At 73.0% G+C, this 57,204-nt stretch carries 50 protein-coding genes (1 of these 50 running past the window's edge); 37 read left to right on the forward strand and 13 right to left on the reverse strand.

Translation table 11 applies throughout. The features are described from left to right. The first annotated feature begins 385 nt into the window (after window positions 1–385). Window positions 386–1,165, forward strand: coding sequence for a tetratricopeptide repeat protein (locus tag ACZ6B1_RS20135; RefSeq protein WP_468780871.1), 780 nt, complete (start codon window positions 386–388; stop codon window positions 1,163–1,165). 63 nt (window positions 1,166–1,228) lie between these two features. Here ACZ6B1_RS20135 and ACZ6B1_RS20140 read toward each other — a convergent pair whose 3' ends face one another. After that, entirely contained in the window at window positions 1,229–2,512 is a 1,284-nt protein-coding gene (locus ACZ6B1_RS20140; RefSeq protein ID WP_468780156.1) for a DUF1015 domain-containing protein, read from the reverse strand. A gap of 72 nt (window positions 2,513–2,584) precedes the next feature. On the opposite strand from ACZ6B1_RS20140, the gene ACZ6B1_RS20145 reads away from it, so the two are divergent. The 4 genes from ACZ6B1_RS20145 to ACZ6B1_RS20160 all read left to right on the forward strand — a co-directional run bounded on the left by ACZ6B1_RS20145 (window position 2,585) and on the right by ACZ6B1_RS20160 (window position 6,716). Next, window positions 2,585–3,610 (forward strand): HAD-IIA family hydrolase, encoded by a 1,026-nt coding sequence (locus ACZ6B1_RS20145; protein WP_468780158.1) that lies wholly within the window; start codon window positions 2,585–2,587, stop codon window positions 3,608–3,610. 156 nt (window positions 3,611–3,766) lie between these two features. Further along, entirely contained in the window at window positions 3,767–4,810 is a 1,044-nt protein-coding gene (locus tag ACZ6B1_RS20150) for a FecCD family ABC transporter permease (RefSeq protein WP_468780160.1), read from the forward strand. Window positions 4,811–4,821: 11 nt separating this feature from the next. Next, entirely contained in the window at window positions 4,822–5,853 is a 1,032-nt protein-coding gene (locus ACZ6B1_RS20155) for a FecCD family ABC transporter permease (protein ID WP_468780162.1), read from the forward strand. Further along, window positions 5,850–6,716 carry an ABC transporter ATP-binding protein gene (locus ACZ6B1_RS20160; protein WP_468780164.1) on the forward strand — a complete coding sequence of 289 codons (867 nt, stop codon included), beginning with the start codon at window positions 5,850–5,852 and terminating at the stop codon, window positions 6,714–6,716. Before ACZ6B1_RS20155 ends, ACZ6B1_RS20160 begins: the two co-directional genes overlap by 4 nt. Here the strand turns inward: ACZ6B1_RS20160 and ACZ6B1_RS20165 are convergent. Then, a complete protein-coding gene (locus tag ACZ6B1_RS20165) occupies window positions 6,700–7,047 on the reverse strand; it encodes a sterol-binding protein (RefSeq protein WP_468780166.1) in 348 nt (115 codons plus the stop codon). The two genes, ACZ6B1_RS20160 and ACZ6B1_RS20165, sit on opposite strands and share 17 nt — an antisense overlap. A gap of 147 nt (window positions 7,048–7,194) precedes the next feature. Between ACZ6B1_RS20165 and ACZ6B1_RS20170 the strand changes: the two genes are divergently transcribed. The 5 genes from ACZ6B1_RS20170 to ACZ6B1_RS20190 all read left to right on the forward strand — a co-directional run bounded on the left by ACZ6B1_RS20170 (window position 7,195) and on the right by ACZ6B1_RS20190 (window position 12,493). Continuing rightward, window positions 7,195–7,533 carry a hypothetical protein gene (locus tag ACZ6B1_RS20170; RefSeq protein ID WP_468780872.1) on the forward strand — a complete coding sequence of 113 codons (339 nt, stop codon included), beginning with the start codon at window positions 7,195–7,197 and terminating at the stop codon, window positions 7,531–7,533. A 7-nt stretch (window positions 7,534–7,540) separates the two neighbouring features. Then, the gene (locus tag ACZ6B1_RS20175; RefSeq protein ID WP_468780168.1) at window positions 7,541–8,356 is read left to right on the forward strand and encodes a TlyA family RNA methyltransferase; all 816 of its coding nucleotides are present in this window, start codon (window positions 7,541–7,543) and stop codon (window positions 8,354–8,356) included. Continuing rightward, a complete protein-coding gene (locus ACZ6B1_RS20180; protein ID WP_468780170.1) occupies window positions 8,353–9,261 on the forward strand; it encodes an NAD kinase in 909 nt (302 codons plus the stop codon). Before ACZ6B1_RS20175 ends, ACZ6B1_RS20180 begins: the two co-directional genes overlap by 4 nt. Window positions 9,262–9,359: 98 nt before the next feature. Further along, window positions 9,360–11,102: a DNA repair protein RecN gene (gene recN, locus ACZ6B1_RS20185; protein ID WP_468780172.1), complete on the forward strand. Its 1,743-nt coding sequence runs from the start codon at window positions 9,360–9,362 to the stop codon at window positions 11,100–11,102. A 254-nt stretch (window positions 11,103–11,356) separates the two neighbouring features. Then, window positions 11,357–12,493: a glycosyltransferase family 4 protein gene (locus tag ACZ6B1_RS20190; RefSeq protein ID WP_468780174.1), complete on the forward strand. Its 1,137-nt coding sequence runs from the start codon at window positions 11,357–11,359 to the stop codon at window positions 12,491–12,493. Here the strand turns inward: ACZ6B1_RS20190 and ACZ6B1_RS20195 are convergent. From ACZ6B1_RS20195 to ACZ6B1_RS20205, 3 genes are all read right to left on the reverse strand, one after another. Continuing rightward, window positions 12,490–14,139: a PucR family transcriptional regulator gene (locus ACZ6B1_RS20195; RefSeq protein WP_468780176.1), complete on the reverse strand. Its 1,650-nt coding sequence runs from the start codon at window positions 14,137–14,139 to the stop codon at window positions 12,490–12,492. The two genes, ACZ6B1_RS20190 and ACZ6B1_RS20195, sit on opposite strands and share 4 nt — an antisense overlap. A 49-nt stretch (window positions 14,140–14,188) precedes the next feature. Then, window positions 14,189–15,571 (reverse strand): FAD-binding oxidoreductase, encoded by a 1,383-nt coding sequence (locus ACZ6B1_RS20200; RefSeq protein ID WP_468780178.1) that lies wholly within the window; start codon window positions 15,569–15,571, stop codon window positions 14,189–14,191. 70 nt (window positions 15,572–15,641) lie between these two features. Next, window positions 15,642–17,444, reverse strand: a complete 1,803-nt coding sequence (locus ACZ6B1_RS20205) for a glycoside hydrolase family 15 protein (protein ID WP_468780874.1) — start codon at window positions 17,442–17,444, stop codon at window positions 15,642–15,644. Between the two features lie 553 nt (window positions 17,445–17,997). On the opposite strand from ACZ6B1_RS20205, the gene ACZ6B1_RS20210 reads away from it, so the two are divergent. The 12 genes from ACZ6B1_RS20210 to ACZ6B1_RS20265 all read left to right on the forward strand — a co-directional run bounded on the left by ACZ6B1_RS20210 (window position 17,998) and on the right by ACZ6B1_RS20265 (window position 31,642). Continuing rightward, window positions 17,998–19,647 (forward strand): CTP synthase, encoded by a 1,650-nt coding sequence (locus tag ACZ6B1_RS20210; RefSeq protein WP_468780180.1) that lies wholly within the window; start codon window positions 17,998–18,000, stop codon window positions 19,645–19,647. A gap of 83 nt (window positions 19,648–19,730) precedes the next feature. Further along, window positions 19,731–20,357, forward strand: coding sequence for an NUDIX domain-containing protein (locus ACZ6B1_RS20215; RefSeq protein ID WP_468780182.1), 627 nt, complete (start codon window positions 19,731–19,733; stop codon window positions 20,355–20,357). 244 nt (window positions 20,358–20,601) lie between these two features. Continuing rightward, window positions 20,602–22,668, forward strand: coding sequence for a tetratricopeptide repeat protein (locus ACZ6B1_RS20220; RefSeq protein WP_468780183.1), 2,067 nt, complete (start codon window positions 20,602–20,604; stop codon window positions 22,666–22,668). A gap of 138 nt (window positions 22,669–22,806) precedes the next feature. Beyond that, a complete protein-coding gene (gene ald / locus ACZ6B1_RS20225; protein WP_468780185.1) occupies window positions 22,807–23,931 on the forward strand; it encodes an alanine dehydrogenase in 1,125 nt (374 codons plus the stop codon). 414 nt (window positions 23,932–24,345) lie between these two features. Next, window positions 24,346–25,482: a ParA family protein gene (locus tag ACZ6B1_RS20230; RefSeq protein ID WP_365122410.1), complete on the forward strand. Its 1,137-nt coding sequence runs from the start codon at window positions 24,346–24,348 to the stop codon at window positions 25,480–25,482. After that, on the forward strand, window positions 25,467–26,030 hold the full coding sequence (locus tag ACZ6B1_RS20235) for a hypothetical protein (RefSeq protein ID WP_468780188.1): 564 nt from the start codon (window positions 25,467–25,469) through the stop codon (window positions 26,028–26,030). The genes ACZ6B1_RS20230 and ACZ6B1_RS20235 overlap by 16 nt, the downstream gene beginning before the upstream one ends. 38 nt (window positions 26,031–26,068) lie before the next feature. Further along, window positions 26,069–27,310, forward strand: coding sequence for a segregation and condensation protein A (locus ACZ6B1_RS20240; RefSeq protein ID WP_468780189.1), 1,242 nt, complete (start codon window positions 26,069–26,071; stop codon window positions 27,308–27,310). Window positions 27,311–27,366: 56 nt separating this feature from the next. Then, on the forward strand, window positions 27,367–28,008 hold the full coding sequence (gene scpB, locus ACZ6B1_RS20245; protein ID WP_468780876.1) for an SMC-Scp complex subunit ScpB: 642 nt from the start codon (window positions 27,367–27,369) through the stop codon (window positions 28,006–28,008). A gap of 13 nt (window positions 28,009–28,021) precedes the next feature. After that, on the forward strand, window positions 28,022–29,086 hold the full coding sequence (locus ACZ6B1_RS20250) for a pseudouridine synthase (RefSeq protein WP_468780191.1): 1,065 nt from the start codon (window positions 28,022–28,024) through the stop codon (window positions 29,084–29,086). A 54-nt stretch (window positions 29,087–29,140) separates the two neighbouring features. Beyond that, window positions 29,141–29,869 (forward strand): NUDIX hydrolase, encoded by a 729-nt coding sequence (locus ACZ6B1_RS20255; RefSeq protein WP_468780193.1) that lies wholly within the window; start codon window positions 29,141–29,143, stop codon window positions 29,867–29,869. Then, window positions 29,866–30,888, forward strand: coding sequence for an ADP-ribosylglycohydrolase family protein (locus ACZ6B1_RS20260; RefSeq protein WP_468780195.1), 1,023 nt, complete (start codon window positions 29,866–29,868; stop codon window positions 30,886–30,888). Before ACZ6B1_RS20255 ends, ACZ6B1_RS20260 begins: the two co-directional genes overlap by 4 nt. Before the next feature lie 4 nt (window positions 30,889–30,892). Then, the gene (locus ACZ6B1_RS20265; RefSeq protein ID WP_468780197.1) at window positions 30,893–31,642 is read left to right on the forward strand and encodes a nucleotidyltransferase domain-containing protein; all 750 of its coding nucleotides are present in this window, start codon (window positions 30,893–30,895) and stop codon (window positions 31,640–31,642) included. On the opposite strand, the gene ACZ6B1_RS20270 is transcribed toward ACZ6B1_RS20265, so the two are convergent. Together ACZ6B1_RS20270 and ACZ6B1_RS20275 are read right to left on the reverse strand one after the other, a co-directional pair. Beyond that, complete coding sequence (locus ACZ6B1_RS20270) at window positions 31,568–32,311, reverse strand: nucleotidyltransferase domain-containing protein (protein ID WP_468780199.1); 744 nt, start codon at window positions 32,309–32,311, stop codon at window positions 31,568–31,570. The two genes, ACZ6B1_RS20265 and ACZ6B1_RS20270, sit on opposite strands and share 75 nt — an antisense overlap. A gap of 22 nt (window positions 32,312–32,333) precedes the next feature. Continuing rightward, window positions 32,334–32,729, reverse strand: a complete 396-nt coding sequence (locus ACZ6B1_RS20275) for a Rieske (2Fe-2S) protein (protein ID WP_468780201.1) — start codon at window positions 32,727–32,729, stop codon at window positions 32,334–32,336. Window positions 32,730–32,942: 213 nt separating this feature from the next. Here ACZ6B1_RS20275 and aroH point away from each other — a divergent pair, with 213 nt between their 5' ends. The 5 genes from aroH to der all read left to right on the forward strand — a co-directional run bounded on the left by aroH (window position 32,943) and on the right by der (window position 37,570). Continuing rightward, window positions 32,943–33,305 (forward strand): chorismate mutase, encoded by a 363-nt coding sequence (gene aroH, locus ACZ6B1_RS20280; protein WP_468780203.1) that lies wholly within the window; start codon window positions 32,943–32,945, stop codon window positions 33,303–33,305. Continuing rightward, a complete protein-coding gene (locus ACZ6B1_RS20285; protein ID WP_468780205.1) occupies window positions 33,302–34,387 on the forward strand; it encodes a prephenate dehydrogenase in 1,086 nt (361 codons plus the stop codon). The genes aroH and ACZ6B1_RS20285 overlap by 4 nt, the downstream gene beginning before the upstream one ends. Window positions 34,388–34,496: 109 nt before the next feature. Next, window positions 34,497–35,189, forward strand: coding sequence for a (d)CMP kinase (gene cmk, locus ACZ6B1_RS20290; protein ID WP_468780207.1), 693 nt, complete (start codon window positions 34,497–34,499; stop codon window positions 35,187–35,189). 53 nt (window positions 35,190–35,242) lie between these two features. Further along, window positions 35,243–35,830 carry a lysophospholipid acyltransferase family protein gene (locus ACZ6B1_RS20295; protein WP_468780878.1) on the forward strand — a complete coding sequence of 196 codons (588 nt, stop codon included), beginning with the start codon at window positions 35,243–35,245 and terminating at the stop codon, window positions 35,828–35,830. Window positions 35,831–36,091: 261 nt separating this feature from the next. Continuing rightward, window positions 36,092–37,570 carry a ribosome biogenesis GTPase Der gene (gene der, locus ACZ6B1_RS20300; RefSeq protein ID WP_468780209.1) on the forward strand — a complete coding sequence of 493 codons (1,479 nt, stop codon included), beginning with the start codon at window positions 36,092–36,094 and terminating at the stop codon, window positions 37,568–37,570. A gap of 63 nt (window positions 37,571–37,633) precedes the next feature. Here the strand turns inward: der and ACZ6B1_RS20305 are convergent, their stop codons facing one another. Together ACZ6B1_RS20305 and ACZ6B1_RS20310 are read right to left on the reverse strand one after the other, a co-directional pair. Further along, a complete protein-coding gene (locus ACZ6B1_RS20305; protein ID WP_468780211.1) occupies window positions 37,634–38,023 on the reverse strand; it encodes a hypothetical protein in 390 nt (129 codons plus the stop codon). Between the two features lie 80 nt (window positions 38,024–38,103). After that, entirely contained in the window at window positions 38,104–38,889 is a 786-nt protein-coding gene (locus tag ACZ6B1_RS20310; protein ID WP_468780213.1) for a hypothetical protein, read from the reverse strand. 539 nt (window positions 38,890–39,428) lie between these two features. Between ACZ6B1_RS20310 and ACZ6B1_RS20315 the strand changes: the two genes are divergently transcribed. The 3 genes from ACZ6B1_RS20315 (at window position 39,429) to ACZ6B1_RS20325 (ending at window position 41,668) form a co-directional block, all read left to right on the forward strand. Continuing rightward, the gene (locus tag ACZ6B1_RS20315; RefSeq protein ID WP_468780215.1) at window positions 39,429–40,082 is read left to right on the forward strand and encodes a transglycosylase family protein; all 654 of its coding nucleotides are present in this window, start codon (window positions 39,429–39,431) and stop codon (window positions 40,080–40,082) included. 72 nt (window positions 40,083–40,154) lie between these two features. Then, window positions 40,155–41,156 (forward strand): helix-turn-helix transcriptional regulator, encoded by a 1,002-nt coding sequence (locus ACZ6B1_RS20320; RefSeq protein WP_468780216.1) that lies wholly within the window; start codon window positions 40,155–40,157, stop codon window positions 41,154–41,156. Between the two features lie 296 nt (window positions 41,157–41,452). Next, window positions 41,453–41,668: an I78 family peptidase inhibitor gene (locus tag ACZ6B1_RS20325; RefSeq protein ID WP_468780218.1), complete on the forward strand. Its 216-nt coding sequence runs from the start codon at window positions 41,453–41,455 to the stop codon at window positions 41,666–41,668. Between the two features lie 106 nt (window positions 41,669–41,774). On the opposite strand, the gene ACZ6B1_RS20330 is transcribed toward ACZ6B1_RS20325, so the two are convergent. Then, window positions 41,775–42,797 carry a phosphatase PAP2 family protein gene (locus ACZ6B1_RS20330; RefSeq protein WP_468780220.1) on the reverse strand — a complete coding sequence of 341 codons (1,023 nt, stop codon included), beginning with the start codon at window positions 42,795–42,797 and terminating at the stop codon, window positions 41,775–41,777. 236 nt (window positions 42,798–43,033) lie between these two features. Beyond that, entirely contained in the window at window positions 43,034–44,350 is a 1,317-nt protein-coding gene (locus ACZ6B1_RS20335) for a hypothetical protein (protein WP_468780222.1), read from the reverse strand. Between the two features lie 259 nt (window positions 44,351–44,609). On the opposite strand from ACZ6B1_RS20335, the gene ACZ6B1_RS20340 reads away from it, so the two are divergent. Further along, window positions 44,610–46,232, forward strand: a complete 1,623-nt coding sequence (locus ACZ6B1_RS20340) for an MFS transporter (RefSeq protein ID WP_468780224.1) — start codon at window positions 44,610–44,612, stop codon at window positions 46,230–46,232. A gap of 103 nt (window positions 46,233–46,335) precedes the next feature. Beyond that, entirely contained in the window at window positions 46,336–47,526 is a 1,191-nt protein-coding gene (locus tag ACZ6B1_RS20345) for an acyl-CoA dehydrogenase family protein (RefSeq protein WP_468780226.1), read from the forward strand. 37 nt (window positions 47,527–47,563) lie between these two features. Here the strand turns inward: ACZ6B1_RS20345 and ACZ6B1_RS20350 are convergent, their stop codons facing one another. Continuing rightward, window positions 47,564–48,001, reverse strand: a complete 438-nt coding sequence (locus tag ACZ6B1_RS20350) for a cell division protein SepF (protein WP_199209989.1) — start codon at window positions 47,999–48,001, stop codon at window positions 47,564–47,566. 311 nt (window positions 48,002–48,312) lie between these two features. Here ACZ6B1_RS20350 and ACZ6B1_RS20355 point away from each other — a divergent pair, with 311 nt between their 5' ends. The 5 genes from ACZ6B1_RS20355 (at window position 48,313) to ACZ6B1_RS20375 (ending at window position 56,980) form a co-directional block, all read left to right on the forward strand. Then, window positions 48,313–49,476, forward strand: coding sequence for a DUF5685 family protein (locus tag ACZ6B1_RS20355; RefSeq protein WP_468780228.1), 1,164 nt, complete (start codon window positions 48,313–48,315; stop codon window positions 49,474–49,476). Window positions 49,477–49,920: 444 nt separating this feature from the next. Then, window positions 49,921–50,823: a S1 family peptidase gene (locus ACZ6B1_RS20360; RefSeq protein WP_468780230.1), complete on the forward strand. Its 903-nt coding sequence runs from the start codon at window positions 49,921–49,923 to the stop codon at window positions 50,821–50,823. Between the two features lie 383 nt (window positions 50,824–51,206). After that, a complete protein-coding gene (locus ACZ6B1_RS20365) occupies window positions 51,207–52,289 on the forward strand; it encodes a S1 family peptidase (protein ID WP_468780232.1) in 1,083 nt (360 codons plus the stop codon). 219 nt (window positions 52,290–52,508) lie between these two features. Beyond that, window positions 52,509–56,009 (forward strand): DNA polymerase III subunit alpha, encoded by a 3,501-nt coding sequence (locus ACZ6B1_RS20370; protein WP_468780234.1) that lies wholly within the window; start codon window positions 52,509–52,511, stop codon window positions 56,007–56,009. Continuing rightward, window positions 56,006–56,980, forward strand: coding sequence for a DNA polymerase Y family protein (locus tag ACZ6B1_RS20375; RefSeq protein ID WP_468780236.1), 975 nt, complete (start codon window positions 56,006–56,008; stop codon window positions 56,978–56,980). Before ACZ6B1_RS20370 ends, ACZ6B1_RS20375 begins: the two co-directional genes overlap by 4 nt. 19 nt (window positions 56,981–56,999) lie before the next feature. Here the strand turns inward: ACZ6B1_RS20375 and ACZ6B1_RS20380 are convergent, their stop codons facing one another. After that, a protein-coding gene (locus ACZ6B1_RS20380; RefSeq protein WP_468780880.1) for a cupin domain-containing protein crosses the window boundary here: on the reverse strand, window positions 57,000–57,204 show its 3' portion. Its footprint extends 170 nt past the window's final position; 205 of the gene's 375 nt are visible here — the last part of the coding sequence; its start codon lies beyond the right edge, outside the window — the gene reads right to left on this strand; it ends in the stop codon at window positions 57,000–57,002.

The following is a 57,204-nucleotide window of genomic DNA, read 5'->3' on the forward strand; positions in this document are numbered from 1 at the left end:
GCGCGACGACCGCGACCGCGGGCCGCGCAGGGACGACCGCGGTGACCGCGGCTTCCGCCGTGACGACCGCGGTGGCTTCCGTCGTGACGACGACCGGCGTGACGACCGGCGGGACGACCGCGGTGGCTTCCGTCGTGACGACGACCGGCGTGACGACCGCCGCAGCGACGACCGGGGCGGCTTCCGCCGGGACGACAACCGGGGCGATCGGGGCGGCTTCCGTGGCCGGGACGACCGGGGCGCCCGTGGGCCGCGCCGGGACGACCGGGGCGGCCGGCCCGGCGGCTTCCGGGGACGTGACGGGCGCGACGACCGCCGGGACGACCGGCGTGGTGGCGGCCGTTTCCGGGACGAGCGCGACCGGGACCGCGAGCCGATCAAGCGGCTGCCTATCCCGGAGGACGTCACCGGTGACGAGATCGACAAGGACGTCCGGCAGGAGCTGCAGAGCCTGCCCAAGACGCTCGCGGAGGACGTCGCCAAGAACCTGGTGATGGTCGCGCGGCTCATCGACGAGGACCCCGAGGGTGCCTACGGCTACTCCCGGGTGGCCCTGCGGCTGGCCTCCCGGGTCGCCGCCGTGCGTGAGGCCGCCGGCTTCGCCGCGTACGCCAACCAGAAGTACAGCGAGGCTCTCGGCGAGTTCCGGGCCGCGCGGCGGATGACCGGCACCGTGGAGCTGTGGCCCGTCATGGCCGACTGCGAGCGCGGCCTCGGCCGCCCGGAGAAGGCCCTCGACATGGCCGGCGCCCCCGAGGTGCACAAGCTGGACAAGGCCGGTCAGGTCGAGATGCGGCTCGTGGCGGCCGGCGCCCGGCGCGACATGGGCCAATTGGACGCGGCCATCGTGACCCTGCAGAGCCCCGAGCTGGCCTCCAACTCGGTCCAGGCCTGGACCGCGCGCCTGCGCTACGCCTACGCCGACGCGCTGCTGGCGGCCGGCCGGGAGAGCGAGGCGCGGGAGTGGTTCGCGAAGGCCGTGGAAGCCGACCGAGACGGCAGCACGGACGCCTCCGACCGGCTCGCCGAGCTGGACGGCGTCGAGTTCGTCGACGCGCTCGACGAGAGCGACGGTGCCGCCGACCAGGCCGACCAGGCCGACCAGGCCGACGACGAGGGCCGTGACGAGCAGTCGGACGAGGAGTCGGACGAGGACAAGGACTGACGTCCGAAGAAGGTGAAAGGGCGGGACCCCGGGGTCCCGCCCTTTCGCATGTCCGGGGCCGGGTCAGAGCTCCAGCGCGCGCAGCACCAGTCCCGACGCCGGCTTCGGGCCGAAGGACGTGGACTTGCGGGGCATCTTCACGCCCTGCCGGGCCAGTTCGCGTACGACCTCCTCGCGAACCGGGTGCAGCAGGACGGCCGTGCTGCCGTCCTGCTCGGCCTTCGCGACGGTGGCCGCCGTGTCATGGATGTAGGCGATGTGGGCGGGGGAGTCCTCGGGGACGTGCCAGACGTGCTCGAGGAGCGTGGCGTGCAGGACGGTGGCGTCCAGGGATCGCCAGGCGGCCGGGCGGTCGGCGGGGATCGTCCGGTCCAGGAGGCCTGCGTCCGGGCGGTCGAGCAGGTGGAAGGCGCCGTCACCGGCCAGCAGGAAGGCGTTGCCCGCGCAGGCCGCGTCCGCCAGCACCTCCTGCGCCTTGGCCAGCGGCACGTCGAGGCGCCGTACCCGGAACAGCCCGTCCAGGGCCGCCAGCGCGTCCCTGACGGGCAGTCCGTGCAGCAGGCGGTGGATGGCGCGGACGCGGAGCGGGTAGCGGGCGGTGTCGACCAGCAGGACCAGACCGTGGTCCCAGGGGCTGGGCGAGGGGTGTTCCGCGCGCAGCCGCAGGTAGGTGGCCCAGCGATGGTGGCCGTCGGCGATGAGGGCCTGGTGCTGCGCCAGGTCGGACTGGATGCCGGCCAGGTCGGCGGGGGCGGTGACCGACCACAGGCGGTGGTGGAAACCGTCCTCGGTGGTCGTCGCCAGCAGCGGAGGGCCGGTCACCGTGCGCTCGACGACCTCGGCCGCCGTGCCGTTGCCGTGGTAGGTCAGCAGCAGCGGCTCGAGGTTGGCGCGGGTGGCGCGCATCAGGGCGGCGCGGTCCGCGACGACCGGGGGCATGACGTCCTCGTGCGGCAGCACCACGCCCTCGGCAGGGGCGGAGACGCGCAGGGCGCCGATGACACCGCGCTGGAGCATGCCGTCGCCGTCCCGCTGCTCGTACACGTACAGAGCGGGATCCGGATCGGGGGCCAGCACGCCTTCGGCGAGCCAGCGGCGCAGGGTGTCCGCAGCCTGTTCGTTCCGGGCGTCAGGGGTACCTGCCTGGGGGAGGATCAGCCGGACGATGTTGTGCGGGTCGGCGGACTCGAGGTGGTGCAGGCCGTCGGGGCGTACGACGACGTCGTACGGGGGAGAGGTGACGGAGGCCAGGCTGCCGACCCGGTCGGGGTCGTAACGAAGGCCTCGGAACGGGGTCAGTTCCAGGCCTCGGCGCACCGTTGCTTCCGAGTGACCTGCTGTGTTCATCCCGGCATCGTACGTGTGTCAGTGGGGTGGGGGATGATCGGGGGAAAGACGGTCGAACGAGGAGCGATTGCAATGAGCCAGGGCGTCAGGACGAGGCCCGAGGGCAGTGGGCAGCCCCTGAGCGAGGCGTACGACACGGCGCTGCTCGATCTGGACGGGGTGGTGTACGCGGGCGGGAACGCGATCGCGCACGCCGTCGACTCGCTGGAGCGGGCCCGAGCGGGCGGCATGCATTTGGCATACGTCACCAACAACGCCCTACGGACACCGGACGTCGTGGCGGACCATCTGACGGAGCTGGGGATACCGACCGGCGCGGACGACGTCATCACCTCGGCGCAGGCGGTCGCCCGGCTGATCAGCGAGCAGGTGCCGGCCGGCGCCCGGGTGCTGGTGATCGGCGGTGAGGGGCTGCGGGTGGCGCTGCGCGAACGCGGTCTGACGCCGGTGGAGTCGGCGGACGACGACCCGGCGGCGGTGGTGCAGGGGTACGGCGGCCCGGATCTGACGTGGTCCCGGTTCGCGGAGGCCTCGTACGCGGTGGCGAGGGGCGTGCCGTGGTTCGCGTCCAACACCGACCTGACCATTCCGAGCGGACGCGGGATCGCGCCGGGCAACGGCGCGGCCGTGGAGGTCGTACGGATCGCGACGGGCGCGGAGCCGCAGGTCGCGGGCAAGCCGCTGCCGCCCATGCACCGGGAGACGATCCTGCGGACGGGCGCCGAGCGGCCGCTGGTGGTCGGGGACCGGCTGGACACCGACATCGAGGGCGCGTTCAACGGCGGCGTGGACTCACTGCTGGTGCTGACCGGTGTCACGGACGGCCCCCAGCTGCTGGCCGCGCCGCCGCGGCACCGGCCGACGTACGTGGACGCCGATCTGCGCGGGCTGCTCACAGGGCAGCCGGAAATCACCCGTGAGGGTGACGGTTTCCGGTGCGGAGGGTGGACGGCGACCGCGGCCGACCGACTGGAGCTCGAAGGCGACGGCGAGGCCCTGGACGGACTGCGAGCGCTGTGCGCGGCGGCCTGGACGGCGGCCGGGGACGGCTCCTGCGAGCTGGACGGGGAGAAGGCGCTGGCGCGGCTGGGACTCTGACGGCCAGACGGTGCCCGGTCGCCCAGGCGGTGACCGGGCACCGGGCGGAGCCGGGCCTGTCACCGGGTTCCGGGGCGGCGTTCCCGGGCACCCGGCTCCAGTCCCGCGGAGAAGGCGGCATCGAGATCCTATGGGAGGGTAGGCTAACCTAACCTCGTGTTGGTCGACAGTCCTCCGGAACCGCGCGCGGGCACCGCCCCCGCGCCCCCAACCCGCCGGGCGGTGAGGGCCCTTGGGCTCCTGCTCTCGGTCGTGATCCTGGTGCTCGTCGCCCTGGCGAGCATCGCGGTCGGCGCGAAAGCGCTGTCGCCGGACCAGGTCTGGCACGGCGTCTTCCACAGCACGGGGACCTACGGCGACGTCGTCGTCGACGAGCGGATGTCGCGCACGATCCTCGGTCTGCTGGCCGGTGCCGCGCTCGGCCTGTCCGGCGGGGTGCTGCAGGCACTGACCCGCAATCCGCTGGCCGACCCCGGGCTGCTCGGCATCAACGCCGGCGCCTCCGCCGCCGTCGTCACGGCGCTCACCTTCTTCGGTGTCACCAGCCTCACCGGCTACGTGTGGTTCGCGTTCGGCGGCGCCGCGGCGGTCGGCGCCCTGGTGTGGTTCCTCGGCGGCAGCCGGGGCGCCACCCCGGTCCGGCTGGCGCTCGCCGGCACGGCGATCAGCGCCGCGCTGTACGGCTATCTCCAGGCCGTGATGATCATGGATGGCGCGGCGCTGGGCAAGATGCGCTTCTGGACGGTGGGTTCGCTGGCCTCGGCCACGGACTCGACCATCGCGCAGGTGCTGCCGTTCCTCGGGGCCGGCACCCTGCTGGCGCTCGGGCTCGCCCGGCCGCTGAACGCCATGGCGATGGGCGACGACACCGCCCGCGCCCTCGGTGCGAACCTCCACCGCACCCGGGCCCTCGCCATGCTCGCGGCCACGGTGCTCTCCGGTGCCGCGACCGCCGCCTGCGGGCCGATCATGTTCGTCGGCCTGATGGTGCCGCACGTCGTGCGGTCCTTCACCGGCCCCGACCTGCGCTGGATCCTGCCCTACGCGACCGTTCTGTCGCCCGTGCTGCTGCTCGGCGCCGACGTCCTCGGCCGGGTGGTCGCCCGGCCCGCGGAACTCCAGGTCGGCATCGTCACCGCGCTCATCGGCGGCCCGGTCTTCATCTTTCTCGTACGACGGCGGAGGACGGCCCAGCTGTGAGGACCCGACGGATGAGCCGTGCCGTGCGCACCCCCGGGGGGCTGTCCCTGCGCCTGGACGTCCGCGCGCTGATCGTCGTCGCCCTGCTGGTGCTCGCCGCCTGCGCCGCGGGCGTGGCGCTGATCGGCACCGGAGACGCCAGGATCCCGGCGGCCGACGTCCTCAGGACGCTGGCCGGCGACGGCACCGCGTACCAGGACTTCATCGTCAACGAACTGCGGCTGCCGCGCGTGCTGGTGGGGCTGCTGGTGGGCGCCTCGCTCGGCCTCGGCGGCGCCCTGTTCCAGGCGGTCTCCCGCAACCCGCTCGGCAGCCCCGACGTGCTCGGCCTGTCCCAGGGCTCGACGGCGGGCGCGCTGGTCGTGATCGTGCTGATGTCCGGCAGCGCCGCCCAGGTCACCGCGGGCGCGCTGGCCGGCGGACTGGTGACCGGGTTCGCCATCTACCTGCTCGCCTGGAAGCAGGGCGTGCACGGGTACCGGCTGGTTCTGGTCGGCATCGGGGTCTCCGCGATCGTCACCGCCGTCAACGGCTATCTGCTCACCAAGGCCGACCTGGTCGACGCGACCCGCGCGGTGGTGTGGATGACCGGGTCGCTCAACGGCCGCGACTGGGAGCAGGTCTGGCCGCTGCTGTGGCTGTGCGCCGTCCTCGTGCCGCTGGTCCTCGCGAACGCGCGGGGGCTGAGGATGATGGAGATGGGCGACGACGTCGCGAACGCCCTCGGGGTACGGGTGCAGCGCGTCCGGCTGGTGCTGATGGTGTCCGCCGTGCTGCTCACCGCGGCCGCCACCGCCGCCGCCGGGCCCGTCAGCTTCGTGGCGCTCACCGCGCCGCAGCTCGCCCGGCGCCTGACCCGCTCGCCGGGCCCCAACCTGCTGCCCTCCCTCTGCATGGGCGCCGCCCTGCTGGTCACCGCCGACTGGGCCGCACAGCGTGCCTTCGGCGCAGACCAGCTGCCGGTGGGCGTGGTCACCGGCGTGCTCGGCGGCTGCTATCTGCTGTGGCTGCTGGTCGCCGAGCGCAGGGCGGGCCGGATATGAGCGGCACGAAGGGCGGGCCGGACCCGCGCGGCGCGCACCCGAACACCCGAAGGAGCACTGTGAACCGCCTGTCCGCCGAGAACGTCACCCTCGCCTACGACCAGCGCGTCATCGCCGAAGAGCTGTCGGTGGAGATCCCCGACAACTCCTTCACGGTGATCGTCGGCCCGAACGCGTGCGGCAAGTCGACGCTGCTGCGGGCGCTGTCGCGGATGCTCAGGCCCAGTCAGGGCCGGGTGCTGCTGGACGGGCAGGTCATCCAGTCGATGCCGGCCAAGAAGGTCGCCCGGACGCTCGGCCTGCTGCCGCAGTCGTCCATCGCGCCCGACGGCATCACGGTCGCCGACCTCGTCGGCCGCGGCCGCTACCCGCACCAGGGCATCCTGCGCCAGTGGTCCGCCGAGGACGGACGGGTGGTCCAGGAGTCCATGGCGCAGACCGGGGTCGCCGAACTGGCCGACCGGTACGTGGACGAGCTGTCCGGCGGTCAGCGCCAGCGCGTCTGGATCGCCATGGCCCTCGCCCAGCAGACTCCGCTGCTGCTCCTGGACGAGCCGACCACCTACCTGGACATCCAGCACCAGATCGACGTCCTCGACCTGTGCGCGGAGCTGCACGAGACGCGGGGGCGGACGCTGGTGGCCGTGCTGCACGACCTCAACCACGCGGCCCGCTACGCCACCCACCTCATCGCCCTGCGCGGCGGCGAGGTGATCGCCGAGGGCGCGCCGAACGACATCGTCACGGCCGAACTGGTCGAGGAGGTCTTCGGGCTGCGCTGCCAGATCATCGACGATCCCGAGACCGGGACGCCGCTGGTGGTCCCGGCGGCCCGCAGGGCACGGCTCACAGCAGCTTCCTGAGCCGGAACAGGTCCAGCAGACTCGCGTCGAGGCGTACCCGGCCCCGGCCCCAGGCGGTCGCGAAGTTCAGTTCGCCGCCGACCAGCCCCACCAGGTCGTCGCCCGCCATGGCGAGCCTGATCTGCGCCCTCTCGCGGGGCGGCCCGGGGTGCGTGGTGTCGACCTCGATCCGGCCGTCCGTCATCCGGCCCACGAAGGTGACGTCGAGGTCGGTGATGTGGCAGCTCACCGAGCGGTCCAGGGCGGCGGCCGCCCGGACGTCGCCCTCGGCGCCCTGCATGTTGTCCGAGAGCTTTCCCAGCGCGGTGCGGCACTCCTCGATCGTGGCCATGGCCACCGACGGTACCCCAGCGGTTCGGGGTAGCGTCTGGGCATGAGCGAGTCCGTGCCCGAGGCCCCGGCAGAGGCCGTGGCGGAGGCCGAAACCGAGACCGTGCCCGTGGCCCGTCCCGCGACCGGGCCGACGGCCGACACCAACGTGTCCGGGGCCGATCCCACGAGCGGGCCGACGGCGAATACCGCCACACCCGGGGCCGATCCCGCGACCGGCCCGACGGCCGAACCCGGCCCCGGGTACGCCCCCGAGCCCGAGGACGACCCCGCGGCCCCCGCGCCCCTGGGTGTCCCGCGGGCCCCCACCGGCAACGCCGACGTCGACGCGCAGCTCCAGCGGCTGGCCGACGCCGACCACCTCGCCACCGACGGCCACGTGGAGGTGTACGAGGATGTACACAGGGGGCTGCGCGACGCGCTCACCGCGCTCGACGCGCGCCCCGGACCCCCGGTCCCCGTACCGCCGTACCAACACAGGAGCTGAACCGAACGTGGCAGGAGTCGCACGCCGTCGTCTGGACGCGGAGCTGGTCCGCCGGAAGCTGGCGCGCTCGCGTGAGCACGCCAGCCAGCTGATCGCCGCCGGACGGGTCACCGTCGGCAGGACCGTGGCGACCAAGCCGGCCACGCAGGTGGAGACGGCGGCGGCGATCGTGGTCCAGACCGACGAGAGCGACCCCGACTACGTCTCCCGGGGCGGCCACAAGCTCGCCGGCGCGTTCGAGGCCTTCGTACCGCTGGGCCTCGAAGTCCAGGGCCGGTGCGCGCTGGACGCCGGCGCGTCCACCGGCGGCTTCACCGACGTCCTGCTGCGCGCGGGCGCCGCGCACGTCGTCGCCGTGGACGTCGGATACGGCCAACTTGCCTGGGCCCTGCAGAACGATGAACGCGTCACCGTCAAGGACCGTACGAACGTACGCGAGTTGACGCTCGAGGCGATCGATGGGGAACCTGTGGATCTTGTCGTGGGTGATCTGTCCTTCATTCCGCTCGGACTGGTGCTGCCCGCCCTGAAGCGGTGCGTGAAGCCGGACGCCGACCTGGTGATGATGGTCAAGCCGCAGTTCGAGGTGGGGAAGGAACGGCTGGGCAGCGGGGGAGTCGTACGGAGTCCGCAGCTGCGGGCGGAGGCCGTGCGCGGGGTGGCCGACAAGGCCTGGGAACTGGGACTCGGCGTGCGGGGGGTCACCGCGAGTCCGCTGCCCGGACCGTCGGGCAATGTCGAGTACTTTCTGTGGCTGCGGTCCGGCGCTCCCCGCCTGGACCCGGCCGAAGTCGACCGAGCAGTGGCGGAGGGGCCGCGTTGACACAGAACCGAGCGCGTACTGTTTTCCTGCTTGCCCACACCGGGCGGCCCGCGGCCATCCGCAGTGCGGAGCTGGTGGTCAAGGGGCTGCTGCGGCACGGCATCGGGGTACGGGTGCTGGAGGAGGAGGCGCGCGACCTGCCGCTCCCGGACGAGGTGGGACTCGTCAAGGAGGCCACCCCGCAGTGCCTCGACGGATGCGAACTGCTCATCGTCCTCGGCGGTGACGGGACCCTGCTGCGCGGCGCCGAGTTCGCCCGGGCCTCGGGGGTGCCGATGCTCGGCGTCAACCTCGGACGGGTCGGATTCCTGGCCGAGGCCGAGCGGGACGACCTGGACCGGGTCGTCGACCGGGTGGTGGCACGCTCCTACGAGGTCGAGGAGCGGATGACGATCGACGTCGTCGTGCACCGCAACGGCGACATCGTGCACACCGACTGGGCGCTGAACGAGGCCGCCGTGCAGAAGGCCGGCGCGGAGAAGATGCTCGAGGTGGTCCTCGAGATCGACGGGCGGCCGGTCACGGCGTTCGGCTGCGACGGGATGGTGCTGTCGACGCCCACCGGATCCACCGCGTACGCCTTCTCCGCCGGCGGGCCCGTGGTGTGGCCCGAGGTCGAGGCACTGCTGATGGTGCCGATCAGCGCGCACGCTCTGTTCGCCAAACCGCTGGTCACCTCGCCGGACTCGGTGCTCGCGGTGGAGGTGCTGCCGCACATTCCGCCGGGTGTGCTGTGGTGCGACGGGCGGCGGACCATCGAGCTGCCGCCAGGGGCGCGGGTGGAGGTGCGGCGCGGCGCCGTGCCGGTACGGCTGGCCCGGCTGCACCACGCCTCGTTCACGGACCGGCTGGTCGCGAAGTTCGCGCTGCCGACCACCGGCTGGCGGGGCGCGCCGCACCAGTAGCCGGCCCGGCCCGCGGGCCGCTGCCGCCGGGCCCCGCGGGGAGCCACTCGCCAGGGTGACACGGGCGGGCCATGTGCGCTCCCCGCCCCGGACCTCGTATGGTCTGTTCCGTGTTGGAGGAGATGCGGATACGGTCGCTCGGGGTCATCGACGATGCCGTGGTCGAGCTGTCACCGGGGTTCACCGCCGTCACCGGCGAGACGGGTGCGGGCAAGACCATGGTGGTCACCAGCCTGGGACTGCTGCTCGGCGGGCGCGCGGACCCGGCGCTGGTGCGGATCGGTGCCGGGAAGGCGGTCGTGGAGGGGCGGATCGCCGTGCCCTCGGACGCCACCGCCGTCGTACGCGCCGAGGAGGCAGGGGCCGAGCTGGACGACGGCGCCCTGCTGATCAGCCGTACCGTCTCCGCCGAGGGCCGCTCACGGGCGCACCTGGGCGGGCGCAGCGTGCCGGTGGGGCTGCTCGCCGAGCTCGCCGACGACCTGGTCGCCGTGCACGGCCAGACCGACCAGCAGGGGCTGCTGAAGCTCACCCGGCAGCGGCAGGCACTGGACCGGTACGCCGGGGACGCCGTCGCCGTGCCGCTCGCCAAGTACACCGAGGCCTACCGGCGGCTGCGGGCCGTCTCCGCCGAGCTGGAGGAGATCGTCACGCGCGGGCGTGAGCGCGCCCAGGAAGCCGACATGCTCCGGTACGGGCTCGAGGAGATCGCCGGTGTGGAGCCCCGGGCCGGGGAGGACGCGGAGCTGGCCGAGGAGGCGGAGCGGCTGGGGCACGCCGAGGCCCTGTCGTCCGCCGCGAGCGCCGCGCACGCCGCTCTCGCGGGCAACCCCGAGGACCCCGAGGGGATCGACGCCGCGACCCTCGTCGCGGGCGCGCACCGGGCCCTGGAGGCCGTCCGCTCGCACGACCCGGCGCTCGCCGCCCTCGCCGAACGGATCGGTGAGGTCGGCATCCTGCTCGCCGACGTGGCCGGAGAGCTGGCCGGATACGCCGACGACCTGGACGCCGACCCGCTGCGGCTGGCCGCCGTGGAAGAGCGCCGGGCCGCCCTCGGCACGCTGACCCGCAAGTACGGCGACGACGTGGGCGCCGTCCTCGCCTGGGCCGAGCAGAGCGCCGCGCGGCTCACCGAGCTGGAGGGCGACGACGAGCGGACCGGCGAGCTGACCGCCGAGCGGGACGCCCTGCGCACCGAACTGGGCGGACTCGCCCAGGCCCTGACGGACGCCCGGACGGAGGCCGCCGAGCGGTTCGCCGCCGCCGTGACCGCCGAGCTGGCCTCGCTGGCGATGCCCCACGCGCGCGTGTCCTTCGACATCCGGCAGACCGAGGATCCGGACGGCGTCGAGGTCGGCGGCCGGTCCGTCGCCTACGGCCCGGCCGGCGCGGACGAGGTCGAACTGCTGCTCGCCCCGCACCCGGGTGCCCCGCCCCGGCCCATCGCCAGGGGCGCGTCCGGAGGTGAGCTGTCCCGCGTGATGCTGGCCGTGGAGGTCGTCTTCGCGGGCACGGACCCGGTGCCGACGTACCTCTTCGACGAGGTGGACGCCGGTGTCGGCGGCAAGGCCGCGGTGGAGATCGGCCGGCGGCTGGCGAAGCTGGCCAGGACCGCGCAGGTCGTCGTGGTCACCCACCTGCCCCAGGTCGCCGCCTTCGCCGACCGCCAGCTCCTGGTCGAGAAGACCGACGACGGCACGGTGACCCGCTCCGGCGTCAAGGTCCTGGAGGGCGAGGAACGGGTCCGCGAACTCTCCCGCATGCTGGCCGGCCAGGAAGACTCGGAGACGGCCCGCGCCCACGCGGAGGAACTCCTGGCGACGGCCCGCGCCGACCTCTAGAGCTCCTGTTCGGATCCGGTGGGGCCCACGGCCTCTGCTCACCCGTGTGGGTGAACGTGCTCCGGCGTGGTGCTCCGGGTCGCCGTGGTGTGCGCCTCCTCGGGTTTCGCCGGAACGGCCGTACGGCCTGGCATGCTTGGTGGTGGAGGCGGTCCACGCGGGAGGCGCGCGGTACGTCCTTTCGGTCTTCCCGGCCCGCTACCTTCGGTACGTTTTCTCGTGATGCCCGCCCCGAATCAGGAGCCCCCGGCCCCGTGAGCCCCGTGAGCAGCAACGCACCGCACGGCCAGTCGCCGCTGCGCACCGTGCAGGTGCTGGGCGGGGGCAACGCCGGCAGCAGCGCGCACGTACGCTCCCTGGCCGAGGGGCTCGTCGCCCGGGGCGTGCGGGTCACGGTGTGCGCCCCCGTCGAGGCCGACCACGCCTACGACTTCACCGGGACCGGCGCCGACCATGTGCACGTGCCGCGCAGCAGCGACCCGGCCTCCGTGGCCGCGCTCCGGGCCGCCTGCGCCGGCGCCGACCTCGTGCACGCCCACGGTCTGCACGCCTCCTTCCGTGCCGCGCTCGCGCTCAGCGGGCGCGGCACCCCGCTGGTGGTCACCTGGCACAACCGGGCCCGGGCGGAGGGCGCGCGGGCGCATCTGCTGCGACTGCTGGAGCGGCGCGTGGTACGCACCGCCGCCGTCGTGCTCGGCACCACCTCCGACCTGGTGGACCGGGCCCGCCGCACCGGGGCGCGGGACGCCCGGCTCGCGGCCGTGGCCCTGCCCGGCCGGCGCCGTCGCGCCGACCACGACGACACCGACCAGGGGCGGCCCAAACTCCGCGCCGAACTCGGCGCCACCGGACGCCCGTTGCTCATGGCCGTCGGCTCCCTCGACCGGCAGCGCGGCTACGACGTCCTGCTGGACGCGGCCCGCGCCTGGCGCGGCCTCGACCCCGCCCCGCTGGTCGTCGTGGCGGGGGAGGGGCCGCTGCGTCCCGAACTCCAGCGGCGGATCGAGGACGAGGAGCTGCCGGTACGGCTCGTCGGGCGCCGCGACGACGTGCCCGAGCTGCTCGCGGCCGCCGATCTGGCGCTGCTGACCAGCAGGTGGGAGTCCCGCTCCGTCCTCGCGCAGGAGGCGCTGCAGGCGGGTGTGCCACTCGTCGCGACCCGTGTCGGTGGCGTCCCGGACCTCGTCGGCGAGGCGGCCGAACTGGTTCCGTACGGCGACGCGGAGGCCCTCGCGGCCACCGTCGTCCGGCTCCTCGCCGACCCCGGACGCCGTGAACTGCTGCGCGAGCGGGGCCCCCGGCAGGCCGCGACCTGGCCGACCGAGGACGAGACCGTCGCCCAGGTCCTCAGCGTCTACGACGAACTCACCCAGCCCAGACCCCTTTCCTAAGGCGTGTGCCGGCGGGCGCGCAGCGCCAGGCTCAGGGCCAGTACCGTCTGCGGGTCGTCGAGGTCGGTGCCCAGCAGCTCGCCGATGCGGGCGAGGCGGTTGTACAGGGTCTGCCGGTTGAGGTGCAGTTCGCGGGCGGTCTCGGCCTTGCGGCCCGCGTGCGCCAGATAGGTCTCCAGAGTGGGCAGCAGCGGCGGCTTGGAGCGGTGGTCGTGGTCGCGCAGCGGACCGATCGCGCGGTCCACGAACGCCGCCAGGTCCGGGTGGTCGCGCAGCCGCCACAGCAGCAGGTCGATGTCGAGGCGGCGGGCGTCGTACCAGGGCCGGTCGGTCAGGCCCTGCGCAGCCGTCGCCGTCTCCGCCGCGTGCCGGAGCCCGGCCGACGCGGCCGCCCAGCCGCCGGCCACCCCCACGACGACGACCGGCGGGGCCGCGCCCGGCCGCCGCATCCCGGCCCGCTCCACGCCCGCCCGCAGCGCCGCCGCCACCCGGTCCGCGACCGCCGGCCGCTCCGACTCCGCGCGCAGCCCCAGCAGGACCAGAACCCGCCCCTCGACCGGCCGGACACCCAGCAGCACCGGCACCCCCACCGAGGCCAGTTCCTCGGAGACCGCGCGCGCCAGCACCGCCCAGCCCCCGGACGGGGACAGGGAGTCCCCGACCCGCATCACCACCGGCAGCAGCGGGCTGCCGCCCGGCTTGAACCCGAGGACACGGGCCTGCGCCGGGGCGTCCTCCGCCGTGATCCGGCCCTCCGCCAGGTCGGTGAGGAAGTCGCCCCGGCCGCGCGCGGCCAGCTCCTCCTCCTGCCGGGCCTGCATCAGCACCACGGCCAGGATGCCCGCCGCCCGCTCCGCGGCCATCCGGTGCACCGGGGCCAGCGGCGAGCGGACCGGCAACAGCACCAGCCGGGCCCGCACCGACCCCGGCCCCGCCCCGGGGCCACCGCCGGGAACGTCCACGAGCACCGAACCGGCCGGCGGCGGCGCGTCCTTGTGCGGGCCGCGCAGCCCCTCCCACACCTGCAGCGGGTCGGCGCCCTCCGGCCCCGACCCGGCGGCGTACAGCAGCCGGCCGTCCGCCGTCTCCAGGAAGACCGGGTTGGCGCAGAAGTCGGCCAGGATGCCGAGCACTTGAGGCACCCCGCCACCGCCCAGCAGCGCCTCCGTGCACCGCCGGTGCACCTCCTCGGCGCGCTGCACCAGCGCGTAGTGGCCGTTGACGATCTCGGTGTGGATCTCCTCGGTGACCGTCACGAACGGCACCTCGCGATGGAGCTGGACCAGCGGCAGCCCGGTGGAGCGGGCGGTGTCCACCAGTGCCGCGGGCAGCCGGGTGAACCGCGGCCCCAGCTCCACCACCAGCGCGGCGATCCCCCGCTCGGCGAGGGTGCGCACGAACGCCCGCTGCTCGGCCGGCCGGGTACCGAGCCCGTAGCCGGTGGTGAGCAGCAGCTCGCCGCCCTTGAGCAGCGAGGCGATGTTCGGCACCTCGCCCGCGTGCACCCAGCGCACGGTGCGCCCCAGCCGGTCGCCGCCCGCCAGGATCTCGGGCAGTCCGCTGCGCAGGCCCGGCAGCTCCAGCGCCCGCCGAACGGTGATCCCGGCGCCCTGAGTGGCGAGTCTGCTCTCCGTACCGCTGTCCATGCAGCGGACGCTACCTGCGCAAACGACCGGACGACAGCGTGTGTCCCCGCTACACCGGCCGGATGTTGTGGTTGAAGCGGAACACGTTGTCGGGGTCGTAGGCCCGCTTCACCTTCTCCAGCCGCAGCAGGTTCCCCTCGCCGAGTCCCGCCCTGACCCGGTCCCGGCCCTCGTCCCCGATGAAGTTCAGGTAGACGGCGCCCGTGCTCCACGGCCGGACGTCGGCGCGGACCCCGCGCACCCAGGCGACCGCCCGCTCGTCGTCGGCCGGGTCCTGCCAGATGGCGAAGGGGTGCACCGCCCAGGGCGCGTCCCGGTAGGGCACCGGGTACTCGTGCGGGCCGGCGGCGATCGCGCCGCCCTGCGGGAACAGCAGGTGCTGGGTGCTGGTCGGCACCGGCATGCTCTCCGCGCGGGCGCAGTAGACGTCCACCAGTTCGTCGGGCAGACCGGTCACGTACTCCGCCGACCAGTAGTTCCGCTGTCCGGGCGGGTCGTCCAGCATGCACTGGACGTCGGCGTACGGCATCGCGCCGGCGATCTCCGCCTCGTGGGGCAGCGCCAGCAGGGGCTCGGCGAGCTTGCGCAGGTCGTCCTCGCCGCCGGCGTAGGTCAGCAGCGCCACGCACACCAGCTTGCCCACCAGCTCCGCCGGTACGAACTCCTCGGGCGGGCCGGTCAGATACAGCACCGCGCCGCTCACCTCGTCGGGACCGGTGGTGACGATCTCGCGGAAGATGCGGACCACGTCCTGGCCCAGTTGCGGCAGGTAGAGCAGCAGGGCGATGGAGAACTCGGGCAGTTCGTGCAGCCGCAGGGTGAGGGCGGTGGCGACGCCGAAGTTGCCGCCGCCGCCGTGCAGGGCCCAGAACAGCTCCGGGTTCTCGTCGGCGCTCGCGTGCACCCGCTCGGCGTCCGCGGTCACCAGCTCCACGCCGAGCAGGTTGTCGGCGGCGTAGCCGAAGGCGCGGTCCAGCCAGCCGGTGCCGCCGCCGAGGACGAAGCCGCCGACACCGGTGGTCGAGGCCCGGCCGCCGGTGGTGGCGAGGCCGTGCGGCTGGGTGGCCCGGTCCAGATGGCTCATCGTGGCGCCGCCCTCCACCCGGACCGCCTCGGCCGCCGGGTCCACGGTCACCCCGTGCATCCGGCGCAGGTCCACCACCACGGCGCCGTCGCCCAGGGCGGTGCCGGCCACGCTGTGCCCGCCGCCGCGCACCGCGACCGGCAGGTCCAGGTCCCGGGCGAAGCGCACGGCGCGGACCACGTCGGCCGGGCCGGCGCACTGGGCGATCACGGCCGGCCGCCGGTCGATCATCGCGTTGAAGACGGCGCGGGCCTCGTCGTAGCCCGGGTCCGAGGGGGCGAACACGTCGCCGGCCAGATCTTCGCGCAGCGCGGCGAGGGCCGCGCCCGCCTTCGAAGGGGAAGCCATGGCCGCCCCCTTCCGCTTAGGGGCAATGGTCCGCTTCTCAGCCTAGGCGGGCCCGCTCGCCCGGTCGCGCTCAGCCGCCGTACGCCCCGGAGGCCGTCAGCCGCAGTGCGGTGTCGATCAGCGGCACATGGCTGAACGCCTGCGGGAAGTTGCCGACCTGGCGCTGCAGTCGCGGGTCCCACTCCTCGGCGAGCAGCCCGAGGTCGTTGCGGAGCCCGAGGAGCTTCTCGAACAGCTTCCTGGCCTCGTCCACGCGGCCGATCATCGCCAGGTCGTCCGCCATCCAGAACGAGCAGGCGAGGAAGGCCCCTTCGTCACCGGGAAGGCCGTCGACACCCTCGTCCTTGCCCTCGGTGGGGTAGCGCAGGATGAAGCCGTCCGAGGTGGACAGCTCGCGCTGGATCGCCTCGATGGTGCCGATCACCCGCTTGTCGTCCGGCGGCAGGAAGCCCATCTGCGGGATCAGCAGCAGGGAGGCGTCCAGCTCCTGGGAGCCGTAGGACTGGGTGAAGGTGTTGCGCTCCTTGTCGTAGCCCTTCTCGCACACGTCCCGGTGGATGTCGTCGCGCAGTTCCTTCCAGCGCTCCAGCGGGCCGTCCGCGTCACCGGACTCGATCAGCTTGATCGTGCGGTCCACCGCCACCCAGGCCATCACCTTGGAGTGCACGAAGTGCCGGCGCGGACCGCGCACCTCCCAGATGCCCTCGTCCGGCTCCTGCCAGTGGTCCTCCAGGTAGCGGATCAGCTTCAGCTGGAGCAGGGACGCGTAGTCGTTGCGGGCCAGACCCGTCATGTGGGCCAGGTGCAGGGCCTCGGTGACCTCGCCGTACACGTCGAGTTGGAGCTGGTGCGCGGCGCCGTTGCCGACCCGGACCGGGGCCGAGTGCTCGTAGCCCGGCAGCCAGTCCAGCTCGGCCTCGCCCAGCTCGCGCTCGCCCGCGATGCCGTACATGATCTGCAGGTTCTCGGGGTCACCGGCGACCGCGCGCAGCAGCCACTCGCGCCAGGCGCGGGCCTCCTCGCGGTAGCCGGTGCGCAGCAGCGAGGACAGGGTGATCGCCGCGTCGCGCAGCCAGGTGTAGCGGTAGTCCCAGTTGCGGACGCCGCCGATGTCCTCGGGCAGGGAGGTGGTGGGGGCCGCGACGATGCCGCCGGTGGGGGCGTAGGTCAGCGCCTTCAGGGTGATCAGCGAGCGGACCACCGCCTCGCGGTACGGACCGTGGTACGTACAGTGCTCGACCCACTCGCGCCAGAAGGTCTCCGTCGCCTCCAGCGACTGCTCCGGCTCCGGAAGAGCGGGCGGCTCCTTGTGCGAAGGCTCCCAGGAGATGGTGAACGCGATCCGGTCACCCGGGGCGACGGTGAAGTCGGCGTAGGTCGTCAGCGCCTTGCCGTAGGTCTCGGCCTCCGTGTCGAACCACACCGAGTCGGGTCCCGCGACCGCCACCGTGCGGCCCTCGTGCTTGTGCACCCAGGGCACGACCCGGCCGTAGGAGAACCGCATCCTGAGCGCCGAGCGCATCGGCACCCGGCCGGTGACACCCTCCACGATCCGGATCAGCTGCGGGGCGCCGTCACGCGGGGGCATGAAATCGGTCACGCGCACGGTGCCGCGCGGGGTGTCCCACTCGGACTCCAGGATCAGCGAGTCGCCCCGGTAGCTGCGCCGGGCGGCCGTGGGCGGCTGCGAGTCGGCCGCGTGCGCCGGGCCGAGCCGCCAGAAGCCGTGCTCCTCGGTGCCCAGCAGGCCGGCGAAGATGGCATGCGAGTCGAAGCGGGGCAGGCACAGCCAGTCGACTGTGCCGTCCCGGCAGACCAGGGCAGCGGTCTGCATGTCTCCGATGAGTGCGTAGTCTTCGATGCGCCCGGCCACGTGCAACTCCAGTCGAACGGCCACGTCACCCCCGCGCAGGGGGGCTGTCGCTAGTGCGGTCAAGGGGTCGTTTGTTGTGCGTCGTTGAGCGGTGAAGCAAAGCAGCCCGCCGAGCCCTGGGGCAAAACGACAGTCCTTGCTCAACGAACTGCCGCGCTCTCGTTGTTCCGGGTGCTGCGGGCGGGGGTGTGCCGTCGTTCCGGACGGGCTCGGCAGGTGAGTGTCCGAGCAGGATACGACGCACGTAGATGATCTGCGTGCCGCTCCCGGCAACCCGTGTGGGCCGAACGAGTGAGCAGCGGGTGATGAGCATGTGACGAATGAGCGCGTGTGTATACGGGTGTGCCGGGCGGCGCTCCCGAATCGGACCGCTGTGTGCCGGACCGGCCGCGGAGCGTGGCCGGGAGCCATCTCGTCCGGGCGCTGTTACGCTGGTAGCCCGTGGACCGGTGGGAGACGAACCCCCGAACCGCAGCGACGGCGACCCCCGGAGACTCCGGACCGGCGGCCGTACCGCACGACAGACAGCGACCACGGGAGCCCCCTCTTGGCCATGACGCCCAAATCCACGACGACCAAGCACATCTTCGTCACCGGGGGTGTCGCCTCCTCGCTCGGCAAGGGCCTCACCGCCTCCAGCCTGGGCATGCTGCTCAAGGCCCGCGGCCTGCGCGTCGTGATGCAGAAGCTCGACCCGTACCTCAACGTCGACCCGGGCACGATGAACCCCTTCCAGCACGGTGAGGTGTTCGTCACCAACGACGGCGCCGAGACCGACCTGGACATCGGCCACTACGAGCGCTTCCTCGACCGGGACCTGGACGGATCCGCCAACGTCACCACCGGTCAGGTCTACTCGACCGTGATCGCCAAGGAGCGGCGCGGTGAGTACCTGGGCGACACCGTGCAGGTCATCCCGCACATCACCAACGAGATCAAGCACCGCATCCGCCGCATGGCGACGGACGAGGTCGACGTGGTGATCACCGAGGTCGGCGGCACGGTCGGCGACATCGAGTCGCTGCCGTTCCTGGAGACCGTGCGCCAGGTCCGCCACGAGGTCGGCCGGGACAACGTCTTCGTCGTCCACATCTCGCTGCTGCCCTACATCGGCCCCTCCGGCGAGCTGAAGACCAAGCCGACCCAGCACTCCGTGGCCGCCCTGCGCAACATCGGTATCCAGCCGGACGCCATCGTGCTGCGCTGCGACCGCGAGGTGCCGACCGCCATCAAGCGCAAGATCTCGCTGATGTGCGACGTCGACGAGGCCGCCGTCGTGGCCTGCCCGGACGCCCGGTCGATCTACGACATCCCGAAGGTCGTGCACTCCGAGGGCCTGGACGCCTACGTCGTGCGCAAGCTCGACCTGCCCTTCCGGGACGTCGACTGGACGACCTGGGACGACCTGCTGGACCGCGTCCACAACCCCGACCACGAGATCACCCTCGCCCTGGTCGGCAAGTACATCGACCTGCCCGACGCCTATCTGTCGGTCACCGAGGCGCTGCGCGCCGGCGGGTTCGCCAACAAGGCCCGCGTCAAGATCAAGTGGGTCACCTCCGACGACTGCAAGACCCCGGCCGGCGCCAAGGCGCAGCTCGGCGACGTCGACGGCATCTGCATTCCGGGCGGCTTCGGCGACCGCGGTGTGCTCGGCAAGGTCGGCGCCATCCGCTTCGCCCGCGAGAACAGGATCCCGCTGCTGGGCCTCTGCCTGGGCCTGCAGTGCATCGTGATCGAGGCCGCTCGCAGCCTGGCCGACATCCCGGACGCCAACTCCACCGAGTTCGACCCGGCCACCGCCCACCCGGTCATCTCCACGATGGCCGAGCAGATGGACATCGTCGCCGGTGAGGGCGACATGGGCGGCACCATGCGGCTCGGCATGTACCCGGCGAAGCTGGCCGAGGGCTCCATCGTCCGCGAGGTGTACGACGACCGGGAGTACGTCGAGGAGCGGCACCGCCACCGCTACGAGGTGAACAACGCCTACCGCGCGGAGCTGGAGAAGAAGGCCGGCATCCTCTTCTCGGGCACCTCGCCGGACGGCAAGCTCGTGGAGTACGTGGAGTACCCGCGCGACGTCCACCCCTACCTGGTCGCCACGCAGGCGCACCCCGAGCTGCGCTCGCGGCCGACCCGTCCGCACCCGCTCTTCGCCGGGCTGGTGAAGGCCTCGGTCGAGCGGAAGATCTCGAAGTAACACAACAGTTGTACGGTGGCCGGGGCGCGTCCATTCAGATGGATCGCGCCCCGGCCGCTCGCGCACGTGTGGAAGGACAGGGCATGACGATCAAGGACACCCCCGCGGAGTGGGAGATCCGGGCGACGGAGACCCCCTTCACGGGCAACAAGACCTCCGTGCGCACGGACGAGGTCGTCATGCCCGACGGCTCGGTGGTCCGCCGCGACTACCAGGTGCACCCCGGCTCGGTCGCCGTCCTCGCCCTGGACGAGGAGGACCGGGTGCTGCTCATCAACCAGTACCGGCACCCGGTGCGGCACAAGCTCTGGGAGATCCCGGCCGGCCTGCTCGACGTGCCGGGCGAGAACCCGCTGCACGCCGCCCAGCGCGAGCTGTACGAGGAGGCGCACGTCAAGGCCGAGGACTGGCGGGTGCTGACCGACGTGTACACCACCCCCGGCGGCTGCGACGAGGCCGTACGGATCTTCCTCGCCCGTGATCTCTCGGAGGCCGAGGGCGAGCGGTTCGAGGCGGAGCACGAGGAGACCGACATGGAGCACGCGCGCGTGCCGGTCGACGAGCTGGTGCGCCGGGTGCTCGCGGGCGACGTGCACAACAACTGCCTCGTGGTGGGCGTCCTCTCGCTGGTCGCCGCCCGGGGCGGGGACGGACTGGACGGGCTCCGTCCGGCCGACGCGCCCTGGCCCGCGCGCCCCTTCGAGTCCTGAGCCCCGAGTCCCGGTGAGGCCCCGCGGCCGTCTTCGGACGCGCTCGCCGGGGCCCCCGGACCTGCCCCGTCCGGGGGCACGGTCCCACCCGTCCGCGCATTGGTGTGACGATCGCCTGATCCGATCGGGGGATGCGCCGCCGCGCTCACACCGGAACGTCGCAGAGCGTGAACTAGGCTCTGGAAATGCCTGTTCCGGGAGGACCCGGCGGGCTTGCGCGTGCGGTGGGACGGGAGTGTGGCCCGTGACGGATCAGGCGGTGGACACAGACGGCGCGCGGCTGCCCGCGCATCCGCCCGCGGAGGACCATTTCCTGGGCCGCACGCGGGAGTTGAAGGGACTGCGCGCCGACATCGAGCGGGCGGGCCTGGACACCCTCTCCGGCCGCAAGGCACCCCGCGCGCGCGTGCTCCTCATCGCGGGACGCCCCGGCTCCGGCCGGACCGCCCTGGCCGCGGAACTCGCCCGGCAGGTCGCCGAGCGTTACCCCGACGGAGTGCTGCGGGCCCGGCTCAGCGAGCCCGGCGGCACCCCCGTACCGGTCGCACGCACCGCCCGCGAACTGCTCGCCGCGCTCGGCGTGCCGGCTCCCGCCGGGGCCGCCGAGGACGAGCTGACCGAGGTGCTGCGCACCGCCCTCGCCGGCAAACGGGCGCTGCTCCTGCTGGACGACGCGGCCGGCGCCGAGCAGGTCGACGCGCTGCTCCCGGACGCCCCCGACTGCCTGGTCGTCGCCGTCGCAGGCGGCCCGCTCACCGGCATCGCCGACGTCCGCCCCTGCACCCTGGGCGGCCTCGACACCAAGTCGGCGGTGGAGCTCCTCACCCGCTACACCGGCTCGGTCCGCATCACCGTCGACCCGCGCTCCGCCGAGAGCCTCGCCGAGGCCTGCCAGGGCCAGCCGGCCGCGCTCACCCTGGCCGGCGGCTGGCTCGCCTCCCGGCCCCAGGCCGCCGTCTCCGACCTCGCCAAACGGCTGCACGCTGACGCCGACGACGGCACCGAGGGCACCCCGCTGGCCCGGGTCCTCCGGCTCGTCCACGACCAGCTCCCCGGCCAGGCCGCCCGGATACTGCGCCTGCTGTGCCTGGCCCCGGCCGGCCTGGTCGACCCGCACACCGCCTCCGCCCTGGCCGGCTGCTCGGTGGACACCGCCGGCGCCGCGCTGGAGGAGTTCGTCGCGCTCGGCCTGCTGCGCGCGGTGGACTCCCCGCTGCCCGAGTACGCCGTCCCCGGCTGTCTGCACCCGCTGCTGCGCGCCCGCGCCGAGAGCCAGGAGCGCCCCGGGGAGCTCCAGCTCGCCCGGGCCCGGATGCTGGAGCGCAACGTACGGCTGCTGCAGTCCTGCCGGGTGATCACCGAGACGGACAGCCCGCAGGCCCGGGAGAAGCTGCGGGAGATGCCCCCGGCGCTGCGCTTCCCCACGCCCCGCGCGGCCGCCGAGTGGCTGCGCGTGCGCAGGCCCGCCCTGCTGGCCGCCACCCGCATGGCCGTCGCCGACGGTGAGCTGGACACCCTCGCCCGCCGGCTGATGTCCCAGTTGGTCAGGGCCATGGCGGCGCACTTCGGCGCGCAGGCGGCCGCACCCGACCTGTACGAGGTCCACGGTCTCGTCCTCGACGTCGCCGGGCGGCGCGGGCTGCACCGGGAGCGGGCCGCCGCCCTGCTCAACCTCGGTGACGTGGACGCGCAGACCGGCCGTACCAGGGACGCGCTGGCGCGCTACCGGGCCGCGCTGGACGCCGGACGCGAGGCGAACGACCCGTACGCGACCGGCCGCGCGATGGAATCCGTAGGTGGCGCCCACCAGGAGCTGGGGGACTACGACCGGGCCGCGGACTGGTTCGGCCGGGCGCTGGCCGAGCGGCTGGCCCGCGGTGAGCGCGCGCAGGCCGCCCGGCTGTACGGCCGTACGGGCACCGCCCACACCTACGCGGGCCGCTACGGAGAGGCGCTCAGGAACTGGCGCGCGGCCGCCGCCGGGTACCGCAAGGAGGGCGATGTGGCCGCCCACGCGCGGGCGTTGAGCGAGGTGGCCCGGGTGCAGGAGTACGCCGGGCGGCCCGAGGAGTCGCTGCACACCTGCCGGGAGGCGGTGGACTGGGCACGACGCGCCCAGGACGCCCGGCTGCAGGCCGCGCTGCAGCTCAGGCTGGCCGACACCCTGGACCGGCTCGGCGACCCCGCGGCCGCCCATCTGCACCGGGCCGCGGCCGAGCGCATGCTGGGTAACGGGGCGCAGGAGGACGACGTCCTGCCGGAATACGGCGATGATGCCTGCGAAATCCGTACTGCCGCGAGCGAAGATTGATGCAATGAAAGGCTAGACAGCCGGAACACCTTCATTAAACTGGCTCTGCCGCTCGTTCTCCTGCGGTGTCTCCCGGTATGCCCTTGCATGTCTGGGTACGTCTTGTAATGCACCCCCATACCCTCTGAGCCAAGGACCGTGATCGACGTGAAGGTCGGCATCCCCCGCGAGGTCAAGAACAACGAGTTCCGGGTGGCCATCACCCCCGCCGGTGTGCATGAGCTGGTGCGCAACGGCCACCAGGTCGTCGTCGAGCGGAGCGCCGGACTCGGCTCCTCGATCACGGACGAGGAGTACGTCTCCGCCGGGGCGACGATCCTCGGCACCGCCGACGAGGTGTGGGCCGCCGCCGACCTGCTGCTCAAGGTCAAGGAGCCGGTCGCCGAGGAGTACCACCGCCTCCGCAAGGACCAGATCCTCTTCACCTACCTGCACCTGGCCGCCTCCAAGGAGTGCACGGACGCGCTCATCGAGTCCGGCACCACGGCCATCGCCTACGAGACCGTCGAGCTGCCGAACCGCGCGCTGCCGCTGCTCGCCCCGATGTCCGAGGTCGCGGGCCGGCTGGCCCCGCAGGTCGGCGCCTACCACCTGATGCGCCCGGCCGGCGGCCGCGGTGTGCTGCCGGGCGGTGTGCCGGGCGTGACCCCGGCCAAGGCCGTCGTCATCGGCGGTGGCGTCTCCGGCTGGAACGCCACCCAGGTCGCCGTCGGCATGGGCTTCGACGTGACCCTGCTCGACCGCGACATCAACAAGCTGCGCGAGGCCGACAAGGTCTTCGGCACCAAGGTCAAGGCCATCATGTCCAACTCCTTCGAGCTGGAGAAGGCCGTCCTGGACGCCGACCTCGTCATCGGCGCGGTGCTCATCCCGGGCGCCAAGGCCCCGAAGCTCGTCACCAACGAGCTGGTGTCGCGCATGAAGCCCGGAAGTGTCCTTGTCGACATCGCGATCGACCAGGGCGGCTGCTTCGAGGACTCCCGTGCCACGACGCACGCCGAGCCGACCTTCCGCGTCCACAACTCGGTCTTCTACTGCGTCGCCAACATGCCGGGCGCGGTGCCGAACACCTCCACCAACGCCCTCACCAACGCCACGCTGCCGTACATCGTCTCCCTCGCCAACAACGGCTGGGTGGAGGCGCTGCGCCGCGACGCCGCGCTCGCCAAGGGCCTCAACACCCATGACGGCAAGGTCGTTTACAAGGAGGTCGCCGAGGCCCACGGCCTGGAGCACGTGGAGCTGGAGTCCCTGCTCGGCTGACCCCCGCGACCTGGCGTGTCGCCAAGTCGCCAACCGGTGAAAGGCGATTCGTCAACACGCGTCGTCAACACCGAACGCCCGGCCGGACCTTGCCCGACAAGGTCCGGCCGGATGTGTGTATGGTCACTTTGCCGCTTGCGGTCAACTCGCCTCGAACGTAACCCTTCGACCGATTCGCACACCGGTGAAACCTGCTGTGCGACGCCCGTACGCCCTTGACAGAGGGATGTTTCATTGCCGACACATCCTGCCGGGTCCGGCGGATTGTGTTGCTGCGGACCGCCGACACGCCATAGAGTCGCCAACCGTCGGCATGGTGCCACGCTGACCTTGTCTAGAAGTTTCCTGGTCACCAAGGAGGTAAGACGACTTGTGAATGAGTCGACATTTACTCCCGGGGGTGGTCAACCAGGAATGCCGGTACGGGGCCAGGCCGGTTCCGCGGGATTCGAGGCTGTCGGCTCCGTCGCTGTGCGCACCTTCGCAGCCCACCAGACTCCGGGTCCGCAGACGGTCCGGACAGCACACCACAGCATGGATGGCCATCACGTGAACGCCATGGCCGGCGACGGAAGTGGCGCGCCCCACAACCAGCTCGCCGACTACGACGAACTGCCCGAGGGGCACTTCTACGACCCCGACGCCGAGTACGAGCCCGATCCCGAGTACGCGGCCACGCTCGCGCCCGACGCGGCCCGCCAGCGCCGTGAGCGCATCGGTCCGACCGGACGCCCGCTGCCGTACTTCCCGATCCCCGGCCCGCTGACCGACCACGGCCCCGCGAAGATCATCGCGATGTGCAACCAGAAGGGCGGCGTCGGCAAGACCACGTCGACCATCAACCTGGGTGCCGCGCTCGCGGAGTACGGCCGGCGCGTGCTGCTCGTGGACTTCGACCCGCAGGGCGCGCTGTCGGTGGGTCTCGGCGTCAACCCCATGGAGCTCGACCTCACCGTCTACAACCTGCTCATGGAGCGGGGCATGTCGGCGGACGAGGTCCTGCTGAAGACGGCGGTCCCCAACATGGACCTGCTGCCCTCCAACATCGACCTGTCGGCCGCCGAGGTCCAGCTCGTCTCCGAGGTCGCGCGCGAGTCGACCCTGCAGCGGGCGCTCAAGCCGCTGATGGACGACTACGACTACATCGTGATCGACTGCCAGCCCTCGCTCGGCCTGCTCACGGTCAACGCCCTGACGGCCGCCCACAAGGTGATCGTTCCGCTGGAGTGCGAGTTCTTCGCGCTGCGTGGCGTGGCCCTGCTGACCGAGACCATCGAGAAGGTCCAGGAGCGGCTCAACCCCGACCTGGAGCTCGACGGCATCCTCGCCACGATGTACGACTCGCGCACGGTGCACAGCCGTGAGGTGCTCGCGCGCGTGGTCGAGGCGTTCGACGACCACGTCTACCACACGGTCATCGGCCGCACGGTCCGCTTCCCGGAGACCACCGTCGCCGGCGAGCCGATCACCACGTACGCCTCCAACTCCGTCGGTGCCGCCGCCTACCGCCAGCTCGCCAGGGAGGTGCTCGCCCGGTGTCACGCCGAGTGAGTCTGCCCGGGGCCGACGAACTGTTCCGTACGACAGGGGGGATGGCGCTCCAGCCGTCCACGCCCCGGCGCGGGGCCAACGGCGAGGCCCGGGTGCCGGCTCCCGCGGGGGAGAGCGACGACGCGGCCGCTGAGGACGCGCCGTCGGCGGTGCCCGTCCAGGGCGGTGACGGAGAGGGCGCGGAGCACGCCGCGGCGGACGCGGAACCGGCCGGGACCGCCGAGTCCCGCACCCGGCCCTCCCGGCGCCAGGCGCCGCCGGAGGGTTCGGCCGCCGCCGCTGCCTCCGAGGCCGCGCAGCCGCGCAAGCGCGGGCGGGCGGCGAACCGGCGGCCCAGCGGGCGCGAACGGCACGACGAGAAGATCACGGTGTACGTGTCCGCCGAGGAACTGATGGACCTCGAACACGCACGACTGGTCCTGCGGGGCGAGCACGGCCTCGCCGTGGACCGCGGCCGCATCGTCCGCGAGGCGGTCGCCGTGGTCCTGGCCGACCTGGAGTCCCGAGGGGACGCGAGCATCCTGGTACGGCGGCTGCGGGGTCGGTAGTCGGCCCAGCGGGCGCCAGGCGATAGCCTGCGACGGCCATGACCCCGAACGACGCCCCCGCCTCCGGCCCCGGTGCCGGCCGCAGGCGTGCGCTGGGCCGTGGACCGGGCACCACGTCCACGTCCCACCCTCAGCCCGCCGAGCCGCACACGGCTCCGCCGGAGCCCGCGCCGACACCTCCGCCGGACAGCGCTCCGGCTCCGGCCCACGCCGAACCCGGACCACCGGGCGCGGGCGTGCCCGCCCCGGCGGAGCGGGGCGCGGTGGCCGGGAGCGCCGCTTCACCGCCGGAGACCGCCGAGCCGGAGGCGCCTGCCGGGGACGGGTCCGGCCAGGACGCCCTTGAGCCGTCCGGGGCCCCGGACGAGGCCCGGCCGCCGGCCGAGACGGAACCGGCGTCCGGCGGCGACGCCGCCGTCGGACCCGAGGCCGGGCGGGCCGAGGACGGGGAGGCGGGGGAGGCCGCCGCCGACGGTGTCTTCAAGGTTCGGCTCGCCAACTTCGAGGGGCCGTTCGACCTGCTCCTCCAGCTCATCTCCAAGCACAAGCTGGACGTCACCGAGGTCGCGCTGTCCAAGGTCACCGACGAGTTCATGGCGCACATCCGGGCCATGGGCCCCGACTGGGACCTGGACCAGACGACCGAGTTCCTCGTCGTCGCCGCCACGCTGCTCGACCTCAAGGCCGCCCGGCTGCTGCCCGCCGCCGAGGTCGAGGACGAGGCCGACCTCGCGCTGCTGGAGGCCCGGGACCTGCTGTTCGCGCGGCTGCTGCAGTACCGCGCGTACAAGCGGATCGCCGACATCTTCAACGAGCGCCTGGACGAGGAGGCCCGCCGCCATCCCCGGACCGTCGGCCTCGAACCCCAGCACGCCGAGCTGCTGCCCGAGGTCGTCATCAGCATCGGCCCCGAGGGGTTCGCCAGGCTCGCCGTCAAGGCGATGCAGCCGAAGGCCAAGCCGCAGGTCTACGTCGAGCACATCCACGCCCCGCTGGTCAGCGTGCAGGAGCAGGCGGGGATCGTGGTGGCGCGGCTCAGGCGGCTGGGCGAGGCCAGCTTCCGGGTGCTGGTCGAGGACACCGACGACACCCTCACCGTCGTGGCCCGCTTCCTGGCGCTGCTGGAGCTGTACCGGGAGAAGGCCGTCGCCCTGGAGCAGGAGGCCGCCCTCGGGGAGCTGCTGGTGCGCTGGACCGGCGGGGACACGGACGCGGCACCGATGGTCACCGACGAGTTCGACCGGCCGCCCGAGGAGCCCAAGGAGGAGAAGAAGGCGTGAGCGAGACCACCGAGGCACCCACGGACCCCACCGGGGCACCCGCCGGGACCACCGAAGTGCCCGCCGGCGAGCCCGCGGGCCTGCGAGCCGTCGCCGGGCTGGAACTCAAGCCCGCCCTCGAAGCGGTCCTCATGGTCGTGGACGAGCCGGCGACCGAGGAGCACCTGGCCCGCATTCTCGAGCGGCCCAAGCGGCAGATCGGGGACGCGCTGCGCGAGCTGGCCGACGACTACACCATGCAGGGCCGCGGCTTCGAGCTGCGGTTCGTCGCCGGTGGCTGGCGTTTCTACACCCGCGCCGAGTACGCGCCCGCCGTCGAGCGGCTGGTCCTGGACGGCCAGACGGCCCGTCTCACCCAGGCCGCGCTGGAGACCCTCGCGGTCGTCGCCTACCGCCAGCCGGTCAGCCGCAGCCGCGTCTCCGCCGTGCGCGGAGTGAACTGCGACGGCGTGATGCGCACCCTCCTCCAGCGCGGTCTGGTCGAGGAGGCGGGCACGGAACCCGAAACAGGTGCGATCCTGTACAGGACGACGAACTACTTCCTGGAGCGGATGGGCCTGCGCGGCCTGGACGAACTTCCGGAGCTCGCGCCCTTCCTCCCGGAGGCGGAGGCGATCGAGGCCGAGACCCAGGAGGGGGTCCCGTCGTTCGACCCGGACGCGCCCGACGCGCCCGGCGGTCAGGACGCAGACGACTAAGACGGAAACCTTGATGCGAAGCAGCGGCAGCGGCAAGAGCGGCGGGCGCGGTAACTACCGCGGTGCCGGCAACGACAGGGACCAGAAGCAGGGGCAGGGCCGGCCCCGCAAGCCCCGCCCCGAGGAGCGCCGCTACGACGTGGGCCCCGGGGCCTCCCCGGACGGCCCCAAGTCCGGGCGCGGCGGCTCCGCGCGCGGCGGCGCCAAGGGCGGCCCGAAGCAGTCCCAGCAGCGCGGCGGCCGTTCGGCCCCGGCGCGCTCGCGCGAGTACGAGACGCGGGTCGAGGAGCGCAACCGGGAGCGGTACGCGGGCAAGAAGGACGTCAAGCTGCCCAAGACCTTCCCCGGCGCCGAGCAGGAGGGCGAGCGGCTGCAGAAGGTGCTCGCGCGTGCGGGCTACGGCTCCCGCCGCGCCTGCGAGGAGCTGATCGAGCAGGCCCGGGTCGAGATCAACGGCGAGATCGTGCTGGAGCAGGGCCGCCGGGTGGACCCGGAGAAGGACGAGGTCAAGGTCGACGGCCTGACCGTCGCCACGCAGTCGTACCAGTTCTTCTCGCTCAACAAGCCCGCCGGTGTCGTCTCCACCATGGAGGACCCGGAGGGCCGCCAGTGCCTCGGTGACTACGTCACCAACCGCGAGACCCGGCTCTTCCACGTCGGCCGGCTCGACACCGAGACCGAGGGTGTCATCCTGCTCACCAACCACGGCGAACTGGCGCACCGGCTGACCCACCCGAAGTACGGCGTGAAGAAGACGTACCTCGCGGCCATCGTCGGCCCCATCCCGCGCGACCTGGGCAAGCGCCTGAAGGACGGCATCCAGCTCGAGGACGGCTACGCGCGCGCGGACCACTTCCGGGTGGTCGAGCAGACCGGCAAGAACTACCTGGTCGAGGTGACCCTGCACGAGGGCCGCAAGCACATCGTGCGCCGCATGCTCGCCGAGGCCGGCTTCCCGGTGGAGAAGCTGGTGCGCACCTCCTTCGGCCCGATCACCCTGGGCGACCAGAAGTCGGGCTGGCTGCGCCGCCTGTCCAACACCGAGGTCGGGATGCTCATGCAGGAGGTCGACCTCTAGAGAGGTTGTGCTTCCGGACACCCCCTTTTATAGTCTCAGTGACTATTAAAGGGGGTGTCCGTGCTGCAGGGCTACGACAAGAACGCCTACGAGCCTTTCGCCGTCACCGTCGACCTCGCCGTCCTGACCGTCCGCGAGGGCGCGCTGCACGTGCTGCTGGTCGAACGCGGGCAGGAACCGTACGCCGGCCGGTGGGCGCTCCCCGGCGGCTTCCTGCTGCCCGACGAGTCCGCGGAGACGGCCGCCCGGCGCGAACTCGCCGAGGAGACCGGCCTGGACGACGTCTTGGGGCTGGACCTGGAGCAGTCGCGCACCTACAGCGAGCCGGGCCGCGACCCCCGGATGCGGGTCGTCTCCGTCGCGTTCACCGCGCTGCTGCCCGAGCCCCCCGAACCCCGCGGCGGCGGCGACGCGGCCCAGGCCCGCTGGCTGCCGTACGGCTCGGTGGGGCCGCTCGCCTTCGACCACGACCGGATCCTCGCCGACGCCCACGAACGCGTCGGCGACCGGCTGGAGAACACCCGCGCCGCCACCGCCTTCTGCCCGCCCGAGTTCACCCTCGGCGAGCTGCAGCAGGTCTACGAGACGGTGTGGGGCACCGCCCTGGACCGGCCCAACTTCCGCCGCAAGGTGCTCGCCACCCCCGGGTTCGTCGAACCCGTCCCCGGCGCCGCCCGGCTCACCGGCGGACGCGGCAAGCCGGCCGCCCTCTACCGCGCCGGCCCCGCCACCGCCCTGCACCCGCCCCTGCTCCGGCCGTCCCGGGAAGGAAGCCCCGAATGACCACCACCCGTCCGGGCAAACGCGCCGCCACCGGTTCCCTCCTCGGCCTCGCCCTCGGGGACGCCCTCGGCTATCCCACCGAGTTCAAGACCGTGCCGCTCATCCTCTCGATGTTCGGTCCCTGGCGGGAGATGGAGCCGGCGCAGCTCGCCCGTGTCTCCGACGACACCCAGATGACCCTCGCGGTCGGCCGCGGGCTCCGCACGGCCATGGAGCGCGGGGACCTCGCCCCGAAACGGCTGGAGCGGCCGCTGCGCGAGGAGTTCGTGGACTGGTACCTGTCGCCGGACAACAACCGCGCCCCCGGCAACACCTGCCTGACCGCGTGCGACCTGCTCAAGGAGGAGGGCCGCGCCTGGCAGGACGCCAGCCAGGTCGGCTCCAAGGGCTGCGGCGCCAACATGCGCGTCGCCCCCGTCGGCCTCGCCCCCGGTCTGACCGGCGAACAGCGCGCCGGCGCCGCCCAGTTGCAGTCCGCGCTCACCCACGGGCACCCCACCGCGCTGGCCGCCTCCGACCTGACCGCCCATGCCGTGCACCTGCTCGCCCGGGGCACCGACCCGGCCGGGCTCGTCGGACGGCTCCGCAGCTACGCCTACGACAACCGCACCCGCTACGACCACGACTGGCTCGGCGACCTGTGGACCCGCTCCCAGGACCCCGGCCCCGAGCACTTCATCGCGCGCGGCTGGGACGAGTGCCTGGACATGCTCGGCCGCCTCCAGGAGGCCGTGCGCACCGTCTCCCCGGAGACCGATCCCTGCCTGGCCACCGGCGAGGGCTGGATCGCCGAGGAGGCCCTCGCCACCGGGCTGCTGTGCTTCCTGCTCTTCCCCGACCAGCCCGTCACCGCCCTGCGCCGGGCCGCCTGCTCCTCGGGCGACTCGGACTCGATCGCCTGTCTGACCGGGGCCTTCGCGGGCGCCTGGCTCGGCGCCGACGCCTGGCCCGCCGACTGGGCCGGGCGGATCGAGTACCGGGGCGACCTGTTGGCACTGGGAGCGCTCTGGGACGCTTAGGCCCATGATCGACGACCTCGACATGGACCTGACGCCCGTGATCGCAGAGCAGCCCCACCCCCTGCTGTTCGCGACCGTCTCCGGAGCCCACCTGTACGGGTTCCCCTCCGAGGACTCCGACCTCGACCTGCGCGGCGCCCACCTGCTGCCCGCCGCGGACCTGGTCGGGCTGCGCGAGCCGGAGGAGACACGCTCGCGGACCTGGGTGCGGTTCGGCGTCGAGATGGACCTCGTCACCCACGACGTGCGCAAGTTCGCCCGGCTGATGCTCCGGCGCAACGGCTATGTGCTGGAGCAGCTCCTGTCGCCCCTTGTGGCTCACACCTCCGAGGCGCACCGGGAGCTGGCCGCCCTCACCCCGGGCGTGCTCACCGGCCACCACGCCCACCACTACCGCGGGTTCGCTGTGACCCAGTGGCGGCTATTCGACAAGACCGGCGAACTCAAGCCGCTGCTCTACACGTTCCGCGTGTTGCTCACCGGCATCCATCTGATGCGCAGCGGCGAGGTGCAGGCGCATCTGCCCACCCTGCTGGAACAGGTGGACGCGCCCGCCTACCTGCCCGAGCTGATCGCCGCCAAGGCCGAGCGCGAGCACGGCACCGCCGACGTCGACCACGCGCGCGTGGAGGCCGACGTGGAGCGGCTGCACGCCGTGCTCGACGAGGCGCAGGCCGCCTCAGCACTGCCCGACGCCCCCAGCGCGCACGACGCCCTGCACGACTTCGTCGTACGCGTCCGCCTGGCGGGCTGAGTCCCGGCGCGCCCGGAAGAGGAAGCCGGCCACGCGCGCGCGGTCCGGTTCCGGCGGCAGCGGGGTGCCGTGCAGGGCCTCCTCGGTCTGCACGGCGATCCGGGCCATGCGGGCCTCGACCTCCGGCCAGGGGATCTCGCCGCGCTTCACCGCCAGCAGCGGCTCCCGCTCGTCGCCGACGTCGATCCGCAGCTCCCCGGTGCGCAGCAGGTCCCGCGCGCTCATCAGCAGACGCAGCAGATGCATGGCGTGCTTCCAGCGCGGGGCGCCCGTCGTGCGGATGTCGGCGTCGAGCTTCCTGCCCTGGCCGAGGGCGTAGCGCGTGAAGGTGTCGGACACCTGCCGGGAGAGGAAAGCGCCGCGCAGGGATAGCAGTTCGCGGCCGGTGTCGTCCGCGTGCTCCACCAGCGGGGAGTGCAAACACTCCAGGATGTTCGGGTTGCCGCGCAGCGCCAGCTCGCAGAACCGCTCCAGCTCCCAGGAGAACCGCTCCTCGCCCGGCCCCTCCACGTGCGCCGGCGGCTTCTCGAACCGCCAGAACAGGGGAGTGGGGGCGAGGAACACGCCCCGCCGGTCGGTGTCACTGGCCTCGGTGGCCAGGCCGAAGGCCCGCGAACCCATGACACAGGCGTAGATCGTGTGGTCGCGTACCAGGTCCTCGGGCTGCATCCCCGGAGCGTACGCGGGCCGCTCACGCCAGGTGGATCGAATTTCCCTCCACCTTGATCGTCTCGGCGGGCAGCGGCCGGGTCGCCGGGCCGTGCGCCACCGAGCCGTCGGCGATGTGGAACCTGCTGCCGTGACAGGGGCAGTCGATGGTGCCGTCGGCCACCTTGCTCACCGTGCAGCCCTCGTGCGTGCAGATCGCCGAGAAGGCCTTGAAGTCACCCTTCGACGGCTGGGTGACCACGATCTTCCGCTCCTTGAAGATCTTGCCGCCGCCCTCGGGGATGTCGCTCGTGCTCGCCAGCTCCATGCCGCCGGGCGACGGGGAGGAGCCCGTCGAACCGCCGCCGCTCCCGCAGCCGGTGGCCAGCGCCGCCGCGCCCGTCGCGAGAACCGTGCGCCGTGTCGTGCTGTAGGTCATGCGTCACTCCGAACATCGGCAGTAGGAAAAGCCACGATTTGCGACATCTTCGCACCAAAGGTTCCTCTGTCGCAGGAAGCGGCGGGAGGGAGGACGCGGCCGTCACCGGGTCGGCCCCGCGTCTCAGCGGGCGGTCGCGGTGCGCCCGGTGGTGCGGGCCTGACTAGGCTGGACGGGCCAGGAACGAAACGCATGTCAGCAAGGAGCAGCGCCGTGGCGGTACGAGCGGTCCGGGGGGCCGTCCAATTGGAGCGGGACGAGGCCGGTCACATGGACGAGCAGGTCGGAGCGCTGCTCACCGAGATCCTGGAGCGGAACGGACTCACCGCCGACGACCTGATCAGCATCTGGTTCACGGCCACCCCCGACCTGCACAGCGACTTCCCGGCCGCCGCCGCCCGCAAGCTCGGGATCGTCGACGTCCCCCTGATCTGCGCCCAGGAACTGGACATCGAAGGCGCCATGCCCCGCGTCGTCCGGGTGCTCGCGCACGTCGAGTCGGACCGGCCCCGCGCCCGGATCGCCCACGTCTACCTCGGCGCCGCCGCCGCCCTGCGCAAGGACATCGCCCAGTGAGAACCGCACTCGTCATCGGCACCGGGCTCATCGGCACCTCCGCCGCGCTCGCCCTGACCCAGCGGGGCGTCGTCGTCCACCTCACCGACCACGATCCCGAGCAGGCCCGCACGGCGGCCGCGCTGGGTGCCGGCACCGACGAGGCCCCCGACGGCCCCGTGGACCTCGCCATCGTCGCCGCCCCGCCCGCACACGTCGCCGGCGTCCTCGCGGACGCCATGACCCGCGGCGTCGCGCGCGGCTACGTCGACGTGGCCAGCGTCAAGGGGGGTCCGCGCCGCGAGCTGGAGGCGCGCGGCCTCGACCTGTCCGCCTACATCGGCACCCACCCCATGTCCGGCCGGGAGAAGTCCGGCCCGCTGGCCGCGACCGGCGACCTCTTCGAGGGCCGCCCCTGGGTACTCACCCCGACCCGGGACACCGACACCGAGGTCCTCAACCTCGCCCTGGAGCTGGTCTCGCACTGCCGGGCCGTGCCGGTCGTCATGGACGCCGACGCCCACGACCGGGCCGTCGCTCTCGTCTCCCACATGCCCCACCTGGTCTCCAGCATGGTCGCGGCCCGCCTGGAGCACGCCGAGGAGGCGGCCGTACGGCTGTGCGGGCAGGGCATCCGGGACGTGACCCGGATCGCCGCCTCCGACCCCGGGATGTGGATCGACATCCTCTCGGCCAACCCCGGCCCGGTCGCCGACCTGCTCGCCGACGTCTCCGCCGACCTGGAGGAGACCGTCCGCGCCCTGCGCGCCCTGCAGTCCTCCGACGAGGACAAGCGCCGCGAGGGCGGCTCGGGCATCGAGGACGTGCTGCGCCGCGGCAACGCGGGTCAGGTGCGGGTACCCGGCAAGCACGGCAGCGCGCCCCGCGTGTACGAGACCGTCGTCGTCCTCATCGACGACCAGCCCGGCCAGCTCGCCCGCATCTTCGCGGACGCGGGACGGGCCGGGGTCAACATCGAGGACGTCCGGATCGAGCACGCGACGGGGCAGCAGGCCGGTCTCATGCAGCTCCTGGTCGAGCCCAAGGCGGCGCCCGTGCTGAAGGAAGCGCTGCGCGAGCGGGGCTGGGCGCTGCGGCAGTAGGAAGACGGCCGTCCGTTCGGGTCGCCCGTACCCAGTAACCTTGTCCAGGGCGCCCTCGCGCTCCGGCCCCCCGCCCCCGCCCCCGCACCGCACCAGGAAGGTGTCCCCCGTGGAAAACGGCGCCCCGACCGCCAAGCCCGTGATCGTCGCGATCGACGGCCCCTCCGGCACGGGCAAGTCGAGCACGTCGAAGGCCGTGGCCGCGAAGCTCGGCCTGAGCTACCTCGACACCGGCGCCCAGTACCGGGCCATCACCTGGTGGATGGTGGCCAACGGCATCGACCTCGAGGACCCGACCGCCATCGCCGCCGTCGCGGGCAAGCCGGAGATCGTCTCCGGCACCGACCCGTCCGCCCCGACCATCACGGTCGACGGCGTCGACGTGGCCGCCCCGATCCGCACCCAGGAGGTCACCTCCAAGGTCAGCGCGGTCAGCGCGGTGCCCGAGGTGCGCACCCGGATCACCGAGTTGCAGCGCTCGCTCGCGGCCGGCGCCGAGCTCGGCATCGTGGTCGAGGGCCGGGACATCGGCACCACCGTGCTGCCGGACGCCGACCTGAAGATCTTCCTCACCGCCTCCCCGGAGGCCCGCGCGGCCCGCCGCAGCGGCGAGCTGAAGGGCGCCGACGTCCACGCCACCCGCGAGGCCCTGATCAAGCGGGACGCCGCCGACTCCAGCCGCAAGGCCTCCCCGCTCGCCAAGGCAGGCGACGCGGTCGAGGTGGACACCACCGAGCTCACCCTCGCCCAGGTCATCGAGTGCGTCGTCACCCTGGTCGAGGAGAAGCGGGCGGGGAAGTGAGCCTTCCGTCGGAACGGGGCGCCGAGGTCGGGCGGCGCATCGGCGTCGGCCTGATGTACGGGCTGTGGCGGCCGCGTGTGCTAGGCGCCTGGAAGCTGCCCGCGAGCGGGCCGGCGATCCTCGCCGTGAACCACTCGCACAACATCGACGGGCCGATGGTCATGGGCGTCTCGCCCCGGCCGACGCACTTCCTGATCAAGAAGGAGGCGTTCGTCGGCCCGCTGAACCCCTTCCTGACCGGCATCGGCCAGCTCAAGGTGGACCGCGCCTCCGCCGACCGCACCGCCATCACCCGGGCCCTCGGCGTGCTGGAGGCCGGGGGAGTGCTCGGCATCTTTCCGGAGGGCACCCGGGGCGAGGGCGACTTCGCCTCCCTGCGGGCCGGGCTCGCGTACTTCGCGGTGCGCAGCGGGGCGCCGATCGTGCCCGTGGCCGTACTGGGAAGCACCGAGCGGCCCGGCCGGTTGGTAAAGGCGCTGCCCCCGCTGCGCTCCCGCGTGGACGTCGTCTTCGGCGACCCGTTCGAGGCGGGCGACGGATCGGGGCGGCGCACGCGCAGCGCGCTGGACGAGGCGACCGAGCGCATCCAGAAGCAGCTCACCAGCCATCTGGAAAACGCCAGGCGCCTCACCGGGCGCTGAGCCCTGCCCGGTGGATCATGCCGGAGACGAGGGGCCTGGCACGCCCGTCCGCGGCGTTGTCGTCGGTCCCCGAAGCTCCGCGTCGACTCGCTCCTCCGCCTTGCGGCTGGACGCACCAGGCCCCGCTCGGCGGCGTCGGTCGGATACCGTTGATTTCCTCCGGCCTGATCCACCGGGCAGGGCAGGCGACACTTGAGTAGTGGATCAGCCCACCAGGGCCGCTCCACCGATCACCACGATGAACGACGAGGTACGGACTTCATGAACGACCAGACCCAGCCCGGCGACTCGGCTGAGCACGAGTACGACCACGGGGCTCTCGGCGACGCCGAGTACGCGGAGTTCATGGAGCTCGCCGCGGAAGAGGGCTTCGACATCGAGGACGTCGAGGGCGCCATCGAGGCGGCGGGCCACGGTCCGCTGCCCGTGCTCGCCGTCGTCGGCCGTCCCAATGTCGGCAAGTCGACCCTGGTGAACCGGATCATCGGCCGCCGTGAGGCCGTGGTCGAGGACAAGCCCGGCGTCACCCGCGACCGCGTCACCTACGAGGCCGAGTGGGCGGGCCGCCGCTTCAAGGTGGTCGACACCGGCGGCTGGGAGCAGGACGTCCTCGGTATCGACGCCTCCGTCGCCGCACAGGCCGAGTACGCGATCGAGGCCGCGGACGCGGTCGTCTTCGTCGTGGACGCCAAGGTCGGCGCCACCGACACCGACGAGGCGGTCGTACGGCTGCTGCGCAAGGCGGGCAAGCCCGTCGTGCTGGCCGCCAACAAGGTCGACGGCCCCAGCGGCGAGGCCGACGCCACCTACCTGTGGTCCCTGGGCCTCGGCGAGCCGCACCCCGTCTCCGCCCTGCACGGACGCGGCACCGGCGACATGCTGGACGCCGTCCTCGAGGCGCTGCCCGAGGCGCCCGAGCAGACCTTCGGCACCGCGGTCGGCGGTCCGCGCCGCATCGCCCTCATCGGCCGCCCGAACGTTGGCAAGTCCTCCCTCCTGAACAAGGTGGCGGGCGAGGAGCGCGTCGTCGTCAACGAGCTGGCCGGCACCACCCGCGACCCGGTCGACGAGCTGATCGACCTGGGCGGGGTGACCTGGAAGTTCGTCGACACCGCGGGCATCCGCAAGCGCGTCCACCTCCAGCAGGGCGCCGACTACTACGCCTCGCTGCGCACCGCGGCCGCCGTCGAGAAGGCGGAGGTGGCCGTCATCCTGATCGACGCCTCCGAGAACATCTCGGTCCAGGACCAGCGGATCGTCACCATGGCCGTGGAGGCGGGTCGCGCGGTCGTCCTCGCCTTCAACAAGTGGGACACCCTCGACGAGGAGCGCCGCTACTACCTGGAGCGCGAGATCGAGACCGAGCTGGGCCAGGTCGCGTGGGCGCCCCGGGTCAACGTCTCGGCCCGTACCGGCCGGCACATGGAGAAGCTGGTCCCGGCGATCGAGACCGCCCTCGACGGCTGGGAGACCCGGGTCCCCACCGGCCGGCTGAACTCCTTCCTCGGCGAGCTGGTCTCGGCCCACCCGCACCCGGTCCGGGGCGGCAAGCAGCCGCGCATCCTGTTCGGCACCCAGGCCGGCACCAAGCCGCCGCGGTTCGTCCTCTTCGCCTCCGGCTTCATCGAGGCCGGCTACCGGCGCTTCATCGAGCGCCGCCTGCGCGAGGAGTTCGGCTTCGAGGGCACCCCGATCCACATCTCGGTGCGGGTGCGCGAGAAGCGCGGCAAGAAGAAGTAACCGGCCCCTCCGGCATGGCGAAGGGCGGCCCCCCGTGAACGGGGGGCCGCCCTTCGCCATGCCTCAGGCGCCGCGCCGCGGAGCGGGCGGCAGCCCCGCCGGAACGTGATGCATCCCGGTGTCCTGCTGCCGCCCCAGCGTGCCGACCCGCTGCCACTGCGGCTGCTGCTGACCGCCGCCCTGCCGGGCGCTGTACGCCCCCGCGCTGTAGGCGCTGTAGGAGGTCATACGGTACGAGCCGGTGCTGTGCGGGGTGTTCCCGAAGGCGTAGAACCCCAGCTCCTCCTCACCACTGCGATCACCCGGCAGCGTACGGAAGGCCTTGACCCACTCCGCGTAGAGCGAGTCGTAGATCGGCGTGGCCGATGCCGCGACCGAACTCTCCCCCACCCGGGCGGACGGGACGGAGGCGAAGGAGGACCGGCGTGGAGGAGGAGTGTCATATGCGTGCACGTATGTCCAAACGACCGGAATCTGAAAGGGATGCGGTCGTACAAGTGGGGGCGCGCTCCCGGCCTGCCGCCGGGCGGACCTCAGGTGCCCGCGAGGGGCAGCGCCGCCGCCACCAGCTTGCCGGTGGCCGCGGCCCGGTCGAGGGAGCCGCGCAGCAGGTCCTCCCGGGGCTGGCGTCCGATGGACCCCACCGGCGCCGCGAACATCAGCACCTGCTGGTGCTTGTTGGCGGCGGCCCGCCAGCTGTCCGTCACCTGCAGCGGCTGGTGCGCCTGCCACCAGGCGACCGGCTGACCGCCGCCCGCACCCGGCTGGAGCACCGCGTGGAGCTGGCCCATCGCGAGCAGGACCGACCAGCCGTGCAGCACCGGCGGGACCGACGCCAGCTCCATCACCGGCATGAAGCCCTGCTCGATGAGCAACGGCAGGAAGTCGTCGCCGGCGCCGAAGGAGCCGGGGCGCACGATGGGCGCCGTCGGCTCGACGACCAGCGCGGGGTGCAACTCGCCCTCGATCAGCACCAGTCCGCTGGTCACACCGAGCACGGCCTGCTCGGGCACGGACCGCTGAGGGGCGCCGTCCGCGGCCGGGCGGCCGCCGATGGACCGGACGGCGCCCTGCAACTGCTCCTCGGTGACCTGGACGACCTGCGAGGGCAGGCAGCCGGCGTGGGCGAAGGCAAGGACGGCGGTCTCGTCGCCGACGAACAGAACGGTGCTGGTGCGCTCCTGCTCGGAGTCGCCCGGGGTGCGGCAGGACGTGCAGTCGTAACTGCCCGGGGCGTTCTCTCCGGCGAGCAGCCGGTCGGCTTCTTCGTCGCCGATCTCGGCGCGTACTGCGTCACTGACGTCGAGCATGCGCGGCACGGTGGCTCCCTCGGGATGCGGTGCTGGGTCGGCCGGGTGGCTCCCGGCCGCTGAGCCCCGGGGGTTCCGGGCTCATGAAGAAGACAACGGGCGTCCTGTGGTGGGGGTCACGCCCCGGGGGCGACGGAATCGAACCATCCACCGCACAGGGTCACCGCCGGTGCGGAACCGGACACTCATCGTCAAGTCCGCGTCAGGTCAAGGCACTTGAACGAGTGAAGTGGGTCACGCCCCGGTCGTGCTTGTGGTCGAAAAATCATGAAATCCATGTACGAAACGGCTGGCCGAAAATCGTCGATACCTGAGGTAACCGCGAACTGGCCTGGAACGACGGCGACTTGGTTGAAACAGCCGGTCCGTTCTCTCTACATTCCTCCGCCGTGTGCATCGAGCACCGCTCGGGTACGTCCGCCGGCCGGCCAGGCAGAGCACGATCGCCGCACCGGCCGCGGCGGACGGGGCGGGCGCGAGGAACCGCGGTCCTGCGCGGCGAGGCGCGCTCCGCCCGGGGGAGCCCGGGTTCGTGGAGAGGGAACCACATGTCCGATTGTGCCGATACCACCCGCCGCACCGCCCGTCCCGACGGCGCCCGCAAGGGCCGTACGACGGCGGCCGCCCTGGCCGGAGCCGCGCTGCTGGCCCCGCTGGGACTGCTGGCCGCCACCGGCGACGCGACCGCCGCGGACAACGGGGTCTGGGACCGCATCGCCCAGTGCGAGAGCGGCGGCGACTGGCACATCAACACCGGCAACGGCTACTACGGCGGGCTCCAGTTCTCCGCCGGCACCTGGCGCGCGTACGGCGGCGGCGCCTACGCCCCGACGGCCGACCAGGCCTCCCGGAGCGCGCAGATCGCCGTCGCCACCAAGGTCCAGCGGGCCCAGGGCTGGGGTGCCTGGCCGGTCTGCTCGGGCCGGGCCGGAGCCACCGGGACCGCCCCGGCGAACGGGTCGGGCGCGGCGGCCGGCAGCGGCGCGACGACGAAGCCGGCGCCGGCGGCGAAGCCCGAGCGCACGGCGGCCCACACCGGCCGCGACGCGGCGCGCGGGGACTACACCGTCCGCCAGGGCGACACCCTGAGCGCCATCGCCGCCCGGCACGGCACCACCTGGCAGCGGATCTACGCCGCCAACCGGAACGTCATCGGCGACGACCCGAACCTGATCGTGCCCGGCCGGCGCCTGGCGCTCTGAGCGAGCCGTGCACCACAGCCGCTGTCCCGTCGAGGACAGCGGCTGTCCGCATCGGCCGGCAGACTCGGCGCCATGTTGGAGACCTCGGCACGACTGCTGCGTCTGCTCTCGCTGCTCCAGGCCCACCGCGAGTGGTCCGGCGCCGAACTCGCCGACCGGCTCGGCGTCACCCCGCGCACGGTCCGCCGGGACGTGGACCGGCTGCGCGAGCTCGGCTACCCGGTCAACGCGAGCCCGGGAACCGGCGGTGGCTACCAGCTCGGCGCGGGGGCCGAGCTGCCCCCGCTGCTGCTGGACGACGACGAGGCCGTCGCCGTGGCCGTCGGCCTGCGCACCGCCGCCGGCCAGGGCATCGAGGGCATCGGCGAGACCTCCGTACGCGCCCTGGCCAAGCTGGAACAGGTGCTGCCGAACCGGCTGCGCCGCCGGGTGGGCGCGCTCAACGCCTTCACCGTGCCGATGCTGCGCGGCGGCCCGCCGGCCTCCCCGGTCGACCCGGCGCTGCTCACCGAGATCGCCCATCTGTGCCGGGACGCCGAACGGCTGCGCTTCGAGTACCGCACGCACGACGGCTCCGCGAGCCGACGCAGCGTGGAACCGCACCGGCTGGTCTGCACCGAGCGGCGCTGGTACCTGGTCGCCTGGGACGTCGACCGGGCGGACTGGCGGACCTTCCGGGTCGACCGCATCACCCCCAGGCCGCCGCACGGGCCCCGCTTCACCCCGCGTGAGCCGCCCGCCGAGGACCTCGCCGCCTATGTCTCCAAGGGCGTCTCCACGCGCGCGTACGCCGAGCGGTCCGCGGTCCGGCTGCTGGTGCCGCTGGAAGAGGCCGCCGAGCGGATCTCGCCGTCCGCCGGGACGCTGGAGGCCGACGGCCCGGGCACCTGCGTCCTGCGCAGCGGCGCGCCGAGCCTGGAGGTGATGGTGATTCACATCATGATGACCGGCTTCCCGTTCGAGGTCCTGGAGCCCGCCGAGCTGACCGTGTCGATCAGGAGGATCCGCGACCGGCTCGACGGGGCCCTGGCCCGGTCGGCGGGACCCCACGGCGGTGTCGCACCGAATCCATGAAATTCCCATGCGGCGTCAGCTCTCCCGGCACCCCTGCGGATTCGACGCGGAATCATGCCGCGGACCGGCCCCGATCGATGGCCCGGCGCTTTCCGCCGGCCAATTCGAGAGGGTGCTCCGGCGCGCGAGAATTCTGTTCGAATACCCCGGCGAACGAGACGGAAACCCCCGATCGTGTGACGGAGTTCGAAGAAAACGGGTTCCGGAACCTGTGACAGAAGCGTGACAGGAGGGGGACCGAAGGCCTGCCGCCGGCGCGGCTTCCGTCGCCGCCCGATGCGGCCTAGCGTGGCCGCATGGCACCGATTCCCACTCCGCCAGCGGAGCCCCAGGACAGTCCGGACGGGTACGTCGGCCTCGACGCCCCGAACGCCGAGCGGCTCGCCCGGCAGCGCGGGTGGTCGACGGTACGGTCGCTGCCGCCGGGCGCGATCATCACCATGGAGTACCGGGTGGGCCGGCTCAACTTCGAGGTGCGGGACGGCCGGGTGACCCGCGCCTGGAAGGGCTGAGCACCCCCCGGTACGGCGAAGGCCCCGCTCCCGGAAGGGGGACGGGGCCTTCGCCGTGGCGGCGGGGTCAGTCGTGCGTACCGGACCCCCGCCGCCTCGGCGGGTGTCAGCCGCCCGAGACGGGACGGGCGGGCTGGGAGGCGCCGCGCGGCAGCCGGTCGGCGTGTGGCGGCCGGCGGCTGCCCGCCGGGGTGACCGGGGTGCGCTCCGAACGCGCCGTGTGCGGGCCCGGGGCCAGATGGATCGGCGCCCGGGGCCCGCGCACCGACGCCACCGGCTCGCGGACCGGAGCGGACTGCTCGGCGGCCGCGGTGCGCGGCCCCAGCACCACGGGGACCGGCACGGCCGGCGCCGGCACCGTACGGCCGCGGCGGGCGCGCCAGCGGTCGCGCAGATCGAAGATCGCGGTCTCGGCGCGGGCGATCAGCGGCTCGCACCAGGGCAGCGCGAGCAGGATCAGCAGGCCCGCGGCCCAGCCCAGCAGCACGTCGCTCAGCCAGTGCGTGCCGAGGTAGACGGTGGCCATCCCGACGCCCAGCGAGGTCACGGCCGACACGGCGGACAGCCAGCGGCGCGCGGTCGGGGTGGAGGCCAGATACGCCAGGATTCCCCAGGTCACCACGGCGTTGGCGGTGTGGCCGCTGGGAAATATATCGCCGCCCAGACCCATCTCGTTCGAGCCGATCACGGTGGCGTAGTGCGGGCCGAGCCGGCCCATGCCGTACTTGGCGGCGCCGACCGTGATGTTGAGCAGCAGCAACGAGGCGCCGAGGGTCAGCAGCGGGCGGAGCGTGTGCTGCCGCCAGGAGCGCCAGCCCAGCCAGGCGGCGACCATCACGGCGGTGGGGCCGCGCTGGCCGAGCACCACGTAGTAGTCGACGAACCAGTGGATCTCCGACCACTGCTGGTACGGCCGGAAGAACATGACCTGCCAGTCGAGCCGGACCAGCCAGGAGGTGATCACCACGGCCCAGACGATCGCCAGGTAGAAGGCGAGAGTCGCGGTGAACAGCACGACCCGGTGCCGGCTCATCCGCGGCACATCGAGGTGGGCCGGCCGTTCCGGCTCGCGGTCCAGCCTGGCGAACACCCGGTCCAGACGCCGGGTGAGGTTTAGTTCGGTACGCACCCGATCGACGTTACAGTGAGTGCGCTCTGTTCCCGGTCGAAACAGCGGCTTTGTGATGACGATGTGATGTGGGAAACCTCTCAGGAGCCGCTGAATTCCTGGGATTCCGCAATCCGGTGAACCTGCTTCCTGCAATTCCTTTGATCATTCCAGGCGGCGGTTATATGGCGCTTATGAATTCGTTCACCGAATCATGGGGTGGAATTCAGGAGGTGCTCATCGGCCGCCGGAGTCGATCACGGAGGACCCGAGCCGTTCAGCCAGAACGCGCCGTACACCGCCGTCGCCGCGGCCAGACCCGCCGTGACCAGGGCCGATCTTGAGGTCCGCGGCCGGGCCAGGGCGCGGGCGAGCGGGAACAGCAGCGGGAAGGCCGGCATCAGCAGTCGCGGCTTGGACCCGAAGTAGCTCGAGGCGCACAGGGCGAGGGCGAGGACGACACCCGTGTACACCAGCAGGGGGAGGGGCTGACGCTGCCGCACGCCGGTCACGTACAGCATGATCAGCAGGGCCACGCCGATGACCAGGCCCGCTCCGGCGAGAGCCGACGGGAATGACGTGAACTTGTCGATGACGAAGCGGGCGAAGGCGTACCCGCCGTCGAACCCGTTGCGCCAGCCGGCCTGCACGTCCAGGTAGCCGAGGGGTCCCTTGCCGGTGCGGTGGCCGACCCACAGCACATAGCCGGCCGCGCCCAGCGGGGCGAGGAGCAGTCCGAGTGAGCGGCGCCATGAGGGCGCGAAGGGAGCGCAAGGGGTGCGCGACGGAGCGTGCGTCATGTCGTGCGCGCCCTCTGGAGCGCAGGGGGCACACCTCGGTTCGTGCGCGCCGTCGGTATGCGCGACGCGCCCGGCGCACACCCCGGCCGCCGGGCCGGAAGCGTGGCCGCCGTCGTGCACGTCGCGCGCGCCCCGCTCGCGCACGAAAGTGAGCACGCCCGCCACCCACACCGCCGCGACCACCGCCAGGCCCACCGGCCGGGTCAGCCCCGCCAGCGCCGCCAGCACACCCGCCCCCACCCACCGGCCGGTCAGCACGGCGTACAGCGACCAGGCGGCCAGCGCGGTGAACAGGGACTCGCTGTACGCCATCGACTGCACGATCCCGACGGGCAGCACCGCCCACAGCAGCACCGCGCAGACCCCCGCCCGGGGCCCGTACACCCACTCCGCGACCGCGAAGATCCCCCCGGCCGCGGCAAGCGAGGCGAGCAGGGCGACGACCACGCCGGCGTGCGCGTACGACAGCGGCGTGACGCCGTGCAGCAGCCGCTCCAGCCAGGGCAGCAGCGGGAAGAACGCCAGGTTGGAGTGGACGTCGCCGTTCGGCAGGCGGACCTCGTAGCCGTAACCCAGCTCGGCCACCCGGGAGTACCAGAGGGAGTCCCAGCGCGCGCCCAGCAGGGTGAGCGCGCTCTTGCCGCGCGCGGCGCTCCACGCGGCCAGCACGAGCAGGCCGAGGGCACGGACGGCCGCGTACCCGAGGAGGGCCGGGGCCGCCCGGCGCAGGAGGGTGCCGCGGGCCGGTGCCGCGCGCGTCGCAAGGTCGGTCACGGGCTCGATTATCGACCGGGTCCGGAACCGGGCCGCCCGCCGGGCATGCGCGGCATCGTGCGAGGTGGCGTACGCCACACGGGTTCGCTCCCGCGTGTGAGAGGTCCGCCACGTGTGCCCACGACGGACTCGCGTACGCTGGCGAGTCACCCGCGTGGGTTTGCGCGGGCCGGAGACCCCGCTCCTCTCCGGCCGTACGACGGAGAGTCCCCACTCCGCCGATCCGCCGCACGCGAGGGATCATCTGGGAGGTACGTACATGTCCGGGACGACCACGGCTGCCGTTCGGCCGTGCCGTCGGGCGGCCGGGGCCGGTGCCAACCGCTGGGTCGTCCTGGTCGTCCTCTGTGTCAGCCTGCTGCTCGTCGCCGTCGACGCCACCGTGCTGCACGTGGCGGTCCCCGCCGTCACCGAGGACCTCAGGCCCGGCGCCGTGCAGCTGCTCTGGATCGTCGACGTCTACCCGCTGGTCTGTGCCTCGCTGCTGATCCTCTTCGGCACGCTCGGCGACCGGATCGGACGCAGGCGCGTGCTGCTCCTCGGCTACGCCCTGTTCGGCGTCGCCTCCGCCGTGGCCGCCTTCGCGCCGAGCGCCCAGACGCTGATCCTCGCCCGCGCGCTGCTCGGCGTCGGCGGCGCGATGATCATGCCCGCGACCCTGTCGATCCTCCGCCAGGTCTTCCCGGACCGGCGAGAGCGCGCGCTGGCCATCGGCATCTGGAGCGCGGTCGCCGCCGTCGGCGCGGCCGTCGGCCCACTGCTCGGCGGCTTCCTGCTGGAGCACTTCTGGTGGGGCTCGGTCTTCCTGGTCAACATCCCGCTGATGCTGGTCAGCCTGCCGGTCGGGCGCATGCTGCTGCCCGAGTCCCGGGGCGAGCGCGACGGGCCCTGGGACGTCACCGGCGCGCTGACGGCGGCGGCCGGCCTGTTCGGCGTCGTCCTCGGCGTGAAGCGGCTCGGCGGCGGGGAGTCCGCCGCGAGCCCGTTCACCCTGGCCCCGCTGCTGCTGGGCGCGGCGCTGCTGATCCTCTTCGTCCGGCGCCAGGGGCGCCGGACGCATCCGCTGGTCGACCTGCGGATGTTCCGGCGGCCGGCGTTCAGCACCTCGGTGGGCTGCATCGTGCTGGCCATGCTCGCGCTGGTCGGCCTCGAACTGATCGCGGCGCAGTACCTGCAACTGGTGCTGGGTCTGTCGCCGCTGCGGACGGGTCTGCGGCTGCTGCCCCTGACCGTCGCGGCGATGGCGGCGGGCCTCGCGGGCGCCCGGGTGCTGCGCCGCTTCGGCCCGCGCCGGATGGTCGGCGCCGGCTTCTGCCTCACCGCCGCCGCGGTGGTGACACTGACCGCGATGGGCGGCGAGGACAACGCGCGGCTGCTGCTCTGCGGCTTCGTACTGCTCGGCTTCGGCCTGGAGACCACCCTCTTCGGCGCCTACGAGTCGATGCTCAGCGAGGCCCCGGCCGAGCAGGCCGGCGGTGCGGCGGCGATCGGCGAGACCTCGTACCAGCTCGGCGCCGGGATCGGGATCGCGCTGCTCGGCAGCGTGATGAACAAGGCCTACGCGCCGGGCCTCACGTCGGTGCCGGGCGTCCCCTCGGACGCCTCACGGGCGGCGGGCCACTCGCTCGGTGAGGCCTACGAGGTCGCCGGGCGCCTGGGCGGGCCCGCCGGTGAGGCCCTGCGCCGGGCCGCCCGGGACTCCTTCGTACACGGACTGCATGTGACCCTGCTGGTCAGCGCCGGGCTGCTGCTGCTGGGCGCGATGATGGCGCTGCGGCTGCCGCGGACCATGCAGTGCGGCGAGCAGGGCGCGGACGAGGCCCCCGAGGTGGGGGCGGTGCCGGCCCCGCGGGAGCCGCAGAAGCCGAGGGTGTCGGCCTGACCCCCGCTCTGGACGTGCGGGAGACTGCACCGTAACGTCGCCCCGAGAGACGTAACTAGCGCTGCTAGTTTTTGGTGAGTTCCAGTGTTCCGGAGGGTGTCCCATGTCCGCGTCCGCGAAGCTGCCCCCGTTCGACGCCGCCGACCCGCTCGGGATCGACGACCTGCTCGACCCGGAGGACCTGGCGATCCGGGACACCGTCCGCGGCTGGGCCGCCGACCGGGTGCTGCCTCATGTCGCCGACTGGTACGAGAAGGGCGAGCTGCCCGGCATCCGCGAGCTCGCCCGGGAACTGGGCGGCATCGGCGCGCTCGGCATGTCCCTGACCGGTTACGGCTGCGCCGGCGCCACGGCCGTGCAGTACGGGCTCGCCTGCCTGGAGCTGGAGGCGGCCGACTCGGGCATCCGGTCCCTGGTCTCCGTGCAGGGCTCGCTCGCGATGTACGCGATCCACCGGTTCGGCAGCGAGGAGCAGAAGCGGGAGTGGCTGCCGCGGATGGCCGCCGGCGAGGTGATCGGCTGCTTCGGGCTCACCGAGCCCGACCACGGCTCCGACCCCGCCTCCATGCGCACCCACGCCAAGCGCGACGGCGACGACTGGGTGCTCAACGGGCGCAAGATGTGGATCACCAACGGGTCGGTGGCCGGGGTGGCCGTCGTCTGGGCGCAGACCGAGGACGGCATCCGCGGGTTCGTCGTGCCGACCGACCGCCCCGGCTTCTCGGCGCCCGAGATCAAGCACAAGTGGTCCCTGCGCGCCTCCGTCACCAGCGAGCTGGTCCTGGACGACGTACGGCTGCCCGCCGGCGCGGTGCTGCCGGAGGTCACCGGCCTGCGCGGGCCGCTCGGCTGTCTGTCGCACGCCCGCTACGGCATCGTCTGGGGCGCCATGGGCGCGGCGCGCAGCAGTTTCGAGGCGGCCGTGGAGTACGCGAAGACCCGGGAGCAGTTCGGGCGGCCCATCGGCGGCTTCCAGCTCACCCAGGCGAAACTCGCCGACATGGCGGTGGAACTGCACAAGGGGATCCTGCTCGCCCACCATCTGGGGCGGCGGATGGACGCCGGCCGCCTGCGTCCCGAGCAGATCAGCTTCGGCAAGCTCAACAACGTCCGCGAGGCCATCGAGATCTGCCGTACGGCGCGGACGATCCTCGGTGCCAACGGGATCTCCCTCGAATACCCCGTCATGCGGCACGCGACCAACCTCGAGTCGGTGCTCACCTACGAGGGCACCGTCGAGATGCACCAGCTCGTGCTGGGCAAGGCGCTCACCGGGCTCGACGCCTTCCGGTGAGCCCCCGAAGGAGGCAGGGCCGGTGAGCGGCCCTGCCTCAGCTCTGGTTGAAGAAGCCGTCCTCGCGGCGTGCCGCCGGCTCACCGCTGACGATCTCGGTGTTCGAGGGCGTCAGCAGGAACACACGGTTCGCGACCCGCTCGATCGTGCCCCGCAGGCCGAAGGTGAGCCCGGCCGCGAAGTCCACCACGCGCTTGGCGTCGGAGGGCTCCATCGCCGTGAGGTTCATGATGACCGGGACGCCGTCCCGGAACAGTTCGCCGATGGCGCGGGCGTCCCGGAAGCTGTCCGGGGTGACCGTGCCGATCCGGCGGCCCTTCTCCTCGGCCGTGTCCGTGGCCACCTTCACCCGGGGGTCCGTGACCCAGGCGTCCGCGGACTCGGTGCCCTCGGAGTAGTCGTCGTCGTAGTAACGCTCGTCATCGTTGTCGTCGACGAGGCCGAGCCACGCACTCGCCTTGCGTACCGATCCCATGGACGCCTCCTCTCACAGCTGTCTTCTTGCTTTCGGCATCCCTATGGTCATCCATGATGCGGACGGTGCGCCAAGTGGATAGACGCCGCGCGGGGGGTTTGTGACGGTACTGGTGCACAGCGGATACGTCGAGAGCCCAAGTACCCCAAGGGTCGTGACTCATACGGCTGCTGACTCTGAGTGAAATATGATTGTCGTCGGCGGATGGGTGATACACGGAGCGTACGGGTGAACGGCATACCTGATACGAGCCGACAGTCGGCCGATACGATGCCCCGGCTCGAGGTCGAGTCACATCACGGGGGATCGGCGTGTTCGGAATCGTAAGGCCGTGCAGTCACCGGCTGGGGGAGGGTCTGAAGACCCAGTGGATGGCGCACCTGTGCGGGCTGTGTCTCGCCCTGCGCCGTGATCACGGTCAGTTCGCCCGCGTCGTGACCAACTACGACGGCCTGCTGATATCCGTCCTGACGGAGGCTCAGGCCGGCCCGGTCGAGGGGTCCCGGCGCACCGCCGGGCCGTGCGCCCTGCGCGGTATGCGGACGGCGTCCGTCGCCCAGGGCGAGGGTGCCCGGCTCGCCGCGGCCGTCTCGCTGGTCCTCGCCTCCGCCAAGGTGCGCGACCACGTGGCCGACCGGGACGGGCTGCTGGCCCGCAGGCCGGTCGCCCTCGCGGCGCGCCGGGTCGCGGCGAGCTGGGGGAAGGCCGGGGCGCACTCCGGCGCGGCCGTGGGGTTCGACACCGGTGTCCTCGTCGACGCCGTCGACCGGCAGATCGGCATCGAGGCCGTGGCGGGGTACGGCACCCCGCTGCTGACCGTCACCGAGCCGACCGAGACGGCGACCGCGGCCGCGTTCGCGCACACCGCCGTGCTGGCCGGCCGGCCGAGCAACGCCGAGCCGCTCGCCGAGGCCGGCCGCCTCTTCGGCCGGCTCGCGCACCTGCTGGACGCCGTGGAGGACCGGGAGGCGGACGCGCGCTCGGGCGCCTGGAACCCGCTCACCGCCACCGGCACCTCCCTCACCGAGGCCCGCCGGCTCGCCGACGACGCCCTGCACGGCATCCGGCTGGCCCTGCGCGAGGCGGAGTTGACCGACGGCAGGCTGGTCCACCTGCTGCTCGCGCACGAGCTGAGCCGCTCGGTGGACCGGGCGTTCGGCGGCCACTCGTGCGGACACGCGCCCGAGGCATCCTTCGGGCCGCCCCCGGGACACCAGGCACCCCCGGCGCCGGGCAACCCGTACGGCAATCCCCTCGGGGGCGAGCCGCCGCGTCCGGACAAGCGGGGCTTCTGGGCCGGGTGCGCGGCCGCCCTGGGGGTGTGCTGCACCTGCAAGGTGTGCTGCGCCGACGAGTACGAGGGCCCCTGGTCCCGGAAGAAGCGCGAGGGCTGGTGCGGCAACTGCGACGGCTCGTGCTGCGAGGCCTGCCAGTGCTGCGAATGCTGTGAGTGCTGTTCGTGCTGCGACTGCTAGGGGACCATCCGGAGGGGTGAATTCCGGCCATGCCAGGGACGGGGGCGGCCGATGGCGAGGATGAGGTGTTCACCGCCACCGGGGTCCGGCGGCCCGGCCGTGGACGGGTGGCGCCGGCGGACGCGGGCGCGGCGCCGTACCCGCCGGTGAACCCGCCTTCACCCTGGCCGGAACCGACCCGGCGCCCCCGGTCGCCGGGCCGTGGGCGGTGTTCGTCGGCGGCTCCTCCCGTGAGTCGGTGTCAAGGGGCCGGTGCGCATAGGTGGTTCAAAGCTTGACGGCCGAAAGGCACCCTTGTGCCGACCGGCCGTTCGGCCGAATACTCCCCCTCAGCGCTTGTCAGGGGCATGAGCATTGTTCGGCACCCCGGACGAGTCCCTGACTGCGCCTCACCGGGCCCCGACCCCACGCGGGCCCTCGACTTCCCCTGGGAGGGAATGCAACGTGAGGATCAAGCGCAACACTCCCCGCAGCGGTACCGCAAGACGGACCCGGCTGACCGCCGTGGCGACCGGCTTCCTGGCCGCGGCAGCGTTCGCCGCCCCCACCGCGAACGCCAGCGACGCCCACACGTTCAGCGCCGGCCAGCTCACCAGGGCGAGCGACTCCGTCCTCAAGGCCGACATCCCCGGCACGGCCTGGGCGGTGGACTCCAAGACCAACCGTGTCGTCGTCACCGTCGACAGCACCGTGTCCCAGGCCGAGATCGCCAAGATCAAGCGGCAGGCCGGCGGCGACTCGGGCGCCCTCGTCGTCAAGCACACGTCCGGCAAGTTCAACAAGCTGATCTCCGGCGGCGACGCGATCTACGCGAGCAGCTGGCGCTGCTCGCTGGGCTTCAACGTCCAGGACTCCAGCGGCAACTACTACTTCCTGACCGCCGGTCACTGCACCGACGGCGCGGGCACCTGGTGGTCGAACTCCTCGCACTCGACCACGCTCGGCTCCACGGCCGGCTCCAGCTTCCCCGGCAACGACTACGGCATCGTGCGCTACACCAACAGCTCGGTGACCAAGTCGGGTGCCGTGGGCAGCCAGGACATCACCAGTGCGGCCACGCCTTCCGTGGGCACGACCGTCTACCGCCGCGGATCCACGACCGGCACCCACAGCGGCCGCGTCACCGCGCTGAACGCGACGGTCAACTACGGCGGTGGCGACATCGTCTACGGCCTGATCCAGACCACCGTCTGCGCCGAACCCGGCGACTCCGGCGGCCCGCTGTACGGCGGTAGCACGGCGTACGGTCTGACCTCGGGCGGCAGCGGTGACTGCACCTCCGGCGGTACGACCTTCTTCCAGCCGGTCACCGAGGCGCTGAGCGCCTACGGAGTCCACGTCTACTAGGACGGGACCGCCTTCCCCGTCCCCGCGGCCGGACGCGGCCGTGACGGCGTCGTGACGGCACCGAGCCCTCGCATGCTCCTGGCGTGCGGGGGCTTCCGTCTGCCCGCCCCTGCCGGCCCGATGCGGAGGATCGAATTCCAGCCAGCGGCAACGGTCACTGTCCGCAGAGCCGTTGCTCGCGCCGGGTGTTTGCAGTGCGAATTCCCTGGGGTGACAGCGAACCCTCAAGCGGGGTGGGGCGCACGCGTCTTCCGTGCGCGCGTCCTGAAGTCGACCTTGTGTGCCCCCTGTGCCGTTCGGAAGAGTGGGCGCCCGTCAACCAGCCTTCCGGCCCGTGCGGTCCCCACAACCCGCGGAGCCGATCCCCCACAGGAGGACGTGAGTTGAAGCACCGACGCATACCCGGGCGGCGGATCGCCGTGGCCGGCGCGGGAATCGCCGCACTGGTCGCCGCGGGAGTCACCTTCCAGAGTGCGAACGCCAGCGAGCCCGCCAAGTCCGCCCCGCAGGCGCGGATCCTGTCCGCCCCGGCGGCCGGAAATCTCGCCTCCACGCTCGTGCGGGACCTCGGCTCCGGCGCGGCCGGCAGCTACTACGACGCCCGGGCGAAGAGCCTCGTCGTCAACGTGCTCGACGCCACGGCCGCGAGGACCGTCGAGGCGGCCGGCGCCAGGGCGAGAGTCGTCGCCAACTCGCTCGCCGAACTCGACGGCGCGCGTTCGACCCTGAAGCAGGACGCGACCATCCCGGGCACCTCCTGGGCGACCGACCCGGTCACCAACAAGGTCGTCGTCACCGCCGACAGAACGGTGTCCGGCGCCGAGTGGACCAGGCTGGGCAAGGTCGTCGAGGGGCTCGGCGGGAAGGCCGAGCTGAAGCGGTCCAAGGGGCGGTACGAGCCCTTCATCGCCGGCGGCGACGCCATCAGCGGCTCGGGCGGGCGCTGCTCGCTCGGCTTCAACGTGGTCAAGGGCGGGCAGCCGTACTTCCTGACCGCGGGCCACTGCACCGAGGCCATCTCGAGCTGGTCCGACTCCTCGGGCGGCGTCATCGGCCAGAACGAGCAGTCCAGCTTCCCGGGCAACGACTTCGGTCTGGTCAAGTACACGGCCCAGGTCGACCACCCGAGCGAGGTCGACCTCTACAACGGCTCCGCCCAGCAGATCACCGGCGCGGCCGAGGCCACCGTCGGCATGAAGGTCACCCGCAGCGGTTCGACCACCCAGGTGCACGACGGCACGGTCACCGGCCTGAACGCCACCGTCAACTACTCCGAGGGCACGGTCAGCGGTCTGATCCAGACCGACGTGTGCGCCGAGCCCGGGGACAGCGGCGGCTCGCTGTTCTCCGGCGACAAGGCCGTCGGTCTGACCTCCGGCGGCAGCGGCGACTGCACCTCCGGCGGGGAGACCTTCTTCCAGCCGGTCACCGAGGCGCTGTCCGCCACGGGCTCGCAGATCGGCTGACCCGCACGACGCCTGCTTTCGAAGTCCCGCCCCCGCGCGCGAGGGGGGCGGGACTTCGTGCGGCCGGCGACCGCGTGTCCGGTCGGCGGGGTGTTTGCGCAGGTGGGAGGGGGGCATCGCGATGTCGCACACTTGTTCGAGATTGGGGGTATGGTGGATGGCGGAGTAGGGAACTGATGTTCGAGAGCCGTTCGAGGCTCACGAGTGCGGGAGGTGCGTGTGCCGGGCTTCGCGCATCTGCACACCGTCTCCGGGTTCTCCCTGAGGTACGGCGCCTCCCACCCGGAGCGGCTGGCCGCGCGCGCCGGGGAACGGGGCATGGACGCCCTGGCCCTCACCGACCGCGACACCCTCGCCGGGACGGTCCGCTTCGCCAAGGCGTGCGCCGCGGCGGGGGTCCGCCCGCTGTTCGGCGTGAACCTGGCGGTGGCCGGGCCGGAGACCGACCGGCGGGAGAGGCGCCGCACCCCGGTGCGGGGCGGTGCCTTCATCGACGAGTCGGCCCCCCGGGCTACCTTCCTCGCCCGGGACGGCGCCCGCGGCTGGGCCGGCCTGTGCGGGATCGTCACCGCGGCGCACGAGGGCGAGGGCACGCCGCTGCTGCCCTGGTCCGGCAACCGCGGCGACGGCCTGACCGTGCTGCTCGGGCCGGGGTCGGACGTGGGCCGCGCCCTCGCCGCCGGGCGCCCCGACCGGGCCGCGCGGCTGCTCGCCCCCTGGCGCGAGGTCTACGGTGACGCGCTGCGGCTGGAGGCCGTCTGGCACGGCCGCGCGGGTACCGGCCCCGGCTCCCTGCGGCTGGCCGCCCGTACCGTCGGCTTCGCTGTCGAGCAGCGGGTCCGGCCGGTGCTCAGCAACGCCGTCCGCTACGCCGACCCCGGTCAGGGGCCGATCGCCGACGTCCTGGACGCCGCCCGCCGGCTGGTGCCGATCGACCCCCGCAAGGAGCTGGACTCGGGCGAGGCCTGGCTGAAGGACGCGCCGGCCATGCTGGCGGTCGCCGAGCGGGTCGTGGAGGCGGCCGGCTACCGGCGCGACACCGCGCACCGGCTGCTGGAGCAGACCGGGGCCACGGCCGCCGAGTGCCTGGTCGACCCCGAGGACGACCTCGGCATCGGCACCGTCCACTTCCCCGAGGCGCACCTCGTGGGCGCGGGCCGCCGCACCGCCCAGCGGGCGCTCGCCTCGCGGGCGGCGGCCGGGATGGTGCGGCTCGGTCACGGCGGCCGGCGCGAGTACTGGGAGCGGATGCACCGCGAGCTGGACATCATCGCCCACCACGGGTTCGCCTCCTACTTCCTCACCGTCGCCCAAGTGGTCGACGACGTACGGGGGATGGGGATCCGGGTGGCCGCCCGGGGCTCCGGCGCCGGCTCCCTCGTCAACCACCTCATCGGCATCGCGCACGCCGACCCGGTCGAGCACGGGCTGCTGATGGAGCGCTTCCTGTCCAAGGAGCGGGTGGTCCTGCCGGACATCGACATCGACGTGGAGTCCGCGCGCCGGCTGGAGGTCTACCGGGCGATCATCGGCCGGTTCGGCACCGAGCGGGTCGCGACCGTCTCCATGCCCGAGACCTACCGGGTGCGGCACGCCATCCGGGACGTGGGGGCCGCGCTGTCCATGGACCCGGCCGAGATCGACCGCGTGGCCAAGTCCTTCCCGCACATCCGGGCCCGGGACGCCCGCACGGCGCTGGAGGAACTGCCCGAGCTGAAGGAGCTGGCGGGGGAGAAGGAGAAGTACGGCAGGCTCTGGGAGCTGGTCGAGGGTCTCGACGCGCTGCCGCGCGGGGTCGCCATGCACCCGTGCGGGGTGCTCCTGTCCGACGCCTCCCTGCTCGCCCGTACGCCGGTGGTGCCGACCAGCGGCGAGGGGCTGCCGATGTCGCAGTTCGACAAGGAGGACGTGGAGGACCTCGGACTGCTCAAGCTGGACGTGCTGGGTGTGCGGATGCAGTCGGCGATGGCGCACGCGGTCGCGGAGGTGGAGCGGGCCGCGGGGGAGCGGATCGACCTGGACGCGGTGGCGCCGGGCGACCCGGCGACGTACGGGCTCATCCGGTCCGCCGAGACGCTGGGGTGCTTCCAGATCGAGTCGCCGGGCCAGCGGGACCTGGTGGGCCGCCTGCAGCCGAGCACCTTCCACGACCTGGTGGTCGACATCTCCCTCTTCCGGCCGGGACCGGTCGCCGCCGACATGGTGCGGCCGTTCATCGAGGCGCGGCACGGGCGGGCGCCCGTCCGCTACCCGCACCCGGACCTGGAGGCGGCGCTGAAGGACACGTACGGGGTCGTCGTCTTCCACGAGCAGGTCATCGACATCGTCTCCGTCCTGACCGGCTGCGGGCGCGGCGAGGCGGACCGGGTCCGGCGCGGTCTGTCCGACCCGGAGTCGCAGGGACGGATCAAGGTGTGGTTCGCACAGGCCGCGGCCGCGAACGGATACGACGCGGAAACGATCCGGCGGACCTGGGAGATCGTCGAGGCCTTCGGCTCCTACGGCTTCTGCAAGGCCCACGCCGTCGCCTTCGCCGTACCGACCTACCAGTCGGCATGGCTGAAGGCGCACCACCCGGCCGCCTTCTACGCCGGGCTGCTCACGCACGACCCCGGGATGTACCCCAAGCGGCTGCTGCTGGCGGACGCGCGGCGGCGCGGGGTGCCGGTCCTGCCGCTGGACGTGAACGTGTCCGGAGTCGCACACAGGATCGAACTGGTGTCTGAATCGGGAGTGTGGGGACTCCGGCTCGCCCTCAGTGACGTGCACGGCATCAGTGAGGCCGAGGCGGAGCGGATCGCGGCCGGGCAGCCGTACGCCTCCCTGCTGGACTTCTGGGAGCGGGCCCGCCCGAGCCGCCCGCTCGCCCAGCGGCTGGCCCAGGTGGGCGCGCTGGACGCGTTCGGCGCCAACCGCCGTGACCTGCAACTGCATCTGACCGAGCTGCACCGGGGCGCCCGGGGCGGCGGCGGGGGCCAGCTCCCTCTCGCCGGGGGCCGGAAGACCGCCTCGGCCGGCCTGCCCGACCTGACCCCGCAGGAGCGGCTCAGCGCCGAGCTGGGCGTGCTGTCCATGGACGCCTCGCGCAATCTGATGGACGACCACCGGGAGTTCCTCGAGGAGCTGGGCGTGGTGACCGCGCGCCGGCTGCGCGATGTCCGGCACGGGGAGACGGTGCTGGTCGCGGGCGCCAAGGCGGCCACCCAGACCCCGCCGATCCGGTCCGGAAAGCGGGTCATCTTCTCCACGCTGGACGACGGCACGGGCCTGGTCGACCTCGCCTTCTTCGACGACTCCCACGACGACTGCGCGCACACCGTCTTCCACTCCTGGCTGCTGCTGGTGCGCGGCGTGGTGCAGCGGCGCGGCCCCCGCAGCCTCAGCGTGGTGGGCTCGGCCGCCTGGAACCTCGCCGAACTGCTGGAGGTGCGCCGCGCGGAAGGCCTCGACGGGGTCGCCGCCCTCCTCGCGGGGCCGCCCGGCGGCGCCGCGGACGGCCCCGCGCCGCGGGACGGCGGCGGTCCGTCCCGGGCCCGGACCGCCGGTTCGGACGGGCTGCCCCGGCCGGCCGGTTCGGCGGCCCGGGACCCGGTGGAGGGCCGGACGATCCGCATGTCCACGGGGTACGAGATGCACCCCTGGGCCGATCTGCGCCCCGCGGGCGAAGGGCCCGCGGTGGGAAGGAAGTTGTGGCACCAGAGTCCGGGGAGTGCGGGATGACCATCCTCTGCGTACGTTTCCAGCTGCCGCCGATGTACGAGACGGCCCTGCCCGGCCTGCTCGGGCTGCTGGAGGAGTTCACCCCGGTCGTGGAGGCGCTGCCGCCGGACGGGGCACTGGCCGACCTCCGGGGCGCCGAACGGTACTTCGGGCGCAGCGCGGTGGAGCTGGCCTCGGTGATCCGGGTCCGCGCCCTCGCGCTGCACGGCGTCGACTGCGCGATCGGCGCCGGACCGGGCCCGATGCTGGCCCGCATGGCGCTGCGCGACGCCCGCCCCGGCGTCACCCGTGCCGTCCCCGGGGAGCCGGACGCCATCGCGGAGTTCCTCGCCGGCCGGCCCGTGGCCGCGCTGCCCGGCGTGGGCCAGGCGACCGCCCGCACCCTGTGCGAGTACGGCCTGGACACGCTCGGCCGGGTGGCCGACGCACCCCTGTCCACGCTCCAGCGGCTGATCGGCGCGAAGGCGGGCCGCGAACTGCGCGAGAAGGCGAACGGCGTCGACCGCGGCCGGGTCGTGCCGAACACCGTCTCCCGGTCGCTCGCCGCCGAACGCCCCTTCGACCTCGACGAGCTGGACCCCGGCCGGCACCGCAGGGCGCTGCTGTCGGCCGCCGGGGAGATCGGGGCCCGGCTGCGCGCGGTGGAGAAGGTCTGCCGCACCCTGACCCTCACCGTGCGCTACGCCGACCGCACCTCGACCACCCGCAGCCGCACCCTGGCGGAGCCGACCGCGCACTCCGCGGCCCTGACGCGGGCGGCCTACGGCATGTACGAGGCGCTCGGCCTGCAGCGCGCCCGGGTCCGCGCGCTCGCCCTGCGCGCCGAGGGCATGACCCCCGCCGATCAGGCCGCCCACCAGCTCACCTTCGACCCCGTGGACGAGAAGGTCCGCCGTATCGAGGAGGTGGCGGACCGGGCCCGGGCGAAGTTCGGGCCCCGGGCGGTGATGCCGGGGACGCTGGCCGCCTGAACTCCCCGGCGTCACCGGCTCAGTTGGCCCACGGCGGGGTGATGAGCGTGCCGTCGGCCAGCCTGGCCGTGAGGCCCACCGAGGTGGTGACCCAGGAGATCGCGGTGTGGTCGGTGGGGTTCTCCACGGTCAGGGTCGCGCCGGCACCGACGATCACCGTGTCACCGGCGCGCACGCGCTCGGTCTCGCCGTCGAGGGTGATCAGCAGTTCGCCGACGAGCAGG

This window comes from Streptomyces sp. NPDC041129 (assembly GCF_055592265.1).

What these genes read in the sequence shown, in the direction of transcription:
- ACZ6B1_RS20295 (WP_468780878.1), top strand. Translation starts at nt 35,243, where the DNA reads ATGTACGGGCTGTGGCGGCCGCGTGTGCTAGGCGCCTGGAAGCTGCCC.
- ACZ6B1_RS20345 (WP_468780226.1), top strand. Translation starts at nt 46,336, where the DNA reads ATGTCCGCGTCCGCGAAGCTGCCCCCGTTCGACGCCGCCGACCCGCTC.
- recN (WP_468780172.1), top strand. Translation starts at nt 9,360, where the DNA reads ATGGTCTGTTCCGTGTTGGAGGAGATGCGGATACGGTCGCTCGGGGTC.
- ACZ6B1_RS20210 (WP_468780180.1), top strand. Translation starts at nt 17,998, where the DNA reads ATGACGCCCAAATCCACGACGACCAAGCACATCTTCGTCACCGGGGGT.
- ACZ6B1_RS20275 (WP_468780201.1), bottom strand. Translation starts at nt 32,729, where the DNA reads ATGACCTACAGCACGACACGGCGCACGGTTCTCGCGACGGGCGCGGCG.
- ACZ6B1_RS20240 (WP_468780189.1), top strand. Translation starts at nt 26,069, where the DNA reads ATGACCCCGAACGACGCCCCCGCCTCCGGCCCCGGTGCCGGCCGCAGG.
- ACZ6B1_RS20140 (WP_468780156.1), bottom strand. Translation starts at nt 2,512, where the DNA reads ATGAACACAGCAGGTCACTCGGAAGCAACGGTGCGCCGAGGCCTGGAA.
- ACZ6B1_RS20315 (WP_468780215.1), top strand. Translation starts at nt 39,429, where the DNA reads ATGTCCGATTGTGCCGATACCACCCGCCGCACCGCCCGTCCCGACGGC.
- ACZ6B1_RS20265 (WP_468780197.1), top strand. Translation starts at nt 30,893, where the DNA reads ATGATCGACGACCTCGACATGGACCTGACGCCCGTGATCGCAGAGCAG.
- ACZ6B1_RS20270 (WP_468780199.1), bottom strand. Translation starts at nt 32,311, where the DNA reads ATGCAGCCCGAGGACCTGGTACGCGACCACACGATCTACGCCTGTGTC.
- ACZ6B1_RS20325 (WP_468780218.1), top strand. Translation starts at nt 41,453, where the DNA reads ATGGCACCGATTCCCACTCCGCCAGCGGAGCCCCAGGACAGTCCGGAC.
- ACZ6B1_RS20250 (WP_468780191.1), top strand. Translation starts at nt 28,022, where the DNA reads ATGCGAAGCAGCGGCAGCGGCAAGAGCGGCGGGCGCGGTAACTACCGC.
- ACZ6B1_RS20165 (WP_468780166.1), bottom strand. Translation starts at nt 7,047, where the DNA reads ATGGCCACGATCGAGGAGTGCCGCACCGCGCTGGGAAAGCTCTCGGAC.
- ACZ6B1_RS20350 (WP_199209989.1), bottom strand. Translation starts at nt 48,001, where the DNA reads ATGGGATCGGTACGCAAGGCGAGTGCGTGGCTCGGCCTCGTCGACGAC.
- ACZ6B1_RS20320 (WP_468780216.1), top strand. Translation starts at nt 40,155, where the DNA reads ATGTTGGAGACCTCGGCACGACTGCTGCGTCTGCTCTCGCTGCTCCAG.
- ACZ6B1_RS20215 (WP_468780182.1), top strand. Translation starts at nt 19,731, where the DNA reads ATGACGATCAAGGACACCCCCGCGGAGTGGGAGATCCGGGCGACGGAG.
- der (WP_468780209.1), top strand. Translation starts at nt 36,092, where the DNA reads ATGAACGACCAGACCCAGCCCGGCGACTCGGCTGAGCACGAGTACGAC.
- ACZ6B1_RS20375 (WP_468780236.1), top strand. Translation starts at nt 56,006, where the DNA reads ATGACCATCCTCTGCGTACGTTTCCAGCTGCCGCCGATGTACGAGACG.
- ACZ6B1_RS20200 (WP_468780178.1), bottom strand. Translation starts at nt 15,571, where the DNA reads ATGGCTTCCCCTTCGAAGGCGGGCGCGGCCCTCGCCGCGCTGCGCGAA.
- ACZ6B1_RS20160 (WP_468780164.1), top strand. Translation starts at nt 5,850, where the DNA reads ATGAGCGGCACGAAGGGCGGGCCGGACCCGCGCGGCGCGCACCCGAAC.
- ACZ6B1_RS20195 (WP_468780176.1), bottom strand. Translation starts at nt 14,139, where the DNA reads ATGGACAGCGGTACGGAGAGCAGACTCGCCACTCAGGGCGCCGGGATC.
- ACZ6B1_RS20230 (WP_365122410.1), top strand. Translation starts at nt 24,346, where the DNA reads ATGCCGGTACGGGGCCAGGCCGGTTCCGCGGGATTCGAGGCTGTCGGC.
- ACZ6B1_RS20155 (WP_468780162.1), top strand. Translation starts at nt 4,822, where the DNA reads ATGAGCCGTGCCGTGCGCACCCCCGGGGGGCTGTCCCTGCGCCTGGAC.
- ACZ6B1_RS20340 (WP_468780224.1), top strand. Translation starts at nt 44,610, where the DNA reads ATGTCCGGGACGACCACGGCTGCCGTTCGGCCGTGCCGTCGGGCGGCC.
- ACZ6B1_RS20145 (WP_468780158.1), top strand. Translation starts at nt 2,585, where the DNA reads ATGAGCCAGGGCGTCAGGACGAGGCCCGAGGGCAGTGGGCAGCCCCTG.
- ACZ6B1_RS20260 (WP_468780195.1), top strand. Translation starts at nt 29,866, where the DNA reads ATGACCACCACCCGTCCGGGCAAACGCGCCGCCACCGGTTCCCTCCTC.